Genomic DNA, 57,671 nt, shown 5'->3' with positions numbered 1-57,671 from the left:
CGGAGCATTTTGCTCCCTTATTTACATCTTATTCTATTATTTGGAGTGACATAGCTAGTTTTGTGCATTAGGGCGGGTTCATTTATGATTGAATATTGATGTATTAATTTTAACTGGAACTCGCCCCTACTAGCTTAGGTTGACGTAGGAAACCAAACAATAATAAGATTTTTTGGGTTTATCGGCAGGATAAACTGCGCTAACAGTTCGTTCTACAAGTGAATAATTTTTTAGGCATCTCACGGCAGCAAGAGTATTTTAACGAAATCATTTTTTAGTGAATTTTTTTATATTGATTATAAGTAACGCTAACGTCTTGCGTCTCAAAAACAGGGTTTCTCTCAGACATAGAAAACGTTTGCATAACATTCTGCCGGAAAGCTCTGCGTTAGCAAAACTTACCGTATGCTTTTAAACTTTTTACTACACCAAATTAAATGAAAAGAATTCTCATTTAATTTAAGGAAATCTTAACATGTATATTTTTTATTTGTAATGATTTAATGAAATTTTTATATTTTTTTAAGAAAAAATTAATATTTGTATATTTTCTTAAATATACATCACACTTTTTGTTTCGCTTTGCGTCCCATTGGTATACACATTGGTGTCCCAGTTACAGGGTCTTGAATAATTTGAGACTCCAGGCCAAATACTAAACGAACCATTCCTACAGTCATTACTTGCTCTGGATGACCCTGAGTCACAATTTGGCCATCTCTTAGTACAATTAAATTATCTCCATATCTACAAGCTTGATTCAGATCGTGTAAAACCATAACTATTGTTCGTCCCTGAGAATGATTCAAATCGTAGAGCAAATCCAGAAGTTCAATCTGGTGAGCCAAGTCCAGAAAAGTAGTTGGTTCGTCCAACAATAAAATTTCTGTATCCTGAGCTAAGGCCATCGCAATCCAAGCTCGTTGCCTTTGGCCTCCAGATAGAGAATCAAGCGATCGCCCTGCCAACTCCAAAAGTCCCGTAGTAGCCAAAGCTTGTTGAGTAATTTTTTCATCATCAATAGACCATTGTTGTAACCAATTCTGATAAGGATACCTGCCCTGAGCTACTAACTCTTCTACTGTCAAACCTTCTGGAGCAGTAGGACTTTGAGGCAAAATAGCTAATTGTTTTGCTACTTCCTTTGTTGATAACTTAAATATAGAATTACTATCCAAATAAACAGTACCGCTAATAGGTTTGAGCAATCTTGCCAAACTTTTGAGTAAAGTTGATTTGCCACAACCATTAGGACCGACTATCACAGTAATCTTACCTCTAGGAATTGCCAAATCTAAATTCAGCACAATAGGTTGTCCATTGTTATAAGTAACAGTTAGCTTTCGAGTAGTTAAAGCACTTTTTGGGCTTTCTGAGTCGATCATTGCTGGCTCCGATACAATAAATAAAGAAAATAAGGTGCACCAATAATGGCAGTAATTATGCCACAAGGAATTTCTGTTGGGGCAAATAATACTCTGCCAATTAAGTCTGACAAGACTACAATAAATGCACCAATCATCGCAGCAGTCGGAATTAGACCTTCATGGGATTGACCTACCAACTGCCTACCTAAGTGTGGTGCAATAAACCCAACAAATGCTATTGCTCCAGCGGTTGCTACACAAGCAGCAGCTAAACTAACACTTGTTAACCATAACAAACCGCGTCGCCAGTCAAGGGGAATACCTAAACCTATAGCTACTTCCTCTCCTAAAAAAAGGGCGTTGAGGTCTTTTGCTAGAAAAATTGCCAAAGGTAAAAATATGAATAACCAGGGCAGTAATGGCCAAACATATTCCCAACTGCGACCACTCACACTACCTGTAATCCAAATTAAAGCTTGAGAAACACTATTTAATTCGCCAAATGTTACCATTACAGTAGTTAAGGCACTGGCAATGGTGTTTAAACCAATGCCAATCAAAACTAAGTACATGGTTGAATTCCTTTTTTCCCAAGCAAGTAGGTAAATGAGAATCGAAATAGCGATCGCTCCACCAAAAGCAGAGATAGGTATAGTAAATAGAGGAGCATTTGGCAAAAGTACAATTACTACCACAGCAGCTAAACTTGCTCCAGCATTCACACCTATAATACTTGGAGTTGCCAAAGGATTACGAATTAAGCTTTGTAGAATTGCCCCTGATACTGCTAATCCCATTCCTACACCGACTGATATTAATACTCGTGGTAGACGTAGGGTATTAACAACAAACGAATAATCTGTATTGCCTGTTTCTAAACCAATTATGGTTTTGAATACATCTAGGAGTGGTATCGGATATTCGCCGACACTCACATTTAATATCATAGTTACCAGGGTTAATACTACCAAGACCAACAAAACAATTGGTACTCGTCGCTCCACACGCCATGAGATGGGAAATTCTTGAGGGCGGATAACTAACCAGCGTTCTTTCATTTTTATAATCTTTAGACCTCTTGCAAAAGTTTTAATTATAGCAGTCGAAGCAAAGGGCGCGGACATTTCTAAATCCTGTTCTCGCAGGGTTTCCGCTGGAAAAACCCTTTTACACCTTACTATTCCCTATTCCCTATTCCCTATTCCCTGACTTCTGCAAGAAGTCTTTTGATAAAGCTAAATATATAAAAAAAGGACCTCCGATTAAAGAGGTCATTATTCCCACAGGAATTTCAATAGGTTTTAGTAACAGACGGGCAGCAATATCAGCTAAGAGTAATAAAATACTACCCAAAATTGCAGCATAAGGAATAATCCAACGATAATCAATGCCGACTAAGAGGCGGGCAATATGAGGAACGACTAATCCAATAAAACCAATAGCACCTGCAATTGATACGGAGCATCCTGCTAAGATTACCACACAGATAGTTGCACCAACTTTTACCCAGACAGTTTGTACTCCTAAACCTATTGCTACATCTTCTCCTAATGTTAGAATAGTAATCTGTCGTGCTAGCAAAAAAGCTATGGTTAATCCTATCAAAAGATAGGGAAATACTTGCAAAAATACATTTAAGTCTTTTCCGGCAACCGATCCGGCTAGCCAAAATCGAATATTCTCTAAGCTATTTTGATCGAGAATTAGTATTGCTGTAGTTAAAGAGCTAAGAAGAGCAGTTATAGCTGCACCTGCAATAGTTAACTTGACAGGTTGGAGGCCACCTTTACCAAGAGACCCCAACCAATAAACAGTTAGTGCTGTTATAATAGCTCCAAAAAAGCCAAAAGTAGGATAAATGTTTGCTGAGTCGGAGCCAAAAATCAATCCTCCGGATACTACAGCTAAAACTGCTCCTGCATTTATTCCTAGAATTCCTGGACTAGCTAGAGGATTTTTAGTTAATCCTTGCATGATACTACCTGCTACAGCAAGGGAAGCTCCGACTGACATTGCGATTAAGCTGCGAGGTAGTCTCAAAGTGCGGATAATTAGTTGGTTTGTGGAACCATCAAATGCTGTAAATGTTTTATAGACAGTTTCCAGAGGAATTTCTGCATCGCCTGTAGTTATACTAATAATCAAGCAGATTACTAATACAAATATGCTTATCAGTAAACCTGTGGTTAGTAAACGCTGAGAGCGGGAGTTTTGTTTAGGTAATTGACTGACACGAGAATTTTTTTCCATTTGCTTGATTATTTTTCCAGACCGCGAGTTGTTTTTTGTCTCCTTCAAATCTAAATAGAGTTTGCGGAAAAAGTCTTTTCAGGGAGTATTTGGGAGAAATGGGAATTATAGAACAATACAGTTCAGTTAAGGATTTTTTTGGGAACTTCTGTAATCTCAAGAGCTACTCTAATAGTTCCATACCTTATCAGTTTTAGTCTTAACTGAACCGTATTGAATTATAGAAGCCATTTGGTATCTTTACCAGGGATTAAATTTTTGAGGTACAGAGTCGTCTGTACTTAGAGGAAATACAACGAAAAGATGGAAAAATATTCCAATACAACCCATAACCCCATCTATATTTTCAATAGACCCCAAATGAGTTCTATAGAGGAGGTAGGAGAAAGAATTATCCCTTGATTTTTCCGCCCTTGTCTGCTCAAAATGCTAACTTTTTGTAGCTCTAGATACCGAAAAGCTTGCACTTCTTTCACTCTAAAAAGGCTAAAGCCTTTATCTGTAAATAGTTTTATGGTTAATCAGCAAGCCCTAAATCAAAAAACATTATTGATAATAATTATCTATTATAATAATAAATGTACTATAGATATTTAACTTGAAAAGTCTGTCAGAATAAAATTTAAGGTAAATTCACTGCATTGACTATCTATTCAATTAGTTGATTATTTTTATCAATAACTTTTTCTCATTAATTAATCTACAAAGAATTATACAGTATAATGTCACTGCAACCAAAATTTGATTCCGATTCATCTCCATCTAGACCACAGCTATTATTAAAATGGCTGCCTTGGCTATTACTAATATTGTCATTGGGAGTAACATGGGTTGTCTGGCAAAAAACCGATAGACTTTTTGTTAGTTCAACAGAGTCATCGACAGACTATGGAGAAAGGGAAATAGAAAAAACAAAGCAACAAAAGTCGGTACTGATACTGGCGAATGGTTTAACCATTAGTTGTCTTCTTTTTGGTTTAACTTGGTCTATGACTACTACTCAATATCGAGCTACAGCAATAGCTAGAGTAATGACCCAAGTTTTATCTGATAAAGAACAGCAATTACGAACTATTATTACAAATGCTCCAATTATTTTATTTACCCTAGACTGTAATGGTATATTTACCTTATTTGAAGGTAAAAATGTCAAATTAACAAGTCAACAATTAGATGAAATATTAGGACTATCTATTTATGATGTCTACCAAGACCAACCTCAACTTTTGGAGGCAAATAATTGTGCTTTAAGAGGAAAAAATGCTGAAGCAATTGCTAAGTTTGGGGATTTAATTTTTAATACTAGATGGTCTCCTTTAAAAAGAGAAAATGATGTAATATTTGGTGTCATTGGTGTCGCCACTGATATTACAGAACGCCAGAAACTGATAAATGCTCTGCAAAAATCAGAAGCTAAATCAAGAGAAAAAGCAGAAAAACTACAACAAACTTTAAATGAACTTATTGAGACTCAAGCTCAATTAATTCAAGCAGAAAAGCTCTCGAGCTTGGGTCAGTTAGTAGCTGGTATTGCCCATGAAGTTAATAATCCAATTAATTTTCTTAAAGGCAATTTATATCCGGCAAATAATTATCTTCAAGATTTACTAGAGTTAGTTAATCTATATCAAAAAAAAATTCCAATACCAGGAGTCGAAATATCACAAAAAATAGAAGAAATAGAATTAGAATTTCTGAGTGAAGATTTACCTAAAGTATTAAATTCAATGCACATAGCAACCGATCGTATCTGTGAATTAGTTAAGTCTTTGAAAAATTTTTCTCGCTTGGATGAAGCAGATATGAAACCAGTCGATATTCATTCTGGTATTGATAGCACTTTGTTAATTTTAAATCATCGATTGAAAGAAAAGCAAAATTGTCCAGCTATTCAAGTTTTAAAAGAATATGCTGACTTACCTAAAGTTGAGTGTTATCCCGGTCAGTTAAATCAGGTATTTATGAACATCTTAGCTAATGGAATTGATGCTTTAGAAGAATCAGTATTTCGCGGAAAAAACTCAGCTCCTCAAATTAGAGTTATGACAAAATTAATAGATGAAAAATGGGTTATGATTAAGATATGTGATAATGGAATAGGAATTCCCAAAAATGTTCAATCTAAATTATTCGATCCTTTTTTTACTACAAAACCCATAGGAAAAGGAACAGGTTTAGGACTGTCAATTAGTTATAATATAGTTGTAGAAAAGCACAAGGGTTTATTAAAATGTGTTTCTAGTCCTTCACAAGGAACTGAGTTTACTATCGAAATACCTACTCGGAATTAAGAAAAAAAATAGTTAATAGTTAGTCATAAAAAACTCCCTACTCTCCATTCACTAATTTAGGGCTTGCTGATTAAATCTCAAAGTATTGACAGATATAGGTAAGTACCTTTTTAGGTCTTGAAAAAGTACCTGTTTTTCAGCTCTTCATGCTCAAAAAGGAGCGCATTTCTGGCGCATAGTTGGGCAAAAAAATTACTCTTCTACTCCCCCGCTCCCCTACTCCCCTACTCCTTAAAAAAGACTTTTTCAGCAAACCCTAATTTATCAGTATTTAACCCAACATAATATTACTGCTTAATTTTACCCTCAGCAGTCCTAAATAGTAAGGATGGGTTTTAGTATTATTATTCCGAAAACACATCTGGATAAATCTTAGGCATAGTCTTATCCAACAACAGACCTAAACCACGAGTTCCCAAACCCATAATTTTCAATGGGTTAGCACCATAAACCCTTTGGTTTTTCACTGCTGTTAACCCTTGCCACAAAGGACTATCTGAATAATTGGCAAATTCTCCATAATTATCAACATCATTAGAAGAGATAAAAATCACGTCCGGTTCCAATTTTGTAAGTCTTTCCAGAGAAAAAGGAACACCACCATGTATTTGAACCAAACTACTATCATACTCAGGTGACAAACAATTAGCAACTGTATTCAGGAACCCACAGTTAAGAGCTTTGTCTGTAAATACAGCTAAATTTCCTGCTGGACTATGTATCAACAGAAAGGTTTGATTTTTGGGAGATTTAGCTTTGTAAGTTGCTAACTTATCCAGAAATTTTTTGGCTGCTGCTTCAGCTTCAACATTCTTCCCTGTAAGTTGTCCAACAGTTTTGAGGTTGGCGATCGCCTTTGAATAAGTTTCGGGCATCGCCAGCATATATAAAGGAACAACTCCTTTGAGTGCTTCCCTTGTTTTCTTGTGTACAGGAAAGCCAATAATTAAATCAGGCTTGAGTTGGACAACTTGCTCCAAATTTGGCTCTAGCTGACCTACACTAGCAATTTGGGAAAATCTTTTACCCTGCTCTCCAAACATATGAGGTTCTTGAACCCAATCAGCCATAGTTTGTAAAATCCCAGCGGGTTCTATTCCTAGTTCAGCTAAAATATCTAGGCAGACAGGATCGAGGCACAAAATACGCTCTGGAATCTTGTCTAAAACAATCTCAGTATTGGTAGAGTCAGTTACAATTATGGTTTCTTCTGTAGCAGTTTTAGTATCTTGCTCTTCAGACAATGTATCACTAGAATTTTTAGCTGGAGAACTGCAACTGATTAAAATTGTGAGTATTAAAAAAGTTGTAGCCAAGCGAAATATACTTAAAAGCATTTTTAAATTAGTTTTGATTCTGGTTATTGTTTCATGGTCAGGACTTACGCAAAATACTAAATTATAAACCATTTGTAGGGGCGAATGGCATTCGCCCTCTACTCTACTAGATATGGTGGTTCTGTGTAAGTCATAATGGTAGTACATCTAGACTAAAAATCCAGAAAATAACGAATACTAAGAGCTCTTCCGGGAGCAGCAAGATGCCTTTGTTCTTGAACATCTGTAGAACGGAGTTGAGCAACAACAGGAAAATATTGATGGTTTAACAAGTTCTCAATACCTACCTCCAATCTGCCCAAACCAGTATCAAGAACACTAATAAAATCTACTGTAGTATAACCAGCAATTCTAACTTGGTCTACCCCATCATCAAAAGCTCGATCGCGATTAGTTACATACAGCAGTTGTAAGCGATTTTTCCAACTACGCAAAGTTTGATTCTCTAAATAAAATGTTAACTTCATCGGTTGTACCTCCAAAGTACTCAAAGGTTGCCAACTACGCTCTGTACCAGCAAAATCACCCTCACCTTCCATCCAAGTCAATGTGCCACCAAGACTCCAGGTATTAGCTGGTTGCCAATCAATAGTAGCTTCTACTCCATAATTTCGTTGAGGAGTTCTCACAAACTGTGTAGTAAGTACACCAGGTTCCAGAAATAAATTTTGTCCTTTATCTGCATGGTTATAATAACCTGCCACAGTAAACTGCACTGAGTCCCAGTTGCCACGCAGCCCAATTTCATAATTATCTACCTTTTCCGGTTCCAATATTTCATCAATTACAACATTAACGTTTCCCGGGTCACTACTGTTGAGGAAACTCAAGCTAGGAATACTAAAGCCTTGAGAAAAGTTAGCATAGAAACTAATTACTGATGAAGCTTTATAGAGAACTCCAAAATTAAATGCTACATCTGAAGCATCGCTTGAACCTCCTTCAAATTCATCCAAAGGAATTCCTGCCAAAACGTCAACGAAATTTTGAAATGGACTTGCTTGCCACCCGTCAACATTGGCATAAATCTTTTCATAACGGGCACCTCCGCTGAGTATTAATTTTTCATTGACATCCCAGTTTCCTTCAGCAAAAAGTCCTAAGCTATTTAATACAAAACTAGGAGCAGTTCTGATACTCTCTGTGATATTTATTTCTCGCTCTTCATCAAACGCTACTGGATCGACAAACAATTCCCTGTTATCATTTCTTTCATTTGTATAGTCAAATCCCCACCGGAAATCAGCAGAATTAGCAATTGGTGTATTAATTTGAAATCTAGTTCCCACTTTGCTCTCTATTTGCCTACCTTGAGTAACCAGAGGAGCATCAGGACCAACTTCTATACCAGATAATATAAGTGAGATAAGTTCTCTGTTATCACCAACTTTACTTGTTTGATCGGTTTGTTGAAAAAAGAATTGAGTATAAAGCTTAGAACCCCAAAAAATACTATCATCGTTATAAGTTGCACTAACATTATGATTTGTCGTTTCTGGTATTTCCTCATAATCAAGCTTACCCAATCTTAATTCTCTTGCTTTTTGGATACCAGGAATTGATACAACGGCAGGATCTGAAATATTTTCTGAAAATATGCGGTCATTATAAACATTATAACTAAATGCCAGCTTTTCATCTTCACCGATATCTACTCCCAGTTTGGTGAGAAAATTTAAGCTCCTCGCTCCATCTAAAGGAATTGATGGAATTACATCCCCATCAGCATCGTACAATCTATTGTTCTGATTTAGTGATGTCTGTAACCGCCAATCAAATATTCCTTGATTCCCGGAAAAACTATAGCTAGAGTTGTAACCTATTCCATTTCCCGGAAATGCTTCATCACCTATAGAATCATTTATCCCTACTCGTGCTTGTTGTTGAAGTTTAAATTCTGTAGGTTCGCGAGTAATAATGTTGATAATTCCACCACTTCCTCCAGTTCCATAGATAGAAGATGGTCCCCGAATTACTTCGATGCGTTCGATGGCAGATGGATCGATAATATTCACTCGCGAGCCACTTAAATTTGAATTTTGAACAACTCCATCAATTAGAATTAATGCAGGACGACCCCTCATATTTTGGGCGCGAGCCCCTCGTTCGACCTGATTAGGAGGTCCGTAACCGGGAACCAGTCTACCAAGAACATCTGTCAAGCTATTAGTGGTACTAACCGCTCCTTGAGTTTCTATTTGTTCGCTATCGATGACAGTAATACTGCGCGGTGTGTCTTCTTCTTTTCTACCAGTACGAGTAGCACTAATTACTACCTCTATTTCGTCAGTGACAGGATTTACACTGAGAGTTAACCCCTCGTCTGTGGAAACTATGGCTGCTGTTGGCAGGTCTGTTTCTCCTTCTATACTAACTCTAATACTATTACCATCTATTGTTTTTGCTGTAACGTTAGTAATACCCTTGATGGGATTTCTAGTTGAAAATTCTTCTGTATCTGGAAGAGCTAGTACGGCATTGGGAATATTAGCAATCAGAGTATTTCCATCTACAGAACTCCTGAGTTGTAATTTTTCTCCATTGAGGGTTTCTAATACAATCTCTATACCTTCTTCTGTGGTGTTAACTCTGATATTCGTTACTTGGATTATTTGCTGCGCTATTCTGATATTTTCGGAAAAGTCAGTAACAACTATATCTGGCTGGTATAATCCTGATGCAATGGTTAAGGGTTGTTGTATTTCGTCGATCCGGAATATTTTTGCCGCTTCTATATCTAGCTTTTCTTCAATTTGATTTTGCTGTTTTACTATATTTTCTTTTCTAGTATTAGATTCATTTTGCAGGGTTGATAAATTAAAATTTCTCGATATTTTTTCTGGTTGATTTTGTGAACTTAATTCAGGTGTAATCACCTCTATTTCTTGAAAACTTTTCTGACTTTTTTGCTGTTTTTTCTTGAGATTTTTATTTGCTAGAATTATAGGAATTTTTTCTTGTTGGTTGTATTGATTTTCCGTCGTATTAGATTGATTTCGCTCAACTTCTATCTTTTTTTTCAGAAGTTCGTGCCGACTAATTAATGTTCGTTTTTCTGATATAGGAGGCAATAATGTTAAAGAGTTTCCACTCGTAGGTAATTCCAGAGAATTTTCATTCTGTATATAAGTTATTAACTCTGATAAGTTTAATATATTGATTTGAGGAATTTCATTGTCTGTATTACTTACAGATATACCGATAAATCTTCCAGTAAATTTTTTCTGATGTTTTTTTGTTAATAGTTTTTGTTCTAATATGGGTGTTAAGGGTGGTATCTGATTTGTCAAAATTGGGAATTTTTGGGCATCTCCTTTCTGGGGGAGATTATCCAGTAGTCTTGAAATATTATCCACATTATTAATGTAGATTTGCTTCTCTGAATTGTTAATAGAATTATATAGATTGTTAGCTTGGGTATCCAATAGAATCAATTGATTTGAAAGGGGCAGCACCTTTGATTGTGCTGGTGTTGCTACGAGCATTGATAAAGCTAAACCTAATCCAATTTCCTTTAATCTTGATTCATCCTTCACTTTTGATTTTATTAAATCCATTTTTTTCGTAAAACTACATAAAATTCCTTTAATTTATCAGAAAAGCACCCTTCTCACTACATATCAATTGCAGTCTTTTCTAAGATTTTGTCATGATTAAAGTAGCAGTAAAATTCTGGCGATTTTTAATCTTTAATTGATACTAGATTCAAGTATTTTCTTATCTTATAATTCAGGCAATTCAACAAAACTATTCCTAATATCTGCTTCCGTTGTCAGGAATATTCGAGCTATAGCTTGTCCACCTGGTGTCTGAAGCTCAAAATTTGTTACTCCTTCTGGGGCTACATTAAATAAGTCTTGAGGGATTTGTGTCAAACCTATTGCTTCTTCTAGGGAGAGTCCAGGAGGAAATAGTGGGAAAAAGTCATTTCTGCTTGTCTCTTCAGTAGGAACCTCAACTAAAACAATATCTTCTGGTCTTAAATCATCACCTACAAGTGCTAATCTATCACCCTCTTCAGGTTTAAAATCTAGAAGTAGGTCTCCTCCATCAGTAGCATTATTATCTACTAACAATACATATGTATCAGCACCTTCACTCCCTATAGGACCATCTACACCTCTGTCACCATAGAGTATGTCATCTCCAGGACCGCCAATTAGCAGATCGACGTCTTTCCCCCCTCTTATAATGTCGTTCCCAGCACCTCCAACAATTAAGTCTCGTTCATTATTACCATTAGCTTGATCGTTACCACCTTCTAAGAATAGTTGGTCGGCACCTTTTCCTCCAAACATTATCTCATCACTATCTGAGCCAGTGAGAATATCATCGTCTCTCAAACCAAAGATACTAAAACCAGGTTGCAATTCTCCTGGTAAAAAAGTACGGCTATCAGGGCCGTCTGTTAATAGGATATCCATTCTCTATTCTCCCTACTTTATTTTAGACTGCTTTTTGAAAAAAAGTCCACTCGTAATAATAACTAGATTTGAGATAATGATTTTGCCTCAAACGGATTTTTTTTTGCCAGTTACGGAATGATCTCACTTTCTACAGGATTCATCATGGTCTGGTAAATTAACTTCGACATTTCGTAGTGGATCAAAAGTATATCCAAAAATAGTGATTATTATGCTACAACAACTAAGGATTCCTATTTGAAGTGCCATACCAGCACCAGCACCAGTACCGAACACACCACCAAATATTCCAGCTAAGTAACCATCCGTTTTCATTGCTGGTTCAAATATGTAGTCAGCTAACACACCACTAACTGCTATACCTAATGGAACAGTTATTTGAGCTGCCAGATAGCGGGCAGCAAATACTTTGCCTTGAATAACAGGCTCTACTTTAGATAACCAAATTGCTTGATTGAAGCTACTAGGCAATGGAATAAAAAAGCCTGCTGAAAATGCTGCTGGTATCCACATTGAAGAACTTCGTCCTAATGCCAATAGTATTTTGATTAATCCTCCTAGTCCAGTGCTAACTAAGAGACCATTAATTCTTAACTTTGGACCTCCCCAAATAGTTAGAACTGTAGCACCTACTGATGCACCTACTCCGAAAGCCATTTGTATGCTGCCAAGCACTACTGTGTTATTATTACTGCGGGCTAAAAACATGGGACCTAAAAGTGCTGCTCCCGAAGATTCAGCTAGAAAGTTAGAAATTAGCAGAAAGATCATTAGAGCTAACAACCCCTTTCTCTGAAAGATATAACGGAAACCAAATATTAACTCTTGCCAATGCCAATTTTTACCACGAGAGTTTTCTACTTCAGAAGTCTTAGGCTGAGGAATATGTACCAACCACAGAATACTAACAGCTATGATAAAAGTCGTAATATCAATAGTAAGGATTCCTGTCAAACCAATTAAAGGGTAAAGAACTCCTGCACAAGCAGGACTTAAAACCAAAGAGATACCATACTTAATTGACATCATTGCCGAACCTCTGGCATAATGCTCCTTTGGCACAATTGTAGACATCGAAGCAGAAAAAGCCAGGTTTTGCAAATAACCAAATAACCCGTTAATAACTCTTGTCAAGTATATATGCCAGATTTCTAAGTTATTGGTTAGAAATAGTAGTAGGATAGCAATTGTGGACAATCCTGCTATCGTATCGCCAACAATCATAAGTTGTTTACGACTCCAACGATCTACTAAGATTCCAGCAAAAGATGATGCGATTAATGTGGGTAGATGAGAAAATAAGAAGATTAAAGATAAGGGTGTTGCTTTACCTGTTAATTCCCATGCCCAGATTGCGATCGCAAAATTTGTCATTTCTGAACCAATGGCAGATACAAATTGCCCTCCCCAAATTGTTAGGAAAGTACGGAGACTACTGGGTATTTTTTCTGACTCTGTGCTGGTCATGTATTTATTTACTATTTTATTTTGGTAGTGGTGTACAAGTAGCAACCTCCTAAAAAAAGTCAAGTAGTCAAGGGAATACTATTTCTGTAATACCAATTTCATAAAATCTTGCTACAGTGACTTTGTTCTTTAGGAGTCAGGAGTCAGGAGTCAGGAGTCAGGAGGTAAGAATTTATATTATTTATTTGGTCTGAGAGTAAAAATGTTCCATAATTGACCAAAAATAGTTCTTAAATTATAAAAAATTGTTTTTTATCAAATTATCCCTTGATTCCCCTCCCACATAGACCGCAAAATCACCAACAGTTTTGTCATAATTTTACTGTAACTATCTTTTTTAAATTTGGTATGAAAATAAGAATTTAAGGTGTTTTCTGTGGCCTATTACCTACTTCTAACCTAAATCACTACATCTACAGGAGTACCTTTATTTTTATATTGAGATAGATTTGAAAAAAACTATTTATAACACTTTTCCTTAACATGGAATACAACATTCAGGTCTTGAAGTTATCAAAATTTAAACATACTTATATTGCCTCTTTAGTCTACTTTTGTGTGTGAAAAATACTATAAAGAAAGACAAAATAAGCAAACTTTATTGACGATTTAAAGTTAATTAAATTATATATTACTGCTTAATTTTTCCCTCAACCCAAGTTCCTTCTACTTTTGTACCATCAGCAAAAATATAAACTCCTTCACCATGTTTTTTGCCATTTTTAAATTCTCCATCATAGCTTTCGCCGTCAGCGTATTTGCAAACTACATTACCGTTAAAGTTACCATTTTTTAATTCACCCTCACAGCGATCGCCATTAGTAAAACTATAGACTCCCCTACCATCCATCTTCCCATTCCGAAATTCTCCCTCATAACTATTACCATCGGCAAAATTCAGAACTCCTTGACCGTCGGGTTCTCCATTCTTAAATTCTCCATCATAGCGGTTGCCATTAGCATATTCTCGCAGACCTTTGCCATGAAATTTACCACTTTTAAATTCTCCATCATAGCGACCACCTGCTGCAAAAGTATATACTCCTCTACCATTGTATTTACCATTAGCAAATTCTCCGTCGTAGCGATCGCCATTTGCTAAAGTATAAACTCCTTTTCCATCCCTCTGACCATTACGCAACTGTCCCTCATATTTGTTTCCCGTAGAATATTCACAGTAACCAGTGCTATTCAACTTTCCATTTGTCACCTCTCCTTCACAACGGTCTCCTTTAGCAGTAATAAACGCGCCTTTCCCACTAGGTTGACCTGCTTTAAAATTTCCTTCATAACGGGTATCACTTGCAGAAACAAAAGTACCTTTTCCCTCTAACTTGCCATTTAATACTTCTCCCTCATAGCGATCGCCATTAGCAAATTCCCAAACTCCAGTACCATTAAATTCACCATCTCTAAATTCTCCCTGATAGCGACCCCCATCCGCAAAAGTATATGTTCCTTTACCGTCCGGTTTACCGTCAACAAAGTTGCCTTCGTAGCTAGCACCATCAGGATATTTGCAGACTCCCTGACCATTTAATTTACCATTTTGGACTTTCCCATCACAGCTAGTACCATCAGGAGAAGTAACTTGTTCAGCTATTGCTAGCTGTGGTAAGATAACTAAAGTTGTGACATAGCAACTAGAAGCTGCCAATAAAATAATTCCTAGTTGTTTTTTGATTGAATTTATCATTTTAGTATTAATAAAATTGATTTTCATAATATACTTCTTAGTAATTTATCTACTCACTACTGATGTACGGACGTTGCATACAACATCGCTACTAATTACCTCAAGCGAAATTTGAGTGTAACTAGAACTCCTAGACGCCCTCCATCCTTTGGGTCTAACTTCCATTCTTTTACTGCCTCTATTGCAGCTTCATCTAATATAGAATGACCGCTAGATTTCTCTATGTAAACATTGGTTACATTACCATCAAAATCAATATCAATTCTTAACTTCGGGTTTCCCTCTAATCCTTCATCCCTAGCTAAACTAGGATAATCAGGTTGAGGACAATCAATACAAGATACACCACCAGAACCAGAACCGGAGCTAGAACCGGAACCAGAACCAGAACTAGGTTTTGTTGGTCTTCCTCTTGAACCACCAAAATCTTGTAAAGGCGACCCCGCTGCTGCTAGTTCCCCACTACCAGGGTTGCCCGAATTTCTGCCAGTACCATCTTCAAAGTTACCAAGACTGCTCAAAGCATCTCCAATACCTGAATTTGACCGACCGCTGGCAGTAGGTTGAGTTCCTACTTCTCCTGGTAATGACGGACGAGAACCTTCTCCTGTATTATCAGAACTCAGGGGCGATCCAAATTGACTATTGCTATTATCAGAGTTAACAGAATTAGTGGCTACATCTCCAAAACTACTTTGTTCGCTGAGGGAACTACCAATATTTGAGTCTGACTGACTAATACTAGGTTGAGTTCCTACTGCTGTTGGGGGTCTTGTCGGTGCAGACCGTTCTGTCTCAATAGGACTAGATAGAGAACTTTCTAGAGCGCCAATATCACTGGAGACATCCTCAAAATCACTTTGTTCGCTGAGAGAACTACTCAAGTTTGAGCTAGGTTCATCAAAACTCGGTTGAGTTACCTCTGGAACTTCTGGTTTTGGTACTTCTGGAGGAATATTAGCTGCTATTGGTGCTGAAAAGGAGTCTGATGTTGTTTCGGGAGTAGATGCACTGTCTGGTTGTACCTCCGCTATGGAGTCTGGAGAAAAAGCTGCTGTTGATGGGTTTGGTTGAGCAATAGGTTCCGCAGCAACAGGTTCTGGTTCTGGTAATGGTTCCAACTGTTGGGGTTGCTCAATGGGTTCTAGTGCTGTTTCTGTTGGTTGTTCCGGAGAAGAAGGTTCTACTGTTTCTGATATTGCCGTTTCCGTTGGTATTTCTGGAGGAAGGATTTCCTGGGGTTGGGCAATAGCTGTTTCTAACGGTTCTGGTGGTATAACCTCTTGCTCTTCTACTATTTCTTCTGGTTCCGGTTCTTCTACTATTTCTTCTGGTTCTGGTTCCTCTACTTTTTCTTCAACTTCAGGTTCTGGTGGAGCTTCTTCTGGTTCTTCTACAAAAATTAGTTCAATTGCATCTTCCTCTTGTTCTGGAGGTCGATCCAACATTCCACTAATTGCTAATGTGAGAACTCCTGCATGGAGAATGGTCGAACACAACAAACCATAAATGACGAACTTTTTTACCGTTCGTCTATCTTTTTGCTGTTGTTCTATACAAGTAATTGAAAGACTCATATATCTTTAAAAAATTGATAATTTAACTTAATTTCTCCTCAGAATGTAGAAAATATAGATAGTTTATCAGGCCAATAATTTGCAAAGTAAATTAATTTTATATTTTTGAGTCAAACCAAGGTAAGTTACTCAAGAATAATCATTAGTTATACCAATTTAATCAACTTAGGCTAAACTAATTGTCTTACTGAAATGTGAAATAATTTCCTGAAATTACCGTGGCGTAAAAGTTTTAAGTCTACAACATCTTACTTTTGACTTTTGACTTTTAACTTCCGTGAAACGGTATTACTTTGGTTTTTTAGTAGCGATCGCCAGTTTTACTTCATCTATTCGTCGCAGTTGATCCATAACTGCTACTACATCACCATGGTCTACATCTTCATCCGCTTTTATGGTGACTATAGATTTTTGATTTGGTAATACAAGTTGGCGTACTGCTTTTTCCAAAGCATCTACTTCTATAAGTTCGCGATTGAGAAATATTTTCCCAGCTTCATCAATAGTTACAGTTATTTGTTCAGTTCGTTGAAGTTGAGAGGTAGAAGCTTTTGGTAAATCAACTGGCAAACCCTCTGAACGGGTTAAAAACAAGGTAGAAATGATAAAGAATGCCAATATAGAGAATATGACATCAATCATTGGCAAGATATTTATCTGTGGTGCTACATCTATATCGTCATCAATTAAACGCATAATTTACTAATTTTAATCTCTTAGTTATTTATGTTATTTTTTGCTGAAAGTATTAATTTTTTTTTTAAGTTCTAAAATTGGATACTTCTAAGGATTTATTGGGAGTAGGCTTAAAGTTAAAATCTCCTCTTTCATAATGAATTCTATAGAGGAGTTCAAGCTGACCGCCGTACTCTTGAATCAAAGCTATTTGTCGTTTATAAAATCCCCGAAACATATTGCTAAATACAAGAGTGAAAATAGCTACTACCAACCCTAATACAGTTGATGCTAAAGCTTCACTAATACCACCTGTAACTCCAGCACTACTACTACCACCAACATCTCCTATATTTAAGGAAGCAAAAGAGGTAATTAATCCTAAAACAGTTCCTAACAAACCGAGTAGAGGAGCAACATTAATAATAGTGTCAAATACTGTATTAAAACGACGGATATTAGGAAGTTCTGCTGACGCTGCACTTTCTAGAGCAAGGCGCATTTCGTCCGGAGTCGGTTTCTCTAGTTCTAGAGCTTCTAGAAAAATGCGAGGGATAGGTAAGTCAGCGTTTTTCTGAAGTATGCTTAGAGCAGTATAAGCATCTGTTCTATATGTTTTCAGTACCTTTTGCACCACTAAACTTTGCCGTTGCAAAACTTTAAACCAAAATACTCCACGCTCTATAACTAGAGCGATCGCTACAAGGGAAAACATTAATAGTGGCCAGGCGACAATGCCTGCATTCGTGATAAATTGACTAATTTGCATTACATCTATAATTCATTAGTACTTATGGACAAAACTTAAATGAAATTTAGTTTCATTTAGATTAGCTAAGAAATTAGAGTTTATTTTAATAATTTTTTTGTAAGTTTTGAGAATACATAGAATAATTTTAATATTTGCTTAAACTTTACTAAAATTATTAAAAATCTTTATTGCAATTTATTAGCATATATATTGGATATAAGAACTGCAACTAAAGCCAATTAAGGGTGACAAAAATTACATAAGGAGAGCAAATGAACGATATTTATCTAGCCTATTTGGGATGAAGTAAATTGTGATTTAGTATCTATCTGTTCTATTGACTATTGACTATCGTGGTCTGGTAGTATAAATTCCACATTCCTTAGATTATGGAAACAATATCCACATCAGGAAATAGCTATACCTAAGCTAGAAAATAGCGCAATTTGTAAGGCCATACCAGCACTGGCAGCAGTACCAAATAAACCACCAAAGATATTAGCTAAGGAACCACCTGTTTTCATAGCAGGTTCAAATATGTTGTCAGCCAAAGGAACGCTAATTCCCAAAGCCAATGGAGTAGTTATTTGAGCTATGAGAAAACGAGAAGCAAAAATTATTCCTTGAATACCAGGTTCCACTTTATAAGCCCTTGATCGCTGTTGTTACATATAGATGCCAAATCTGTAAGTTGTTATTTAGCAGTAGTAGTAGAATAGCAATTGTGGACAAGCAAGCTATTGTATCCCCTACTATCATCAGTTGCTTTTTATTCCAACGGTCTACTAATACTCCTGCAAAACAAGCTGCAATGACTGTGGGCGTGTGAGTAAAGAATAATATTAAAGATTAAAGATAAAGGTGTTGCTTTACCTGTTAGTTCCCAAGCCCAGATAGCGATCGCAAAGCTTGTCATATTGGAGCCGATAGTTGAGACTAATTGCCCTCCCCAAATTATCAAGAAAGTTTGCAAGCTCGTTGGTCGTCTTTGTGACGTTTTTACGGTCATGTATTCATATAGTTTCTAGTTTTAGTTTTGTTTGTAATTGAATTTTCTGAATTATTTGATTTAAAGTATTTCTAGCTATGTTAATATAGATTTATTAAAAATAACTGTAATTCAACAAAAAATCCGTTTTAGGCGATAAATCCATTTAAGGCAATATTTTTCTTTGTGGCAATAGCTACTTTATAAAGAAAACATAAAAGTAAAGTTTTTCTGAGTAGAAAGGTGTTATTGCTTTTATAAGTTTCTTATAAAGTCATATTATGTTTGCAAAAGCTAGCTGAACTTTTGAGGTTCCTTTTGGATCGCTAGCTCAATTTAGGCTTGTAAGTCAGGATATTTCATAAGAAAAAATGATAATAAAACTTTTACCTGATAAAATTTATCTATATTAGTTGCTAAGTTGAAGCAAACTCGTTAGCATAATTAACTAAGATTATTGAGATTTAATTTCAATAAATTGAATACAGAACTTTTATGGATATGGCTATTCTCTAATAGCTTCAGTATTGTAAAGTCTAGACTTTCCTCGTACAATACGATCTAAGTTTGAACGTAGGTAGTTCAGACATAGCAGATATAAGGGTATTTTTTTAATAAAATTTCTTAATTAGTTTGTTTTTTGTTTTTGTCAAGGCAAACTGAGTATGTCAACTTTGATGCAAATCTACTGCGAGGCAATAAAACTATGAAAACCATTAAAAAAATATATCTAGTAACAATAGCAATATCTTGATTTAGAGATTTTTTGTAACGAACATAAGGTTGGTTTTATGAAGCAAGAACAACAGAGTGCTTTTACTGATATTGCCATTATTGGTATGGCGTGTCGATTTCCAGGAGCGAACAACTACAATCAGTTTTGGCAAAATCTTGAATTTGGGGTTAATAGTATTAGTGAAATTCCTTCCCAAAGGTGGGAAGTAGAGAAGTATTATTCAGCCACTCCCGAACAACCAAATAAAAGTATCAGCAAGTGGGGAGGATTGATTGAAGAAGCAGACAGCTTTGATGCCTATTTTTTCGGTATTTCTCCTAGAGAAGCAATAAATTTAGATCCGCAACAGAGAATGATGTTGGAGTTGAGCTGGTCTTGTATCGAGGATGCTGGGTATTCACCATCTCAACTATCAGGAAGTAATATAGGTGTTTTCATCGGAGCTTGTAATTATGATTCAATTCTATTGATGAACAAAAGCGAAGAAGACATTGAGGGACACAGTGGTACAGGGACTTGGACTTGTATGATTCCTAATCGTATTTCTTCGTACTTCAACTTTCACGGTCCAAGTATTCCTATAGATACAGCTTGCTCAAGTTCCCTGGTAGCAATTCATTATGCTGTTAGTTCCCTGCAACAGTTGGAATGTGAAACTGCACTGGTAGGTGGAATCAGTGTGTTGTTTACATCTACAACATATATCCAAATGAGTCAACTGGGGATGTTATCTCCTACTGGACAATGTAAAACTTTTGACAGCTCTGCTGATGGTTATGTTCGGGGAGAGGGGGCGGGAGTAATTTTATTAAAACCGTTGGAGAAAGCCATAGAAGATGGCGATCGCATTTATGGCGTAATTAGAGGGAGTGCGATAAATCACGGAGGTAGAGCTAGAACTTTGACATCTCCCAATGTTTATGCTCAAGCTCAAGTTTTGCGTTCTGCTTATACTAAAGCTAAGATTCCACCTAATACAGTATCTTATATTGAAGCTCATGGAACGGGTACACCCTTGGGAGACCCGATTGAAATTAATGCTCTCAAACGAGGATTTAAACAACTACATCAGCAATATGGGTTAGGAAAGTCAGAAAAATCCTATTGTGGTTTGGGGGCAGTGAAAAGCAATATTGGACATCTGGAAGGATCTGCGGGTATTGCTGGCATAATTAAAGTTCTTTTGGCAATGAAGTATAAAAAATTGCCGACTATTGTCAACTTTAAGGAATTAAATCCACGCATTAATTTAAAAGATAGTCCGTTTTATATAATTGACCAAACTCAAGAATGGAAAAAGCGAAAAACAGAATCAGGGGAAGAAATTCCCAGACGAGCAGGAGTTAGTTCTTTTGGAATAGGTGGTGTGAACGCTCATACAATTATAGAAGAAGCACCAGTTCAAGTCAGAAGTGATAGTGATAAGGTAGCTTCTCTACAAAAGGCAGATAATTTAGAGCGTTCATTGAATTTATTAACTTTATCAGCAAAAACAGAAAAAGCTCTTCAAGATTTAGTCGTTAGTTATCAAAATCATCTCGAAAATCATCCTGAATTAGAGATAGCTGATATTTGCTACACAGCCAATATAGGAAGGGAACAATTTGACTATAGACTGGCAGCGATCGCGTCAAACCGAGAAGAATTAGTAACAAAACTCCAAAAGTACAGGCTCTCAGAGGAAGTAAGTAGTCTCTTTTCTGGAGAATTGTCCGATGATATTGCAGTACCGAAAATTGCCTTTCTCTTCACAGGTCAAGGTGCTCAATATGTAGATATGGGAAGACAACTCTATGAACAAGCGCCAGTATTCCGTGAAGCTATTGACAAATGTGATGAAATTCTTGGGAAGTTAGATAAAACATCTTTAAAGGAAATTCTATATCCAGCAAATAAAGATGATTATGATTCATCCCTACTTAACCAAACTGCTTATACTCAACCGACTTTGTTTGCTGTAGAGTATGCTCTGTATAAATTGTGGGATTCTTGGGGGGTAAAGCCGAATGCAGTCATGGGTCATAGTGTGGGCGAATATGTGGCAGCTTGTGTAGCTGGAGTATTCAGTCTAGAAGATGGTCTGAAATTAATTGCAGCCAGAGGTAGCTTAATGCAGCAGTTGCCTTCTGGAGGGGAGATGGTTTCTGTGATGGCTTCGGAGTCTTACGTTAGAGAATCTATCGCTTCTGTTCCTGAAATATCCATAGCAGCAATTAATGGACCAGAAAGTATAGTAATTTCAGGGGAGTCTGTTGCCGTTAGCTCGATTGTTAATAATTTAGAGGCATCAGGAATTAAAACCAAACAACTACAAGTATCTCATGCCTTCCATTCACCATTAATGGAACCGATGTTGGCGGAGTTTGCAGCAGTAGCAAATCAAATTACATATAATAATCCTCAGATACAAATCATATCTAACCTTACAGGTACAACAGCAGATAATAGTATTGCTTCTGCTAAATATTGGGTAGATCATATTTGTCAACCAGTGCGTTTTGCTCAAGGGATGGAAGCGTTACAGCAAGAAGGCTCTGAAATTCTTCTAGAAATTGGACCTAAACCAATATTATTAGGGATGGGGCGCGAGTGTCTCATGGGAAGCAAAAAGCTATGGCTGCCAAGTTTGCGCCCAGGGAAGCCAGACTGGTTACAAATGCTGCAAAGTCTGGGGGAATTTTATGTAAAAGGAATTAAAGTAGATTGGTTGGAATTTTACAGGGATTATTCTGATAAGAAGGTGGAGTTACCAACATATCCTTGGCAAAGAAAAAGTTATTGGATTAAAAATATTCCTAACAACAAACTTAGTAAAAGTTTATCCGAACCACAATTATTAAAAACCCCAACACAAACAAATCGAGAAAGAGGGCAGAAAGTCAAGATTGAATTATTAAATCTAGATTCAATGTCTGTAGCAAAATCTTCACCAACAAGCTTTGTGAAGCAACAAACAAATACTGAAACTTCAGATTTACAGCAAACAAATACTGAAATTGCAAGTTTTCAGCCTTTAGTAACTAGGGATAAGTTAGATTTTAATGAAATTAAAGAAACCCTGAAACAAAAGTTAGCTGATGCGATGTATGTAGAGCCAACAGAAATAATAGAAAACAAAAAGTTTATCGACTTGGGATTAGATTCTATTGTGGGAGTTGACTGGATTAATAAGATTAATAAACATTATGGATTGAATATTAAAGTAACTCAAGTTTATAATTATCCTACTTTGTTGGAATTGACACGATATATTACTGAAGAGTTATCAATCCAGAAAAAAATTCCCGTGGAAGCTCCTCAAATTTTGCTGAAAACAAAAGCCTCTGAATCTAAGGCTCAGGTAAAATTGTCAGAAATTAAAGAAACCCTGAAACAAAAGTTGGCTGATGCAATGTATGTACAGCCAAGGGAAATAATAGAAAACAAAAAGTTTACCGACTTGGGATTAGATTCTATTGTGGGAGTTGACTGGATTAATAGGGTTAATAAACATTATGGATTGGATATTAAAGTAACTCAAGTTTATAATTATCCTACTCTATTAAAACTGGCAGAATATATCAAACAAGAAATTGATTATAAAAATTTAACTGCTGCTCCTATAAAACAAGAATTACCCCGAAATCAAGTTGATGATTCATTGACTAAAAACATGGATTCCTCTAGTGAATCACAAGAAAGTTTGATGCAAGAATTAGATTCAATACTTGAATGGGTAGCGAAAAAAGAGTTGTCTACTAAAGTGGCAAATCAAATGATTGAAAAGTTAAAACAAAAAGCTCGCGCCAATTAATATTATTTAATTTATGAGGAGTTAAAGTGATGCAACAAGTAGGGATTGAAGCACTAAATGTATATGGAGGAATAGCGAAATTAGATGTACAAATGCTTGCACAAGCGCGTCAATTAGAAATGACTCGCTTCGATAACTTAATGATGAAAGAGAAAACGGTGGCGATGCCTTATGAAGACCCTGTTTCTTATGCAATTAATGCTGCTAAACCAATCATAGATAGCTTGAACGACTTAGAGAAAAAATCTATAGAAATGGTAGTCACTTGTAGTGAGTCTGGCATTGATTTTGGTAAATCTATGAGTACCTATATTCATGATTATTTGGGGTTAAGTCGCGGTTGTCGGATGTTTGAAGTCAAGCAAGCTTGTTATTCAGGTACCGCAGGTTTGCAGATAGCATTGAACTTTATTTTATCCCAAACATCTCCAGGAGCTAAAGCTTTAGTAATAGCAACTGACATATCTCGTTTCTCAGTTGCAGAAGGAGGGGACGCTTTAAGCGAAGACTGGTCTTTTGCCGAACCTAGTAATGGTGCAGGAGCAGTGGCAATTCTAGTTAGCGATGTTCCTAAAATTTTTCAAGTTGATGTAGGTTGCAATGGTTATTATGGTTATGAAGTAATGGATACTTGTAGACCAAATCCAGATTCAGAAGCAGGAGATGCAGATTTATCACTTCTTTCTTATTTAGATTGTTGTGAAAATGCTTACCTAGAATATCAAGAGCGAGTAAATGGAGTTGACTACCAAAAAACTTTTAATTACTTGAGTTTTCATACACCTTTTGGTGGTATGGTAAAAGGGGCGCATAAAAGTATGATGCGCAAAATGAAAAAGGCTAAACCAGTTGAGATTGAGGAAGATTTTCAAAGAAGGGTGATGCCGGGTTTAGTTTATTGTCAACAAGTGGGTAATATTATGGGAGCAACAGTGCTTTTATCCCTAGCTAGCACTATTGACAATGGAGAATTCGACCAACCTCGACGCATTGGGATGTTTTCTTATGGTTCTGGTTGTTGTTCAGAATTTTATAGTGGGTTTGTGACTCCAGAAGGAAAGCAAAGTCAAGCTCAACAGGGAATTTCTGCACAGTTGGCACAACGCCATTCTTTAAGTTGGAACGAATACGAACATTTACTTCATAAAAGTAGTGTAGTTGCTTTTGGAACGAGAAATGTGACTTTAGACTATCAACTTTTCCCTGAAGTTTGGAAACAGATAGAAGGTAAAGGTAAATTAGTTTTGAAACAAATTAAGGAATTTCACCGAGAGTATGAATGGGTTTAATTTTCTTTGATTACACCCTAAAAATAAATTTATCGTTCTGCTGTACAAATAATTCATAAAATCAGAATTTCTATTTTAATAAAATATCCTAATATTGATACAACAAATCAACTATATATGAAATCAGGGGAATTTATATGACTAAATTAAATTTAAAGCATAATCGAGTAAAGAGTGACTTTGGGGTAGTACAACTAGAAGAGTTAGATAATGGTGTTGTCAAGATTGTAATGAAAGATGAAGAACACCACAACACCTTTTCCTCTGAATTAATTTCAGGATTATACAAATGTTTTGATGAAGTTGCCAAAAACAATAGTTATAAAGTAGTAATTTTGACGGGATATGGAAATTATTTTTGTTCGGGAGGTACAAAAGAGGAGTTAGTTAGAATTCATAAAAAAGAAATTAAATTTAACGATTTAGATTTCTTTAAGCTACCACTGAATTGTCAAATACCAGTAATTTCAGCTATGCAAGGTCACGGTATTGGAGGTGGTTTAGTTTTTGGTTTATATGCAGATTTAGTTGTATTGAGTAAAGAAAGCATTTACACAACTAATTTTATGAAATATGGTTTCACACCAGGTATGGGATGTACGTTAGTTGTATCTGCTAAGTTGGGTACTTCTCTTGGTCTGGAAATGATGTATACTACCAAAAATTACCGTGGAAAAGAATTAGTAAAACGGGGTATTCCTTTTCCAGTTGTGTCAAGGAAAAAAGTGCTAGCTTATGCCGAAGAAATGGCTGTTGAAATGGCAGAAAAGCCTAGATTATCTCTGATAACTCTTAAAGAAAATACCAGTTCGGAACTTAGAGATAAGTTGCCTTTAGCAATTGAAAAAGAATTAAGAATGCACGATATAACTTTTCATCAACCAGAGGTGGCAAGTCGGATTGAAAGAATTTTTAATGAAATAAATATTAGTGATACGTCACATGATTTTGTAGGAATGGGTGGGTGGGAAGAAATAGATAGTTATCGAATACCTCAAAAACAGATAATTCAACAGGAGGAGGTGTTAGATAGATTACAATCAGGGGGAATTTCTCTAGAGAATGCTAAGGAAATTTTCCGGGGTATTATTGCCAAAGAAGCACAACCTGAAAAAACTCTCAATTCAAAAATTGATAATCACAAACTTAACAAGATAAATACAGAAAATTCTCAGGATATATTATTTCTATCAAGTCAACAGGAAAAGATACTAGATAGATTACAGTCCGGGGAAATTTCTCTAGAGAATGCTAAGAAAAATTTCCGGGGTATTTTTGCAAAAGAAGCACAACCGGAACAAACTCTCAATTCAAAAATTGATAATAACAAAGTTAACAAAATAAAGATAGAAAATTCTCAGGAAACATTATTTTTATCAAATCAACAGAAAGAGATTTCTTTAGAAACAGATATAGCGATAATCGGAATTTCTTGTCGATACCCAGGAGCGAGAAATAGGAAAGAATTTTGGCACAACTTAACAAATGGAATTGACAGTATAACAGAACCTCCCCCCGGAAGATGGGAGGAGAAAAATTGGTATCATCCTGACCCAGAAAATTCAGGTACTTCCTATTCAAAATATGCTGGTTTTTTAGATGAAATTGATAAGTTTGACCCTTTCTTTTTTGACATTTCTCCACTAGAAGCTGAGTTTATGGAACCTCAGCAAAGAATATTTTTAGAAGAAGCTTATCATGCTATCGAAGATGCAGGATATGCTCCTGATTCTCTGAAAAATAAACATTGTGGTGTATTTGTGGGAGTAGCAGATAGTGGTTATAGCAAATTGTTGTCAAATGCAGGGGTGGGAGATAATCGATTGTCGCTCACAGGAAATCTTCCGTCAATGGTATCTGCCAGAATTGCCTATTTCCTGGATACAAAAGGACCAGTAGTAGCTATTGATACGGCTTGTTCCTCCTCATTAGTTGCCGTTCATCAAGCTTGTGAAAGTATTCAACGGGGAGAAAGCAAACTGGCTATTGCTGGAGGAATAGTCATTATGACAACAGCAGATGGGCAAATTTTGTCAAGTCAGTCTCAAATGATATCTGCTGAGGGACATTGTAAAACTTTTGATGCTTCAGCATCTGGTACAGTTTGGGCTGAAGGTTGTGGTGTCGTTTTATTGAAAAGCTACGATCGAGCTATTCAAGATTGTGACCATATCTATGGGGTAATTAAGGGAACAGGAATTAATTATGATGGTAATACTAACGGAATTACAGCTCCAAGTAGTCAATCTCAAACCAGTTTGGAAGAAAAGGTTTATCGTAAATTTGGAATTAATCCAGAAACTATCAGTTATGTAGAAGCTCATGGAACGGCAACAGTATTGGGAGATCCTATAGAAGTAGAGGCGTTAACAAACACATTTTCTAAGTGGACTAAGAAGAAACAGTTTTGTGCGATTGGATCTGTCAAGACAAATATTGGTCATGCAATTTACTCTGCTGGAATTTCGGGTTTAATTAAAACCGCTTTGTGTCTTAAGAACCAGAAGTTAGTTCCTTCGTTACATTTTAATCAAGCTAACCCACATATTGATTTTGAAAATAGCCCATTTTATGTCAATACAGAATTGAAAGATTGGAAAATCCCTGATGGTCAAATAAGACGATCTGTAGTGAGTTCCTTTGGTTTGACCGGAACTAATGCTCATTTAGTTATAGAAGAAGCACCGCTAGAAGTCAGAAGTCGTAGGGGCGAATGGCCATTCGCCCCTACAGAAGTCAGAAGTAATAATGATAGGGTAGCTTCTCTGCAAGAGGGAAATAATTTAGAACGTTCGCTACATTTATTAACTCTCTCAGCAAAAACAGAAGCAGCTCTTTCCGATCTAGTTATTAGTTATCAAAATTATCTAAGAGAAGAAAATAATGACATTAAGTTAGCAGATATTTGCTACACAGCTAATACTGGACGTACCCACTTTAACCACAGACTAGCAGTCATTGCTTCTAACAAAAAAGAATTAGTAGAAAAACTCCTACAATACAAAGCAGGTGCGGAACTAGGAGAAATCTGTTCGGGAAAACTGCCTAATGATAGTGCTAAACCTAAAATCGCCTTTTTATTTACAGGTCAAGGTTCCCAATATGTAAATATGGGTAGGCAACTTTATGAGGAATCATCAGTATTCCGACAAGCTATTAATAAATGTGACAAAATCTTAGGTACATTTCATAAAACCTCCCTACTAGAAATTCTCTATCCTGAAGACAAAGACATATCCAACTCATCTATATTAAATCAAACCGCTTATACCCAACCAGCTATTTTTGCTGTAGAATATGCTTTAGCACAACTATGGCAATCCTGGAGAATCAAACCAGATATAGTCATGGGTCATAGTGTGGGCGAATATGTAGCAGCAACAGTAGCAGGAATTTTCAGTTTAGAAGATGGTCTGAAACTGATTGCCGAGCGGGGAAGGTTGATGCAGCAGTTACCCCCTGGTGGTGAGATGTTCGCTGTGATGGCATCGGAGTCAAGAGTTCAAACATTTATAGCTCCATATCCCGAAATAGCTATTGCAGCAATAAATGGGCTAGAAAGCGTTGTTATTTCTGGAGAGTCAACTGCACTCAGAGATGTTGTGACTAGCTTAGAAACTGAGGGAATCAAAACCAAACAACTAGAGGTATCCCATGCTTTCCATTCACCATTAATGGAACCTATGTTGGCAGAGTTTGAAGTAGTAGCTAATCAAATAACCTATAATCAACCTAAAATACCAATAATATCAAATCTTATAGGAACAGTAGCAGACAATAGTATTGCTTCAGCCAAATATTGGGTAAATCATGTGCGTCAACCAGTGCGGTTTGCTCAAGGAATGGAATATTTGCACAAACAAGGTGCTGAAATATTCCTGGAGATTGGACCTAAACCAATATTATTAGGAATGGGAAGGCAATGTTTGCCAGAAGATGTAGGTGTATGGTTGCCATCATTGTGTCCGAGAAAAATCCCCCTCCCGTCCCCCTTGGAAAAGGGGATGCCAGAGGATGCTGCACTTTTGAGGGATGAATGGCAACAAATGTTATCTAGTTTAGGAGAGTTGTATGTACGGGGAGCTGAAATAGACTGGGTGGGAGTAGACAAAGATTATACTCGCCAGAAAGTAACACTGCCAACTTATCCATTTCAACGACAACGGTATTGGGTGGAAACAGCAATTGTTGATTCCTCCCATAATACCCAAAGTATGATGGTTTATAGTGACCATCAAAATAATATTCAAAGCTTAATTAATTATTTAAAAACAACTACAGAATTTTCAGATTCAGAATTAAAATTATTTGATAAGATACAAAATGTTTTAGAGAATAATTCTGTGACACAGGTTGAGGACTTAGAAAAACTAAAAACTGATTCAGAATTTATCCAGATTTTAGATAAAACTCCTCAACAAGAACGTCGATATGTTTTAATTAATTACTTACAAAATCAAATTGCTTATTTTTTAAAATTGCCATCTTCACAGCTACCAGACCCAGAAATAGGTTTTTTTGAAATGGGTATGGATTCCTTGATGATTGTAGAGTTAAAGAAAAGAATAGAAAAAACATTGTTAATTTCTCTGTCTGATACTTTAGCTTTTAATTATCCTAATATTTCAACTTTATCTAGTTATATAATTGATAATTTATTGGAATATAATAAATCAGAAAATAAAGATATAAAACAAACTAACAATAATAATAAAGACGATTTTTCACAATTAGAAAATTTGTCAGAAGATGAAGTAGAAGATTCAATTCTTCAAGAAATTATAGAGATAGAAACACTTTTAAAATAAATGGATAATTTATCACAAGAAACCCAAAACTTATCTTCATCTAAACGACTATTGCTATTAGTTAAGCAATTACGGTCAAAACTTGAAGAATTTAAAAAGACAGAAAAAGAACCCATCGCTGTCGTTGGTATGGGATGTCGATTTCCAGGAGGTGCAAATAACCCTGATGCTTTCTGGGAACTATTGCGAGGTGGGATGGATGCAGCTATAGAAGTACCACCAGAACGATGGGATATTAATTCTTTCTACCATTCTGACCCCGGTACTACAGGTAAGATGTATGTCCGTCAGAGCAATTTTTTACATGGAGAAATAGATAAATTTGATGCCGAATTTTTTGGTATTGCTCCCAAAGAAGCAGTTAGTATGGACCCTCAACAAAGGTTATTACTAGAAGTAAGTTGGGAAGCATTAGAAAATGCTGGCATTGCTCCTAACAAACAGATGGGCAGTTGTAATGGAGTGTTTATAGGGATTAATACATCTGACTATATGCAGCTACAGATGAATTCATCTAATGGAAATGACCAGGGAGCTTATTTCTTTACAGGCAATACTCCTAGTGTAGCAGCAGGTCGTCTATCTTATTATCTTGGTTGGCAAGGCCCAACAATGGCGATAGATACTGCTTGTTCTTCTTCTCTAGTGGCAGCTCATCTCGCTTGTAAAAGTTTGCGTGCTGGAGAATGTAACTTGGCTATTGCAGGAGGAGTAAATTTAATTATTACTCCCCAAGCAAATCTTGTTTTATCCCAGATGCGGGCGCTATCTGCTGATGGTCGTTGTAAAACTTTTGATGCAGCAGCAGATGGTTATGGGCGGGGTGAGGGTTGTGGAGTAGTGGTATTGAAGCGACTATCCGATGCTATCTCAAATAATGACAATATTTTAGCAGTTATTCGTGGTTCCGCAGTTAATCACGATGGACGTAGCAGTGGGTTAACTGTTCCCAATGGTTTAGCTCAACAAAAAGTGATTCGTACTGCTTTAGCAAACGCAGATGTTGCACCCCATCAAGTTAGCTATGTGGAAGTTCATGGAACAGGTACTTCTCTGGGAGACCCGATAGAAGTAGAAGCTTTAGGAGAAGTATTAAACCCAGAGCGAACTCCCGATCTACCTTTAACAATAGCTTCTGTCAAAACTAATATTGGGCATTTAGAAGCAGCAGCAGGAATAGCAAGTTTAATCAAAACTGTTCTAGTAATGCAGCATCAGGAAATTCCAGCTCACTTACATTTCAACCAACCAAACCCTGCTATTGCTTGGGAAAAAATGGCGGTGACAGTTCCGACAAAGTTAACTCCCTGGCAGGTAAATAGAGATGAGCAACGTTTTGCCGGAGTAAGTTCTTTTGGCATGAGTGGTACTAATGCTCATATTGTCTTGGGAGAAGCACCGTATAAAGTCAGAAGTCAAAATTCACAAGTCAAAAATGATAATGATAGTGCAGTTTCTCTGCAAGAGGGAACTTATTTAGAACGTCCGCTACACCTATTAACTTTGTCAGCAAAAACGGAGACTGCTCTTAAAGAGTTAAGAGATAGATATACAAATTATTTAGAAACTCATCCAGAGACATTCGATGGAAAGTCTTTACCAGATATCTGTTTTACAGCTAATACAGGACGCAACCATTTTTCTCATCGACTGGCTTTAATAGGAAATTCATCAATAGAAATAGCTGAAAAACTGGCAGCTATCGACTTTTTCGGTGAACCATTGTCCTCGAATGCTCGGCCTAAAGTAGCATTTTTGTTCACCGGGCAAGGTTCCCAATACATCCACATGGGGCGAGAGTTGTTTGACACTCAGCCGATATTTCGTAAAACTTTGGAACGCTGTGATGAAATTCTCCGGCCCTATTTAGAAAAACCACTTTTAGAAGTATTGTATTCACCACAACCTAACCCCCCGACCCCCTTCCCTCGCAGGGAAGGGGGAGAGGAAAAACCTCTTTCCTTGTTGGAGAGAGGTTTAGAGAGAGAACTTGATGAAACTGCTTATACTCAACCTGCTCTATTTGCTATAGAATATGCTCTCGCCGAATTATGGAAATCTTGGGGTATAAAGCCAGATGTAGTCATGGGACATAGTGTGGGTGAATATGTGGCTGCTTGTGTGGCAGGAGTATTCAGTTTAGAAGACGGGCTAAAATTGATTGCCGAACGGGGACGACTAATGCAGGCGTTACCAAAAAATGGCAAAATGGTCGCCATATTGGCTTCGGAAGAACAAGTACGGGCAGCAATATCCGCCTCTAATTTTGACCAAGTTTCTATTGCAGCTATTAATGGTCAGAGTAACGTAGTTATTTCTGGGCAAGCGACAGCAGTAGGAGCTTTGGTATTTCAACTAGAAAATCAAGGGTTAGAAACCAGACAGTTAAATGTTTCTCATGGTTTCCATTCTCCATTAATGGAGCCAATGTTAGATGATTTTGCTAAAGTTGCGTCAGAAGTTCAGTATTCATCCCCAAGTATAAAATTTATTTCCAACTTGACTGGCAAGTTAGTAGAGGAAAATCAAGTTTGTCAACCTAGTTATTGGTGTCAGCACATTCGGGAAGCCGTACATTTTTCTGCAAGTATGGAAACTTTACACCAAGAAGGCTACAACATTTTTCTAGAAATAGGTCCTCATCCTGTTCTATTGGGAATGGGGCGCAGGTGTTTGCCAGAGAATGCTGGGATGTGGTTGCCTTCATTGCGGAAAAAAATATCTGATTGGCAGCAGTTATTGACTAGCTTGAGTGAATTGTATGTTCGGGGAGTTGAAGTAGACTGGCATGGGTTTGATGCAGGTTACTTCCGTCAACGTTTACAACTACCGACTTATCCATTTCAGCGACAACGATATTGGATAGAAAAAGTCAGTAGGGGTGATTCGCGTTTGCATAGCATTCCGCAGGAAATCACCCGTACAGAAGTTAGAAGTAGGGATGAACATCTCTCGAAAAAGTCTGATTTTTCTGATTTGTTTTATCAAGTTGAATGGGAGGAAAAGGCGCTGGCAAATGTTAGTTTGCCAACAAACCTTAGTCCCGGAACTTGGTTAATATTTGCCGAGTCAAATGGGCATTTATGGCAAAACCTAGTAGATTTGTTAGAGAAACAGGGGCAGACTTGTATTGTTGTGTTTGCAGGGGAGGAACGTTGGTCTATCGCCCTCAAAGGTGCGCGGGAAATGTGGCAAATTAATCCGGCACGACTTCAAGATTTTCAAAACTTAATAGATGTAGCATTGACAACAGAATTGCCACCATGCAAAGGAATAGTACATTTATGGAGTTTGGAAACAACCCCAACTGCTAATACTACAATTGAATCTTTGGAAATAGACCAACTCAGAAATTCGGGTAGCGTTCTCCATTTAGTGCAAGCTTTGACAAAAGGAGTAACATCTAATTTGCCTAAATTATGGATGGTTACTCAAGATGCTCAACCTATTCAAGTCAAAGGTAGGGGTGATTCGGGTTTGCATAGCATTCCGCAGGAAATCACCCCTACAGAAGTCAAAAATGAAGAGGAAATAGAAGTTACTCAAGCTCCTTTGTTAGGGTTAGGGCGAGTTTTAGCAATTGAACATCCAGAAGTTTTTGGTGGGTTAATAGATTTAACTTCTTCTGAAGCAAATGTGGCAACTAAAGCATCAACTTTATTAGCAGAAATTTTGCATCCAGATGGGGAAACAGAAATCGGAATACGAGGAAACAATCGTTATGTAGCTCGCGTGACAAAATCTCAAGTTTCTTCTCCTGGTAACAAAATAGATATGCTTTCTGATGCTACCTATCTAATCACAGGTGGTAATGGTGCTTTAGGACTAACATTTGCTAAGTGGATGGTAGAAAATGGGGCGCGAAATTTAGTTTTAGTGGGACGTAAAGAACCTTCTGAATTTGCCAAAAAACGTATTGCGCAAATGGAAACAATGGGTGCTAATATAGTTTTGGCCAGGGGCGATATTTCCCTGGAAAGTGACGTGCAAAAAATTATTAGCGATCTTGTTCAGTCACTGCCACCTTTGCGTGGTGTAATGCACCTAGCAGGAGTATTAGATGATGGCGTGTTGCAAAAACAAAATTGGCAACGTTTTGCTAAAGTTATGGCTCCTAAAGTAAAAGGTGGGTGGAATATTCACCGTTATACCCAAGATTTACCCTTAGACTTTTTCGTATGTTTTTCTTCTATAGCATCAGTTTTGGGTTCTCCTGGTCAAGGAAATTATGCTGCTGCTAACAGTTATTTAGATGCTCTTACCCACTACCGACAGAGGATGGGATTACCAAGTTTGACTCTTAACTGGAGTCTTTGGGGCGAAGCTGGTTTAGCAACAAGTATGAGCAACCAGAACGAACAGCGTTGGCAAGCAGCAGGGGTAAAAGCTATATCACAGCTAGAAGGAATAGAAATTTGGGAACAAATACAAAATTCCTTGCAATCTCAACCTCAAGTTAGTATACTACCTATTGACTGGTCAAAATTTTTCCAGCAGTTTATGGGTGGAATGATACCGCCTTTGCTATCAAGAATAGCTCAAGAAAAGCAGTCATCAATCCTACCACAGCAGGAACAAATTACTCAGAAATTAAAAGATGTGCCTGCAAAACGGCAAAAAGCTGTTTTAATTACTGCTATTCAGGAGGAAGTAGCTGCAACCTTGGCCACAGATAAAGTACCTCAACCGCAGACTGGCTTTTTTGAGATGGGAATGGATTCTTTGATGGCTTTAGAATTCAGGAATCGCTTGCAAAATATTACTGGTCATTCATTTCCTTCAACCTTAACTTTTGAATATCCCAATATTGAAGCGATCGCTGACTATCTATTACAAGAGGTATTATGTTTAGAATTAAAGGATGATTCTAGTCAAGATACAACCATAGACCAGAAAAACAACTGGGAAGAAGAAGCTAAACAGTTATCAGAAGCAGAATTATCAGCACTTATTGACCAAGAATTAAAAGCATTGAGCAGTTCGTAGAGACAAGTAGGGGTTTGGACACCAAACCCCCACCAACAACTACAAAACTTTGTTACATAAACTTTGAAAATACTAACTACTAACTACTCAAAAAAACTACTGACTACTAGCTACTGACTTATGAATACAACCCCCCAAAACACAGAAGAATTATCTCCTTTACAGCGAGCGTTTGTCACTATCAAGGAATTGCGATCTAGATTAGACACACTGGAAACTGCTACCACAGAACCCATAGCTATTATCGGTATGGGGTGTAGATTTCCAGGTGGGGCAAATGACCCTGAATCATTCTGGCAAATATTGCGTGATGGGGTGGATACTATTCAGGAAGTTCCTAGCGACAGGTGGAATGTTGATGCTTACTATGACTCCACTCCAGAGACTCCCGGTAAAACCTATACTCGTCAGGGAGGATTTTTAAGCAAAATTGATGAGTTTGATGCTGAATTCTTTGGACTCCATCCCCGCGAAGTTACGAGTATGGACCCTCAGCAGAGATTATTATTAGAAGTTAGTTGGGAAACATTAGAAAATGCTGGCATTGCACCAGAAAAACTGACTGGTAGCAAGAGCGGAGTATTTTTAGGCATTAGTGTCAACGAATACGGTCAACAAGCTTTATTTGATAGTCCTACGGATATTGATGTTTATGCTGCAACAGGAAATGCTTTGAGTGTAGCAGCAGGTCGTTTATCTTACAGTTTAGGTTGGCAAGGTCCAGCAATGGTAGTAGAAACAGCCTGTTCGTCGTCCCTAGTAGGTGTGCATTTAGCTTGTCAAAGTTTGCGTGCGAAGGAGTGTCATCTTGCTGTTGCAGGTGGGGTGTATTTAATGGTTTCGCCTCTCACAACTATTGCGATGTCGAAACTTCAAGCTTTGTCACCCGATGGTCGTTGTAAAACTTTTGACGCTGCTGCTGATGGTTATGGTAGGGGTGAGGGTTGCGGAATGGTGCTACTGAAACGCTTATCTGATGCTATTAACGATGGGGACAACATTCTGGCTTTGATTAGGGGTTCGGCAGTTAACCAAGATGGTCGCAGTAGTGGTTTAACAGTTCCCAATGCTAAAGCACAACAAGAAGTTATTAGAACAGCATTAGAAAATGCCAGAGTCGAACCCGGGGATATTAGTTATGTGGAAGCTCACGGTACGGGAACATCTTTAGGAGATCCTCTTGAGGTTAAAGCTTTGACAGAAGTTTTGCGGGGCAAAAATATAGAAGCACCAGCACTAATGTTAGGTTCGGTGAAAACTAATATTGGTCATTTGGAAGCAGGAGCAGGAATTGCTAGTTTAATCAAAGTAGTATTGGCAATGCAGCATGGAGAAATACCGCCCCATCTAAATCTTACTCAACTAAATCCACATATTTCTGAAGTTGGTATTGCTATAAATATTCCTACTGAATTGACTCCTTGGTTGCCAACAAAAGATGGAAAACTGTTTGCTGGAGTTAGTTCTTTTGCTTTTAGTGGTACTAATTCCCATTTAATTTTGGAGTCATCTCATCAAGTCAAAAGTCAAAAGTCAAAAGCATCCCCCCTACCCCCCTTTGAAAGGGGGGATAATTTGGAACGTCCGTTGCATTTATTGACTCTTTCGGCAAAAACGGATAATGCTCTCAAAGAGTTAAAGAATAGATATCAAAAATATTTAGAAACTGCTGTAGGGACTTTGCATGGAACGTCCCTACCAGATATATGTTTTACTGCTAATACAGGGCGTTCTCATTTTTCTTATCGCCTTGCTGTAGTAGGAGAGTCATCAGCAGAAATTCTTCAACAACTTGTTAATATTGAAATTCCTGCTGAGTCTACAGTGAAACCTAAGATAGGATTTTTATTCTCTGGTGCTGATTCCCAATACATTAATATGGGAAGGCAGCTTTTCGAGACTCAACCAACATTCCGTAAAACATTAGAGCGTTGTGATGAAATTCTTCAACCTTACCTAAAGGAATCATTACTACAAATATTGTACCCAGAGTCAGAGGAAAGGAGACCTAACCCCCCAACCCCCTTCCCTGCAAGGGAAGGGGGAGATAAAAAGTCTCTCTCCTTGCAGGAGAGAGGTCTTGACGAAACATATAGTAAAATTGCTTTATTCTCCATAGAATATGCTCTAGCTGAGTTATGGAAATCTTGGGGGATAGAACCCGATGTAGTAATGGGACAAGATGTAGGGGAATATGTGGCTGCTTGTGTAGCAGGGGTATTTAGTTTAGAAGATGCACTGAAGCTGATCGCCAAACAGCAAACTCCATCTGAAATAAATTACTCTCCTCCAAGTATCGGTTTTATTTCGCACATTACAGGAAAATTTGCTACACGAGGAGAAATCGCAACTCCTGACTATTGGCAACTGGAAACTCAAAACCAGATAAATTTTTCTGCCAGCATCGAAACTATGTCCGCAGATGGAGAGAATATATTTTTGGAAATAAGTCCTAACCCTATTTGGAGCGACATGGCAAAACAGCTATCGTTAGAAAAAATTGGGACTTGGTTGCCTTCGTTGGAGAAAACACAAAGCAACTGGCAAGTATTATTGTCTAGTCTGGCAAAAGTATATCAACTGGGTGCTAATATTGACTGGTCAGGATTTGACCGTGACTATCAACGCCAACGCCTACAGTTACCTACTTATCCATTCCAGCGACAACGTTATTGGATTAATAAAACTCAAAATCACAGTACGACAACTCTTGGTGCCAAACTTTCCCACCCCTTATTAGATAAACGACTATACTCACCTTTGGCAGAGATTCAGTTTGAATCACAGTTTACATTAGATAGACTACCACTTGTGAATGACCATCGCATAGATGGAATGCCAGTAATGAATCTTGTGATTTATCTGGAAATGGTTGTAGCTGCTGTTCAAGAAGCTTTTGGCAAGTTATCCTATCATTTTCAGGATCTCAGTATTTCTCAAGCATTAATTATGCCAGAAGAAAATGAACCTCGTACTGTGCAGCTAATTTTGAGTTCTGAAAGTGAAGATCAAGTATCTTTTAAAATTTTCAGTTTGCCAACAGAAACCAATCTGACAAATTGGGTACTTAATGCTTCGGGAAAGGTTTGCTTTGATAGCAAAACTCCGGTAGAAACAAAGTTATCGGCAATTACTCCCGAAAACTATCCAGAAAAAATACCTAGTTCCGAATTTTACCCAATGATGATGGAGAAAATGGGAGTTAAGTTAGGCAAAAGCTGTCAGTTACTAGATACAGTGTGGCGAAAAGATTGGGAGGCGATCGGTAAAATTCAACTCCCAGAAAATCCAGATACCTATAAAAATTATCTACTTCCACTAGGAGATATTGATGCTTGGATACAAACACTATCTGTTTGTTATCCAGGGGAACTTTCAGGTATGTACTTACTTGTAGAAATAGAAAAATTTGAGTTTTATGGTCATTCTGGGCAACAACTTTGGGCAAAAGCAAAACTAGAACTAAATAAAAACAATGAACAAATAACTCAAGGCAATCTTTGGCTATTTGATGATGCAGGAACAGTAATTGGGAAGATTACTAATGCTAAGTTAAAGCGGATCAATTTTGAAACTCTGCGACGAGCTGCAAATGTAGCTCCTCTGGAAGAGGCAAAAGTTAGTAATACTGGTGTTAAACCACGCCGTCAAAGCAAGATATCTCCCGAACAAGTTCTCGCAATTCCAGCAAAAGAGCGCTGTCTTGTATTAGAAAAATATTTAATAGAAGAATTAGCTTTATCACTACAGTTAAACCCTAGTAAAATTAATTCACAAGAACCATTAGCTACTATGATTGACTCATTAATGGCATCGGAACTTAGAAGTCGTATTGAAACTGATCTACAAGTACGATTACCAATGGAAGATTTTATAGGAGAAAATAATATAGCTAAATTAGCTTCAGCTATACTAGAAAAATTAAATTTGGCAAACTTAACATCATCAAAACCATTATCCAGGGAAATAAGTGAAGATATAGAGGAATTTGTTTTATGAGTATATAACAATTTTTTACCTAAATTTACCAAAGTGAGTAAAATGCTAGTAGAAGCATCAAACAAAAAAAACTCTTTCAAAGAGGGAATAAAAAAATTACAGCGCTTTTGAGATTGATGAACCACACTGTCATAACCAAAACCCTGTAAGGGCTTTCTTCCATTCGCCCCTACTGTGGTCTACTTAAATGAAAACCGCTGTAAAACTGATTAAAAATTAGTCAAAAAAACAACTATAAAACTATAAGGTTAAAGCCCAACTACAAACTAATTTTAAAATAAAATGACTGTAAACGAACTATTAAACGAACTTTCAGAAGACGGCGTTAAATTTTGGATTGATGGCGAACAATTACGCATCCAGGCAGCCAAAGGTTTAATGACTCCCGAACGACGAGAAATGATTTCTGAGCATAAAGCAGAAATTATTGAACGGTTACAACAAAATGAAATAGGAGCTAGTGTTAGTTATTTACCAACGATAATTCCTCAACCAGAGCAACGCTATGAACCTTTCCAACTTACAGATATTCAATATGCTTATTGGGTAGGACGCATGGGAGTTTTGGAATTGGGTGATGTTGCTAATCACGGTTATTATGAACTGGAAAGAGTGGGTTTAAAGATAGAGCGACTCAACCAGGTGCTCAACCAATTAATTCAGCGTCACGATATGTTGCGCTCAGTCATATTACCAGATGGATTGCAAAAAGTTTTTGCAGAAGTACCACTGTATGAAATATCAACCCTAGATTTGAGAGGGAAAGACGATGATTTTGTGCAAGCGCAGATAGACGAAATCCGAAATGTCCTGTCTCATCAAGTCTTGCCTACGGATAAATGGCCTCTGTTTGAATTTAGAGCTACTCTTCTAGATGGAGAACGTCTCAGACTACATTTCAGCTATGATGTCCAGATATTTGATGGCTGGAGCATGATGCTGTTTTTTAAGGAGTGGATGGAACTTTACCAGAATCCAGAAAGTCTCCTACCTCCACTAGAAATTACATTCCGGGACTGTGTTTTAGCTGAAGAAAAACTTCAAAACACTGAACTTTTTAAGCGATCGCAAGAATATTGGTTCAATCGAATTGATAGTTTGCCTCCCGGACCGGAATTACCTCTAGCGAAAAATCCAAGTTCTCTCAAAAATTATCGATGTCGGCGATTTAGTGGTCAACTGAGTCCGGAAACCTGGCAAAAATTAAAACAACGAGGGGGTGAGGTTGGTTTAACTCCCTCTGGTATTTTGTTAGCAGCATTTGCTGAAGTGCTGACTTTATGGGGTAAAAGTCCCAAATTTACCATGAATGTTGCTCTGTTAAATCGTCTCCCCTTACATCCCCAGGTTAACGATATATTAGGAGATTTCACTTCCGTTAACCTCTTAGCGGTAGATAATTCAGGAACTGAAACATTTACTAATAGAGCATTAGGGTTACAGAGACAATTATGGCAAGATTTAGAGCATCGCTATTTTAGCGGAGTGCGAGTTATGCGAGAAATCAATCGCAGACAAAGGGGAAATCCTGTTGCCATGCCAATTGTTTTTACTAGCGCTATAGGTCAAGAAAATTATATACATAAATTTGGTGAATTAGTCTATGGTATCAGTCAAGCTTCTCAGGTGTGGATGGATCATCAAGTCACCGAACACAATGGAGAATTACTGTTTAACTGGGATGTAGTAATAGATCTATTTCCAGAAGGATTGATTGACAATATGTTTGCAGCTTATTGCAATCTGATCGAATCTTTGGCTAAATCTGATGAAATTTGGAGTGAGACAAGTAGACAATACTTAATTCCTGCAAACCAATTTTTACAAAGGACAGAAGTTAATGCTACAGAGATGCCAATTTCTGAGGCAACTTTATATAGTTTGTTTGCAGACCAAGCTAAAATACGCGGAAATGAAGTTGCTGTAATTTCAGGCGACCATTCTCTGACTTACAATGAGTTATATAAATTGTCAACACATTTAGGCGAAAAGTTGCAGTATTTGGGAGCTGTACCCAATCGACTAATAGCAATAGTCATGGAAAAAGGATGGGAGCAAGTAGTTGCCACTTTAGGAATTTTAGCTTCTGGAGCTGCTTATTTGCCAATTAGTGCCAAAGAACCAAAAGAACGGTTGCAATATTTGTTAGAAAATAGCGATGTGGAAATTGTACTTACCCAATCTTGCCTAACAGATATTGTCTTGCCTAACAATGTTAAACGTATTGATGTTGATACTTTTAACCCATCTATAGAGGAACCTGATAACTTAAAGATTAGTGCGACCCCAGATAATTTAGCTTATGTTATTTACACTTCCGGTTCTACTGGTTTGCCAAAGGGAGTAACCATCGACCATCGAGGTGCAGTTAATACCATCCTAGATATTAATCAACGCTTTGGTGTAGGACAATCTGACCGCGCATTAGCAGTATCAGCTTTGAACTTTGACCTATCAGTATACGACATCTTTGGGGTACTTGCTGCTGGGGGGAGTATCGTCATACCATCGGCAACAGGAACAAAAGATCCCTCTGAGTGGATAGAGTTAATAGAAACTCATGGAATCACTCTCTGGAATTCCGTACCTGCCCTAATGCAAATGTTGGTAGAATATGTATCTGCTAGAACGGAAATAGTATCATCTTCATTACGTCTGGTTTTGTTGAGTGGAGATTGGTTGCCATTAAGCTTGCCACCACAAATTAAATCTGTATGGCCAGATATCAAGGTAATTAGTTTAGGGGGAGCAACTGAAGCCTCAATTTGGTCAATTTACTATCCCATTGAAACAATTAATCCAGAATGGAAAAGTGTTCCTTATGGTAAACCCTTATTGAATCAACGTTTTTATGTGTTGGATGACTTCATGGAAACGAGACCAGTTTTCGTACCTGGGCAACTCTACATTGGAGGTGTGGGATTAGCTGTCGGTTATTGGAAAAACGAGCAAAAAACACAAGCTAGTTTTATAACTCATCCGAAAACTCAAGAGCGATTATACAAAACAGGAGACTTAGGCAGATATTTACCTGATGGCAATATAGAGTTTTTAGGCAGAGAAGATTTTCAGGTAAAAATTAACGGTCATCGGATTGAATTAGGTGAAATTGAGGCAGCATTGAAACGCTATCCTGGAATTAAGGAAGTTGTCATTAGTGTTTTCGGAGAAGAGCAGCATAAAAAAGGATTAGTAGCTTATGTTGTTTTCAACCAGGAATTAGCATCATCTCAAAATGCAGCAGAAGCTTATCAACCCTCTCAACAGGAAGGAGTGTTGACAGATCCTGTTGAGCGTATAGAATTTAAGCTCAAGCAGCCTGGGTTAGAGCAGTTAGAATCTTCTATTACCAGTGTAGAATTACCAGAAACTGAAGTAGACGAAAATCTGATGCAGGCTTATTTGGAACGCCAAAGTTATCGAGAGTTTTTATATCATCCACTTTCTCTGAAGCAGTTGAGTAAGTTTTTAAGTTGCCTGCAACAAATGAAACTGAATGATTATCCTCTACCAAAATATCGTTATCCTTCGGCGGGTAATCTCTATCCAGTTCAAACTTACTTGTTCATCAAACCTAACCGAGTGGAAGGTCTCGAAGGAGGTTTATATTATTATCATCCTGCCGACCATCGTTTGATGTTGCTTAGTAGCACAAGTGAAATTGATGGTAGAATTTATGGTGGCAACCAACCAATTTTTGAACAATCTGCTTTTTCAATATTTTTGATTGGGAAATTAGATGCCATATCTCCAATGTATGGAGAATTAGCCAAGGATTTCAGTTTGTTGGAGGCAGGTCATATCGGTCAATTACTGATGAGCAGCGCACCAAAACAAGAGATTGGTTTGTGTCCTATTGGTCATGTAGAATTTGATGAATTACAAGATTTATTAAAGTTGAAATCAAGTCAAGTTTTGCTTTATAGTTTTGTGGGTGGAAAAATAGATTTAGCTCAGACCAAGCAATGGTTTAAATCAAAAGCTGCTCCTGGCACTCGTTCTCTTTCTGTGGAACTGCGGGAGTATTTACAAGATAAATTGCCTAAATATATGGTGCCTGCTGAATATATTACTCTCGATACTTTACCTTTAACTGCTAATGGTAAAATTGATCGGCGATCGCTCCCTCAACCACAAATAAATTTACTTGGAAAAGATGCTAATTATGCGCCACCTCAAACAAAAATTGAGCATACTGTTGTGAAAATATGGGAAGAGGTTTTAGGTTTAGAAAAGGTGGGAGTTAATGATAACTTTTTTGACATAGGTGGCAACTCTTTACAAGTAACTAAAATTTATAACAAACTCCGAGAAGTATTACCAAATGAATCAGAAAATATTTCTTTGGTAGATATTTTTAATTATGCTACAGTTGCCAAATTATCAGAGCAATTAGGTCAAAATTCAACAGAACAAAAAGATGACCAATTAAAAGCTAAAATTCAAGCAGGTAAAGATAGGATGAAAGCTAGATTCAAAAAAACGAAAGCTACTAGATAATGTAGATTAATGTAGGTTGGGTTAAGCGTCAGCGCAACCCAACAATTACCTACAAATCAGATGAAGGTTTGATGAGGATAGATTGATTTTTTTTCAATTTACTAAAACCATCAAGTAAACTATTACTTTAATTCTATAAGTTGGGTTTCGTTCCTCAACCCAACCTACTACTACATTAAATTCAAACTTAAAAAATATTAATCTATAAGAAAAATATTAAATTTATAAACTATTAATAATTACTAAATATATATAATAAAAATGAATAATTTAACAGAAGAAAACGGTTTAGAAATAGCAATAATTGGTATGTCTGGTAGATATGCCAGAAGCAAAAACTTGAATGATTTTTGGCAAAATATAATTAATGGAATAGATTTAACCTCTATTTTTCCTACAGATAAAACTGACGAAAAAGACATTAAAGCAGGGTCTATATTAGAAAAAATCGACTTATTTGATGCAGATTTTTTCGGCATGAATCCCAGGGAAGCAGAAATAACAGACCCCCAACATAGAATATTTTTAGAATGTGCATGGGAAGCATTAGAAAACGCGGGATATAACACTGAAATAGAAAAAAGACCGATAGGGGTTTATGCTGGCATATCAATGGGTACTTATGCTATTTATAACCTCTACAATAACCCAGAAATAATATCATCAACTACCCCATTACAAAGATCAATTGGAAGTGACAACTCTTATGTACCGACTCGCGTTTCTTATAAGTTAAACTTAAAAGGTCCTAGTGTTAGTGTAGGAACTGCTTGTTCCAGTTCATTAGTAGCAGTTCATTTAGCTTGTCAGAGTTTGTTGAGTGGGGAATGTGATATGGCTTTAGCTGGTGGAGTTGCTGTTAAAACTCCCCAAAATGAATTAACTTTATCTCCTGTGGAAATAATTTCTAAAGATGGTCATTGTCGTCCCTTTGATGCTAAAGCAAATGGTACTCTAGGAGGCAATGGGATAGGAGTAGTTGTTCTTAAACGTTTAGAAGAAGCAATTGCAGATAGAGATACTATTTATGCTGTTGTCAAAGGTTCTGCTATTAATAATGATGGGGATGACAAAATTGGTTATGTAGCTCCAAGTGAAAAAGGTCAAAAAAAAGTTATTCAAGCAGCTCAAATTATGGCAGAAGTTGAACCAGAAACAATTTCTTACATAGAAGCTCATGGTACAGGTACTCCTCTGGGCGATCCAATTGAAATTGCAGCTCTCACAGGAGCTTTTCAGTCAGAGAGCGATAAAAAAGGTTATTGTGCTATCGGTTCGGTAAAATCAAATATTGGACATTTAGATGGAGCCGCAGGAATTACAGGTTTCATTAAAACTGTAATGGCATTGAAGCACAAAATTTTGCCACCTAGTATCAAATTTGAAACTCCTAACGCTCAAATTGATTTTGACAACAGTCCGTTTTTTGTAAATACTAAATTGTCAGAATGGGAAACTAATGGTACGCCACGTCGCGCGGGGGTAAGTTCCTTTGGTATAGGTGGTACAAACGCTCATGTCATTTTAGAAGAAGCTCCTGATGTAGAAGTTACTCCTAGTTCGCGAAAACATCAACTATTATTACTTTCTGCTCGTACCCCTTCTGCTTTAGAAACAGCAACAGAGAATTTAGTTAACCATTTAAAAGATAATACTAACATCCCACTCGCTGATGTTGCCTACACTCTACAAGTAGGTCGCAAAGCATTCGCCCATCGACGCATAGTTGTAACTACAGATATAGAAGATACGGTTAAAGTTTTAGAGACAAAAGACCCTGAGCGAGTTTTCAGCAACTTCAACGAATCAACCAATAATTCGGTGGTCTTTATGTTTACGGGGCAAGGTGCCCAATATGTCAACATGGCGCGAGAAATATATGAAACAGAGCAAGTATTTCGGGAAGAGTTTGACCGATGTCGGGAGTTACTCAAACCACACTTAGATATAGACATATATTCTTTATCCGATTTAAACCAAACTGCCATTGCTCAACCAGCACTATTTATTATCGAATACTCTCTCGCGAAATTATGGATGTCATGGGGAATATATCCAACAGTAGCGATCGGTCATAGTATTGGAGAATATGTAGCAGCTACTTTAGCTGGCGTTTTTTCTTTGGAAGATGCCTTAATGTTAGTGGCAACTCGCGGTCGTTTGATGCAGGAACAACCAGCAGGGGCAATGTTATCTGTAAGTTTATCTGCTGCTAAGGTAGAGTCTCTTTTAGCAGAAACTCAAATTAATGGAGTAGAGTTAGCAGCTAATAATGCTCCATCTCTAAGTGTAGTTTCCGGTAGTTTGGAAGCTATAGCAGAATTGGAAAATTTGCTGATGAAGCGAGAAATAAACTGTCGTCGCTTACATACGTCTCATGCTTTTCATTCTCAGATGATGGATGCCATTGTTGAACCATTTACAGCGGTAGTTAAAAAGGTAAATCTTAATCCTCCACAAATACCATTCATTTCTAATGTTACTGGTAGTTGGATTACAAATAATGAGGCGATCGCTCCAACTTATTGGGCGCGACATTTACGCCAACCAGTAAGATTTGCTGATGGTATTGAGGAATTATTGAAAGAGCAAGAACGCATTTTTCTGGAAGTTGGACCGGGACGCACTCTCGCTACCTTTGTCAGAAAGCAAGCAGGACAAAGGGTAGTATTATCTTCATTGCGCCATCCTAAAGACGAACAGTCAGATACAGAATTTTTGTTAAATACTCTCGGTAAACTGTGGTTAGCAGGGGTAAAAATAGATTGGTTGGGATTTTCTGCTCACGAAGAACGTTGTCGTGTTCCTTTACCCACATATCCATTTGAGCGTCAACGTTATTGGGTTGATGCAGAAGAAGGAGTTAGGAGTCAGGAGTCAGGAGTCAGGAGTAAAATTGGACATTTATTGAAAAAGCCAGATATTACTGATTGGTTTTATGTTCCTAGTTGGAAACATGAAATTTTACCATCGGTGGATTTTTCTAATCACAAATATTGGTTAGTTTTTGTAGATGATTCGGAATTTTGTTCTGCTTTTTGTGAGAGATTAAGTAGTCATTATGGTGCGGAAGTTATTCAAGTTAAAATAGGAGATAAATTTCACAAAATCCAAGAAGGAGTTTATACCATCAATCCAGAAATTCAGGAAAATTACGAGATTTTATTAAATGAGGTTTTTGAATTAGGAAATATTCAAAATATTTCTCATTTCTGGAGCTTGATTCCAGCTAAAAATTACGAAGAATATCATAAATTAGGATTCTACAGTTTACTCTATTTAGCACAAGCATTAAATAGCAAAACTTTTAATGAATCATTACGAATAGGAGTAATTTCTAGCAATATTCAAAAAGTGACTGGAGCTGAAAAAATTATTCCTGAAAAAGCTACTATATTAGGTGCTTGTAAAGTCATTCCCCAAGAATTATTTAATGTCAATTGTCGTTCTATAGATATAGAAGAATCTGATGTTTCAGACAACATATCTACCATAAAAATTGATAGACTAATTACAGAGTTAGTAGCAGATTTCACAACTTCAGCAGTTGCTTATCGTGGAGGACGCAGGTGGGTAGAAACTTTTGAACCTATCAGTTTAGAACCAGCTTCCGAAAATCAAAGATTACGAGAAAAAGGAGTTTATTTAATCACAGGAGGAATGGGAGGTATTGGTTTAGCGATCGCTGAATATTTAGCTGAAACAGTACAAGCAAAATTAGTATTAATTGGGCGTTCGGATTTTCCTCCAAAATCTGAGTGGGGAAATTTTCTGCAAAAAGAGGGAGAAAGTAATCCCATAATTACCAAAATTCAAAAGTTAGAAAAGCTAGAAAAATTTGGTGCAGAAGTTTTAACTTTGCAAGCTGATGTTGCCAATAAAGAACAAATGGAAATAGCAGTAAATCAAGTATATGAAAAATTCGGCAATATTCATGGAGTAATTCATGCTGCCGGAACTATTGGTAAAACTGAAAATAAACTCAAAACAGCAGAAACAGTCGAGGCAATTTTTGCTCCCAAAATCAAAGGTACATTAGTTATAGATGAAATTTTTCGAGATACTAAATTAGATTTCTTGATTTTTTGGTCTTCTATTAGTTCAATAATTGGAGGAATTGGGCAAATGGATTATGCTGGAGCCAATGCCTTTCTTGACATATTTGCTAATCGTAAAAGTGACAAATTTACAGTATCTATTAATTGGGATACATGGCAGGAAGTAGGAATGGCTGCCAATGTCAAATTGCCAGAAAAATATCAAAAGCAACATGAAGAAAATTTAAAGCAAGCTATTGCTAACCAGGAGGGAATAGAAGCATTTAATCTAATTTTACAAGGAAATAAATTAGAGCTAAATAACTTTTCCCAGGTAGTAGTATCAACAAAAGATTTTCCAGAAAGAATCAAACAATCTTATAATCTCAAATCGAAATCTAAGCAGACTTTAGGGCAGGAGCAATCGTCTAAAGTTACTGCTCTACGTCCCAATCTTGCCAATGCTTATGTAAAACCTCGTAATGAAATGGAAGAGAAAGTTGCAACTATTTTTGAAATGCTTATAGGCATTGAAAAAGTAGGAATTTATGATAACTTTTTTGAACTTGGAGGTGATTCATTATTGGCCACACAACTTAATTCCCGACTCAAGGAAACATTTCAAGTAGAAATATCTATAGAAGAATTTTTTGATGCACCAACAGTAGGAGAAATTTGCCAAAAAATTCAAGATTATCAGTCAAAAGTAGAGACGGTTAAAAATCAGATAATAGTTCCAGTAGATCGACAAGCATATCGAATAAAACTTAATTGATAAATGTTTACTTCTAATAGTCAGTAGTCAATAGTCAGTAGTCAGTAGAAATAGTTATTATTATTATTTTTTTTGCCATGAAACAATTCCATTCAATCAAATATGTGCCTGAGTTAGATCGTGTTCGGATAATTACTTATAACAAAGTTTTTGTTTGTAGTTTGGCAAAATATTTATATTAGGGCTTTAGCCCAAATACGAGCCTAATTATCACTTTTAGTTAACCAAATTATTTGCAACTTTCTTTTTTTACACTTGGTATAAATTTATTATAAAAAAAAATTATTAAATTAAAACATTATGAAAGTAACTAATCAGAATTATTCGGCTCCCGAAGAAGTAAAAGAAAATAGCGAAGATGTATTTGTCTTTCCAGCATCTTTTGGTCAGAAACGATTGTGGTTTCTTGAGCAGTTTCAACCAGGAAGTCATGTTTATAATGAATGTGCTGCCATGAACTGTAGAGGAAAATTAAATACAATTGCACTAGAAAAAACTTTAAATGAAATTGTCCGCAGACACGAAGTTTTGAGAACGCGCTTTACAGCAGTAAATGGAGAAGTAGTTCAGGTTGTTTTACCATCTCTAAGTGTCAAATTACCAATTACTAATTTACCTCCAATATCAGAAGATGAACGAGAAGTTAAAGTCAAACAATTAATCGAACAAGAAAGTCAAAAACCTTTAGATTTAACACAACCACCACTCATACGATTTTCTTTAGTGCAATTAACAGAAGACAAATATGTATTAATCCTAGTCCTCCACCATATAATTTATGACGGTTGGTCTATGGGACTAATTTTTCGAGAAATCGAAGCACTTTACGAAGCATTTAGTAATAATCAACCATCACCCCTACCCGAACTTTCTATCCAGTATGCAGACTATACCATACATCAGAATCAATGGTTACAAGGAGAAGTGCTGGAAAACTTACTGAATTATTGGCAGAAGCAGCTAAAAAATATGCCCGTACTAGCACTTCCCACCGATAGAGCAAGACCTACTACAGAAACATATAGAGGTGCAACTAAAACTCTAGTATTGCCAAAAGAATTATGTGATGCCATTAAAACTCTAAGTCAACAACAAGGTGTCACTCTATTTATGACCTTGCTGACAGCATTTAAAATTCTATTGTATCGCTATACGCAACAGCAAGATATTGCAGTAGGAACACCTGTAGCAGGTCGTAAGTTAACTCAAACAGAAAACTTAATCGGATTTTTCATTAACAACTTAGTATTGCGCACCAACTTGGAGGGCAACCCAAGCTTTTTAGAACTTCTGACTCAGGTGCGTAAAGTTGCTCTAGGAGCTTATGCTCACCAAGATATGCCTTTTGAAAAATTGGTGGAAGTCTTGAAACCGGAACGAGACTTAGGGCGATCGCCTCTGTTTCAGGTAATGTTTATTCTCCTAAATACCCCCTTACCAGAAATCAAGCTCTCAGGAGTAAAACTCGAACCTATACCTATAGAAAAAAAGATATCAAAGTTCGATCTAACTCTCTCTCTGGAAGAAATTTCTCCAGATAAAAGTTCTTTTTTAGAGAACAACTACATAGGGTTATTGGATAAAAACAAATCTGGTATGATAGCAGCATTTGAATACAATACCGATATATTTGATGCTCAGACAATTGAGCAGATGGCACAACACTTTCAGACATTGCTGACTGGTATTGTTGCTAATCCCGAGTGCCCTATTTCTGAGTTGCCTTTACTGACAGAAGCAGAAAGTCATCAATTATTAGTGGAGTGGAATGATACAGCAGTTGAGTATTCCACCGATAAATGTATTTATCAGTTATTTGAAGAACAAGTAGAAAAAACACCGAATGCTGTTGCAGTAGTATTTGAAGGAGAACAATTAACATATCAACAGTTGAATGCTAAAGCTAATCAGTTAGCTCATTACCTGCAAAGTTTAGGAGTGAAACCGGACACATTGGTAGGTATTTGTGTAGAACGTTCTCTGGAAATGGTAGTAGGATTATTGGGAATCTTAAAAGCAGGAGGAGCTTATGTACCATTAGACCCCAGTTATCCAAGGGAACGTTTAGCTTATATGTTAGAAGATGCTGCTGTATCAGTTTTGCTAACTGGCGAGTCAATATTGGAAATTTTGCCAGAACATTCTGCAAGGACGGTGTGTTTAGATAGTAACTGGGATGCTATTGCTACTTACGGTATTGAGAATATTGATAGTGGAGTAAATCCAGATAATTTAGCTTATGTAATTTATACATCAGGTTCTACAGGTAAACCAAAAGGAGTTCAAATCTGCCACTATTCTGTAGTCAACTTCTTAGTATCCATGAATAGTTATCTCCGATTAACTCCAGAGGATACTTTCAGTGCGATTACCACTATATGCTTTGATATCGCAGCTTTGGAGTTATATCTCCCACTAACTGTAGGAGCAAAACTGGCCGTAGTGTCCCGTCAAATAGCTACCGATGGTAATCAGTTATTGAATTACTTACAAAAATCGTCCACAACAGTGATGCAAGGAACTCCTGCAACCTGGAAAATGCTCTTAACTTCAGGTTTATCAGAGCAAAACTTGGGAATTAAAATTTTATGTGGTGGAGAAGCTTTATCTATTCAATTAGCTAGTCAACTTAAGAACAGTGGCACCGAATTATGGAATCTGTATGGCCCGACAGAAGCTACCATTTGGTCGGCAATTTATTCTGTGGAGGATGACTCAAAGCTAACAGAAAGTGGAAAAGTCACAACACCAATTGGTCTTCCTATTGCCAACACAAAAATCTACATTCTCGATCGCTCCGGTCAACCAGTCCCCATTGGAGTACCAGGAGAACTTCACATTGGTGGTGTTGGTTTAGCTCGTGGTTATCTCAACAGACCTGAATTAACAGCAGAAAAATTTATTATTAGGGAAGGGAACAGGGAACAGGGAATAGGGAACAGCAAAGAGAACGTATTATATAAAACAGGAGATTTAGCTAGATATTTACCCGATGGCAACATAGAATATCTCGGTCGTATTGATAACCAGGTGAAGCTCCGAGGTTTCCGCATTGAGCTAGGAGAAATAGAATCAGCTCTATCAACCCATCCTAAAGTACAGCAAACTGTAGTTATCTGTAGAGAAGACACTCCAGGAAATAAACGACTGGTAGCTTATATAATTAGCTCTGAAAAATCACTCAATAGCAAGGATTTGCGACTCTACCTACAATCAAAATTACCAGAATACATGGTACCGTCCGTCTTTGTCTTGTTAGAGGCTTTACCACTAACTCCCAATGGCAAAATAGACCGTAAAGCTTTACCAGCACCAGATATAGACTTAACCAATACCGATGAATATATTCCGCCTCAAACCCCTACTCAAGAAATCCTAGCAAACATCTTTGCAGAAATTTTGGAAGTAACTAAAATAGGCATCCACGACAACTTCTTCAATCTGGGAGGTCATTCCCTCCTAGCAACTCAAGTAATATCTCGCATCCGACAATCCTTAGCAATAGAAATCCCTCTTAAAACCCTATTTGAATCTCCCACCATAGCACAACTAGAAAAGAGCATAGAGCAATTAACCGAAAACTCAACTACACTACAGCTACCAGTCATTCAACCCCTACCCCGTAACGGAGAACCTCTACCTCTATCTTGGGCACAGGAACGACTCTGGTTTATCGACCAACTGGAAGGAGGAAGCGAGACTTACAATGATTCAGGAGCGTTACGCATCAAAGGCAATCTTAACGATGATGCTCTCAAGTCAGCTATAGTAGAAATTGTTCGTCGCCATGAAGTATTACGCACTCGGTTTCAAGCAAACGACGGTACTCCAGTACAGATAGTTGAACCAGATATTAACTTCCAACTAGAAGTTAGTGATTGGCAAAATCTATCTCCTAATCAACAAGAAACAGACCTGCAAAAATACGCCCGACAAGAGGCAGCAAAACCTTTTAATCTCACCACAGGTCATCTGTTACGAGTTAGTCTGCTGAAATTTTCTGCCACAGAATCAATACTATTGGTGACAATGCACCATATTATTTCTGACGGTTGGTCTATTGGAGTATTTATCAAAGAACTCTCTGCTCTCTACACTGCATATAGTCAAAACCAGACATCCCCATTAACTGAATTACCTATTCAGTATGGTGACTATAGTTTTTGGCAACAACAGTGGTTAAGCGGAGAGGTGCTAGAAAATCTGATTTCTTACTGGAAACAAAAACTGGCAGGAGCACCTCCTACTCTAGAATTACCATTTAAGAAGAAGGAAACAGAAATAAGGAGTGGGCAAAGTAAAATTGAATCTTTTACCGTTTCTCCAACAATTGCAGAAAAACTCCAAGCTTTGAGTCGTCAAGAAGGTGTGACTTTGTTTATGACATTGTTGACAACTTTGCAAACTCTGTTGTATCGCTATACAAATTCTGATGATATTGTTGTAGGTACTGATATTGCTAATCGCAACCAAGCAGAAACAGAATCTCTGATTGGGTTTTTTGTAAATTTGTTAGTGTTGCGAACTAATTTATCTGGCAATCCCACTTTTAAGGAGTTGCTGAAGCGAGTTAGGGAGGTGACATTGGAAGCTTATGCTCATCAGGATTTGCCTTTTGCTAAGTTGGTGGATGTTTTACGACCTGAAAGAAAGGCGAATACAACTCCACTGTTTCAAATATTGTTTGTTTTGCAAAATGCTCCCATACCAGAATTTGAACTTCCCAATTTAAAAATCGCACCTTTCGCTATAGATACTGAAATTGCCAGATTTGACCTAGCCATATTTGTGGAAGAAACTGAAGCAGGAATTACCTGGAATTTAAGGTATAGCACAGACCTTTTTGAGCAACAGGCGATCGCTCAGATGTCCAGCCATTTACAAACATTATTAACTAATATTGCTAATAACCCAGATACTCAAATCAAGGAATTAGAAATGCTAACCGAATCTGAAAAAGAAGCTGAAAAAGCTGCTAAAGCTAAACGGACAAAGGCTAACTTTAAAAAGTTTAAATCTATCAAACCAAAGGCAGTTAGTCTGCCACAAAAAGATTTAATTAAAACCAGTTATTTAAAACCAGAACAAAGCCTTCCTTTAGTAATCCAACCTAATAGTGAGGAAGTCGATATAGTTGACTGGGCAAAGAATAACCAAGAATTTTTTAAGACTAATTTACATCAACATGGCGCGATTTTGTTGAAAGATTTTAATATTAATTCGGTCTCAGAATTTGAAAAAGTTGCTGGTGCTATTACTCCCAGTTTATTTGGAGAATATGGAGATTTACCAAGGGAAGGTGTGAGTAAGAAAGTTTATGGTTCCACACCTTATCCAGAAGATAAAGCTATCCTATTTCATAATGAAAGCTCTCATTTACATCGTTGGCCTCAGAGAATATTTTTCTTATGTTTAAAAGCAGCAGAATCTGGTGGAGAAACTCCTATTGTTGATTGCCGAAAAGTTTATCAAATGTTGAATCCTCAGTTACGAGAAAAATTGGAGGAAAAACAATTAATGTATGTCAGAAATTACATTGAAGATTTAGATGTTAGTTGGCAAGACTTTTTCCACACCAACAATAAATTGGAGGTTGAAAATTATTGTAAAAATGCTAGAATAGAATTTGAATGGTTAGAAAATAATGGTTTAAAAACTGCTAAAATAAGGCCAGCAATAACTACTCATCCCCACACTGGAGAAAAGATATTTTTTAATCAAATTCAGTTACATCACATCTCATATTTAGATACCGCTGTACTTCAATCTTTATTATCTGAATTTGGAGAAGAAAGACTGCCTCGGAATGTTTATTATGGTGATGGTTCCCCAATTGAAGATTCAGTAATTGAGGAAATTGGAGCTATTTATGAACAAGCCGCAATTAGTTTTCCTTGGCAACCAGGAAATATGATTATGCTTGATAATATGCTAATCGCTCATGGTCGTAATCCTTATGTTGGGGAGCGGAAAATTGTTGTTGCTATGGGAGAATTGATGGAGGAACAATAAAATTTCAGCTTAATTAAACGGATTTGAGTCAACTAATTTAGTTGAGAAAATTAGTAAATTTTCTCTAGATTAACAAAAATAAATAATGAGTGAAAAAAAGATGCAAAATTTTGACATAATTATTCTGGGTTCAGGATTAGCAGGATCAATTCTAGCAACTATTTTAGCTAGACATAATCTCAGCGTCCTCATAATTGATAAGAATGCACATCCTAGATTTGCAATCGGAGAAGCTATGACTCCTGATACAGATTTAATGATGGAAATTCTCAGTCATCAATATTCGGTTCCTGAAATTGCACACCTAAGTTCTTTTAAGAATATTTGTGAAAATATTTCACCTTCTGCTTGTGGGTTAAAGCGCTCATTCAATTTCATCTATCATCGGCAAGGAGAAGAGCAAAAATTACAAGAAACCAATAAACATGGAGTCCGCCCTAGCAGCCACTTGTTTCGCCAAGATGTAGACCACTATATGGCAAAAGTTGCTGTTAAATACGGAGCTAGACTTTTAGAAAAAACTAAAGTATTAGACTTAGATATAAATTCACAGGGAGTTAAAGTCGAATTAGAAGATGGGGAAAAATTTACCTCTGAGTATTTAGTAGATGCCAGTGGGTATAACTCTCTACTTAGTCGTAAATTTAATTTGCGAGAAGTTCCAACTAGATTTAAGACTCACTCAAGAAGTATTTTTACTCACATGGTTGGTGTAGAGAGATACGATGACTGCGTTACTAACGGTAGAAATGAAGATGAGATTTTTTGGTATCAAGGAACTCTGCATCACATATTTGATGGTGGTTGGATGTGGGTGATTCCATTTAACAATCACGAAAAATCAACGAACCAAATTTGTAGTGTGGGACTTAACCTCGATCCCCGCCGTTTTCCGAAAACAGATATATCTCCCGAACAAGAATTTCAAAATTTTCTCTCAAATTATCCAGGTGTTGCTGTTCAATTTAAAAATGCTAAACCAGTTCAAAATTGGATATCGACAGACCGGTTGCAGTATTCCTCACATTCATGCACGGGAGAACGATTTTACCTTCTTCCTCATGCTACTGGATTCATCGATCCACTGTACTCTTTTGGATTAGTAAATAGCTGTACGATTATGCTTCCCTTGGCTTCTCTAATTATGAAGGCTATTTCAGAAAATGATTATTCAACAGAAAATTTTTCTAAAGTTGAGCGTTTGCAGCAGAAACTTCTTGATTATAATGATAACTTAGTAAACTGCTCATACATTTCTTTCTGCAATTATAATCTTTGGGATGCTTGGAGACGTGTTTGGGGCCTTGGAAGTTTTATGCGTCAAGCAAAAGCAGGATTAGCAAAGAGCCTAAAAATTCAGGCAGGTAAAGCAGAAGAATTATCAAAATTTAATTTAGATAATGAATTATATCGTTTAACTCCTAGTTATGAAGGTTTAGGCGATGGTTTTTTCCAAGAGGCTACGGAAACAGTCGAAAAAGTAGAATCAGGCTTACTTTCTCCAGAGGAAGCAGCAGAGAAAATTATATCATTGATAAATTCGATTGATTTTCTACCAGACAATTTTTTGCAGTTGGGAGATTTTTCACAAAAAAATATAGATCTTAAATCTGATTTGTATAAGTCCGAGTATATACGTTTTTTATCTTGGATCAAGAAATCCCCCAAACCAGAAATCAAGAAATGTTTTGATTACGATATGGCAGATTTATTAGCAGCAAAATCAAAAGGTAATATCAAATTAAAACTATTAAGTATCGTTTACAAAATCCGTCAAATCTTCCTTAATAGTATACCTAACTTATCTTTCAACAGATAGAATTTATATAGAATTAAGTTCTATAATACCCGTGACTCGTTACTAATCAAAACTTTTGTAGTTGCGCTTTTGCACCTGAATAATCATCCTTGTGAAGTCAGCGCAACTATGAATTTTATTATTATTGTTTACCTAATTTTTTTTCGTTTTAAAACCATTATTATATAAAAAATAACTATGACTATTACAACTATCGCTGGATTTAGATTATCCCCCCAGCAAAAATATCTCTGGAAATTACAAGAAAATAATATCAACTACTTAGCTAAATGTACGATAAAAATTAAAGGCAAAGTCAAAGTAAATGTTCTCAAATCTGCACTAGAAAAAATCCTCAACCGACATGATAATTTTCGGACAACATTCCAGAGTCGCCCAGGTATCAAAATGCCGATACAAGTTATTTTAGATAACGGTAAAATTTACTGGAATCATCTAAATTTAAGCAACTTTAAATCGGAAAAACAAACAGAGCAAATAGGGGCAATACTACAAAATCAAAATGGTTTGATGGCTCAACTTGACCAACAACCAATATTTCCTACAGCTTTCTTAACTCTATCTGAAGAAGAACATCTTTTATTAATTAGTTTGCCTGCACTTATCGCTGATAATTTTACCTTGAATAATCTGGTTAAACAAATTAGTGAAAGCTATGATTTATGTCTTAAAGAATCAGATTTTGATGAGGAAGCGGTGCAATATCTGCAATTTTCAGAATGGCAAAATGAATTATTGGAAGAAGAGGATACAGAAGCAGAAATAGCTTATTGGCAAAATCAGCAATTCCAGTTGGTAAATTTACCTTTTGAAAAGTATCATTTTGAAGAGGAAAAATTTACACCAGAAGAATATAGTGTAAATTTAGATGCAAATATTATTGCTAAGTTAGAAGCAAATATTTTACCTAATATTAGTATTGAAAATTTTTTACTAGGTTGTTGGCAGACTTTACTTTGGCGACTCACAAAACAATCGGATATTACTGTCAATACTGTCTTTTCTGGCAGACAATATGAAGACCTGGAAGAAGTAATGGGTTTACTGGCAAAATCTTTACCTATTTCTTGTCAGTTAGAAGAGAATTTAAAATTTACTAAATTATTAGAAAAAATTAGCGTTCGCCTCACAGAATCTTCAGAAAGACAAGAATATTTTATTAACTCAGAAACAGAAAGTCCTGGTATTGGTTTTGAGTTTATTGATATCTCAAAAACCTATTTGGGAGGAGATTTATCTTTTAGTTTAGAAAATCAGTCAGTCATTTTTGAAAATTTTAAAATCAAGTTAAATTGTATCAAAACTCAAGAATCTCTCATAGCAGAATTTCAATATAATTCCGAACTGATAAATATTGATGTAATTAAATCTTTTGCAAAGCAATTTGAAACTTTAGTTGCCAGTGTCGTTGAAAATATAGATGCTACGATTAGCCAGTTAAATATATTCCATGAATCTGAAAGTAAAAGCCTTCTAGATGAGTTAAACCAAACTGAAAAAAAATATCCACAAAACCAGTTAATTCATCAAATATTTGAGTCACAAGTAGAACTTTACCCCAATAATATAGCAGTAGTATTTGAAGACCAAAAACTTACTTATGCAGAACTGAATTCTCAAGCAAATCAACTAGCTCATTATCTGCAAAAAAAAGGAGTTGAAGCAGAAACAATAGTTGGTATTTTTATGGAGCGATCGCTTGAAGTAATTATAGCTATATTAGCTATTCTTAAAGCTGGTGCTGCATACTTACCTTTAGACACAAAATTACCAGAAGAAAACTTAGCTTTTCGCTTAGAAGATGCTGGAGTTAAGATTCTATTATCTCAGTCAGGAATTGCACCGAAAAACCTCGAACCAGATATCAAAATAATAGATATCTTCCAGAAGTCGGGAACAGGAAATGGGGAACAGGAAACAGGAAATACAGAAGATTTCACTTCCACTTTGACAACAAATGTCATGGTTACTATTGGCCAACAGTCACAAACAAATTCCACCAACAACGTCACCGCTGAAAATCTTGCCGGCATTAAGTTGGGAACAGGAAATGGGGAACAGGAAACAGGAAATACAGAAGATTTCACTTCCACT

The 57,671-nt window shown here is 36.8% G+C and carries 24 protein-coding genes; 11 read left to right on the top strand and 13 right to left on the bottom strand.

The features are described from left to right. Positions 1 to 563: 563 nt before the first annotated feature. From ACP6PM_RS34105 to ACP6PM_RS34095, 3 genes are all read right to left on the bottom strand, one after another. Positions 564 to 1,385, bottom strand: a complete 822-nt coding sequence (locus tag ACP6PM_RS34105; RefSeq protein ID WP_426591286.1) for an ABC transporter ATP-binding protein — start codon at positions 1,383 to 1,385, stop codon at positions 564 to 566. Next, positions 1,382 to 2,425, bottom strand: a complete 1,044-nt coding sequence (locus ACP6PM_RS34100) for a FecCD family ABC transporter permease (RefSeq protein ID WP_426591285.1) — start codon at positions 2,423 to 2,425, stop codon at positions 1,382 to 1,384. The genes ACP6PM_RS34105 and ACP6PM_RS34100 overlap by 4 nt, the downstream gene beginning before the upstream one ends. 133 nt (positions 2,426 to 2,558) lie before the next feature. Beyond that, positions 2,559 to 3,617 (bottom strand): FecCD family ABC transporter permease, encoded by a 1,059-nt coding sequence (locus tag ACP6PM_RS34095; protein ID WP_426591284.1) that lies wholly within the window; start codon positions 3,615 to 3,617, stop codon positions 2,559 to 2,561. 722 nt (positions 3,618 to 4,339) lie between these two features. Here ACP6PM_RS34095 and ACP6PM_RS34090 point away from each other — a divergent pair. Continuing rightward, positions 4,340 to 5,908, top strand: coding sequence for a sensor histidine kinase (locus ACP6PM_RS34090; protein ID WP_426591283.1), 1,569 nt, complete (start codon positions 4,340 to 4,342; stop codon positions 5,906 to 5,908). Between the two features lie 344 nt (positions 5,909 to 6,252). Here ACP6PM_RS34090 and ACP6PM_RS34085 read toward each other — a convergent pair whose 3' ends face one another. The 10 genes from ACP6PM_RS34085 to ACP6PM_RS34040 form a co-directional block, all read right to left on the bottom strand. Then, entirely contained in the window at positions 6,253 to 7,245 is a 993-nt protein-coding gene (locus ACP6PM_RS34085) for an ABC transporter substrate-binding protein (RefSeq protein ID WP_426591282.1), read from the bottom strand. Between the two features lie 152 nt (positions 7,246 to 7,397). Then, positions 7,398 to 10,802, bottom strand: coding sequence for a TonB-dependent receptor domain-containing protein (locus ACP6PM_RS34080; RefSeq protein WP_426591281.1), 3,405 nt, complete (start codon positions 10,800 to 10,802; stop codon positions 7,398 to 7,400). Between the two features lie 165 nt (positions 10,803 to 10,967). Beyond that, entirely contained in the window at positions 10,968 to 11,669 is a 702-nt protein-coding gene (locus ACP6PM_RS34075; RefSeq protein ID WP_426591280.1) for a calcium-binding protein, read from the bottom strand. 123 nt (positions 11,670 to 11,792) lie between these two features. Further along, complete coding sequence (locus tag ACP6PM_RS34070) at positions 11,793 to 13,136, bottom strand: MFS transporter (RefSeq protein ID WP_426591279.1); 1,344 nt, start codon at positions 13,134 to 13,136, stop codon at positions 11,793 to 11,795. Positions 13,137 to 13,767: 631 nt separating this feature from the next. Then, entirely contained in the window at positions 13,768 to 14,832 is a 1,065-nt protein-coding gene (locus ACP6PM_RS34065; protein ID WP_426591278.1) for a hypothetical protein, read from the bottom strand. 95 nt (positions 14,833 to 14,927) lie between these two features. Continuing rightward, a complete protein-coding gene (locus ACP6PM_RS34060) occupies positions 14,928 to 16,409 on the bottom strand; it encodes an energy transducer TonB (protein WP_426591277.1) in 1,482 nt (493 codons plus the stop codon). Positions 16,410 to 16,697: 288 nt separating this feature from the next. Beyond that, positions 16,698 to 17,105, bottom strand: coding sequence for an ExbD/TolR family protein (locus ACP6PM_RS34055; RefSeq protein ID WP_426591276.1), 408 nt, complete (start codon positions 17,103 to 17,105; stop codon positions 16,698 to 16,700). Between the two features lie 64 nt (positions 17,106 to 17,169). Then, positions 17,170 to 17,853, bottom strand: coding sequence for a MotA/TolQ/ExbB proton channel family protein (locus ACP6PM_RS34050; protein WP_426591275.1), 684 nt, complete (start codon positions 17,851 to 17,853; stop codon positions 17,170 to 17,172). 389 nt (positions 17,854 to 18,242) lie between these two features. Continuing rightward, positions 18,243 to 18,476: a hypothetical protein gene (locus tag ACP6PM_RS34045; RefSeq protein WP_426591274.1), complete on the bottom strand. Its 234-nt coding sequence runs from the start codon at positions 18,474 to 18,476 to the stop codon at positions 18,243 to 18,245. Between the two features lie 128 nt (positions 18,477 to 18,604). After that, complete coding sequence (locus ACP6PM_RS34040; RefSeq protein WP_426591273.1) at positions 18,605 to 18,844, bottom strand: hypothetical protein; 240 nt, start codon at positions 18,842 to 18,844, stop codon at positions 18,605 to 18,607. Between the two features lie 770 nt (positions 18,845 to 19,614). On the opposite strand from ACP6PM_RS34040, the gene ACP6PM_RS34035 reads away from it, so the two are divergent. The 10 genes from ACP6PM_RS34035 to ACP6PM_RS33990 all read left to right on the top strand — a co-directional run. Continuing rightward, the gene (locus ACP6PM_RS34035) at positions 19,615 to 23,352 is read left to right on the top strand and encodes a beta-ketoacyl synthase N-terminal-like domain-containing protein (protein WP_426591272.1); all 3,738 of its coding nucleotides are present in this window, start codon (positions 19,615 to 19,617) and stop codon (positions 23,350 to 23,352) included. A gap of 29 nt (positions 23,353 to 23,381) precedes the next feature. Further along, on the top strand, positions 23,382 to 24,641 hold the full coding sequence (locus tag ACP6PM_RS34030; protein ID WP_426591335.1) for a hydroxymethylglutaryl-CoA synthase family protein: 1,260 nt from the start codon (positions 23,382 to 23,384) through the stop codon (positions 24,639 to 24,641). A gap of 137 nt (positions 24,642 to 24,778) precedes the next feature. Next, positions 24,779 to 29,449, top strand: a complete 4,671-nt coding sequence (locus tag ACP6PM_RS34025) for a polyketide synthase (protein WP_426591271.1) — start codon at positions 24,779 to 24,781, stop codon at positions 29,447 to 29,449. Continuing rightward, positions 29,450 to 34,435: a type I polyketide synthase gene (locus ACP6PM_RS34020; protein WP_426591270.1), complete on the top strand. Its 4,986-nt coding sequence runs from the start codon at positions 29,450 to 29,452 to the stop codon at positions 34,433 to 34,435. A 120-nt stretch (positions 34,436 to 34,555) separates the two neighbouring features. Then, on the top strand, positions 34,556 to 38,434 hold the full coding sequence (locus ACP6PM_RS34015; protein ID WP_426591269.1) for a beta-ketoacyl synthase N-terminal-like domain-containing protein: 3,879 nt from the start codon (positions 34,556 to 34,558) through the stop codon (positions 38,432 to 38,434). Positions 38,435 to 38,716: 282 nt separating this feature from the next. Continuing rightward, positions 38,717 to 42,934, top strand: a complete 4,218-nt coding sequence (locus ACP6PM_RS34010) for an amino acid adenylation domain-containing protein (protein WP_426591268.1) — start codon at positions 38,717 to 38,719, stop codon at positions 42,932 to 42,934. Positions 42,935 to 43,195: 261 nt separating this feature from the next. Further along, entirely contained in the window at positions 43,196 to 47,746 is a 4,551-nt protein-coding gene (locus ACP6PM_RS34005) for a type I polyketide synthase (RefSeq protein ID WP_426591267.1), read from the top strand. A gap of 300 nt (positions 47,747 to 48,046) precedes the next feature. After that, entirely contained in the window at positions 48,047 to 53,758 is a 5,712-nt protein-coding gene (locus tag ACP6PM_RS34000) for an amino acid adenylation domain-containing protein (RefSeq protein ID WP_426591266.1), read from the top strand. 85 nt (positions 53,759 to 53,843) lie between these two features. After that, complete coding sequence (locus tag ACP6PM_RS33995; protein ID WP_426591265.1) at positions 53,844 to 55,577, top strand: NAD(P)/FAD-dependent oxidoreductase; 1,734 nt, start codon at positions 53,844 to 53,846, stop codon at positions 55,575 to 55,577. Positions 55,578 to 55,754: 177 nt separating this feature from the next. Further along, a partial coding sequence (locus tag ACP6PM_RS33990) for a condensation domain-containing protein (RefSeq protein WP_426591264.1) occupies positions 55,755 to 57,671 on the top strand: 1,917 nt, incomplete at its 3' end.

It is taken from the genome of Dapis brunnea BLCC-M229, from assembly GCF_050015995.1.
Taxonomy (GTDB): Bacteria; Cyanobacteriota; Cyanobacteriia; order Cyanobacteriales; family Microcoleaceae; genus Trichodesmium.
Note: the sequence above shows the minus strand (reverse complement) of the source record. Positions and strands in the feature narration are given on the sequence as shown.

What these genes read in the sequence shown, in the direction of transcription:
- ACP6PM_RS34105 (WP_426591286.1), bottom strand. Translation starts at nt 1,385, where the DNA reads ATGATCGACTCAGAAAGCCCAAAAAGTGCTTTAACTACTCGAAAGCTA.
- ACP6PM_RS34100 (WP_426591285.1), bottom strand. Translation starts at nt 2,425, where the DNA reads ATGAAAGAACGCTGGTTAGTTATCCGCCCTCAAGAATTTCCCATCTCA.
- ACP6PM_RS34095 (WP_426591284.1), bottom strand. Translation starts at nt 3,617, where the DNA reads ATGGAAAAAAATTCTCGTGTCAGTCAATTACCTAAACAAAACTCCCGC.
- ACP6PM_RS34090 (WP_426591283.1), top strand. Translation starts at nt 4,340, where the DNA reads ATGTCACTGCAACCAAAATTTGATTCCGATTCATCTCCATCTAGACCA.
- ACP6PM_RS34085 (WP_426591282.1), bottom strand. Translation starts at nt 7,245, where the DNA reads ATGCTTTTAAGTATATTTCGCTTGGCTACAACTTTTTTAATACTCACA.
- ACP6PM_RS34080 (WP_426591281.1), bottom strand. Translation starts at nt 10,802, where the DNA reads ATGGATTTAATAAAATCAAAAGTGAAGGATGAATCAAGATTAAAGGAA.
- ACP6PM_RS34075 (WP_426591280.1), bottom strand. Translation starts at nt 11,669, where the DNA reads ATGGATATCCTATTAACAGACGGCCCTGATAGCCGTACTTTTTTACCA.
- ACP6PM_RS34070 (WP_426591279.1), bottom strand. Translation starts at nt 13,136, where the DNA reads ATGACCAGCACAGAGTCAGAAAAAATACCCAGTAGTCTCCGTACTTTC.
- ACP6PM_RS34065 (WP_426591278.1), bottom strand. Translation starts at nt 14,832, where the DNA reads ATGATAAATTCAATCAAAAAACAACTAGGAATTATTTTATTGGCAGCT.
- ACP6PM_RS34060 (WP_426591277.1), bottom strand. Translation starts at nt 16,409, where the DNA reads ATGAGTCTTTCAATTACTTGTATAGAACAACAGCAAAAAGATAGACGA.
- ACP6PM_RS34055 (WP_426591276.1), bottom strand. Translation starts at nt 17,105, where the DNA reads ATGCGTTTAATTGATGACGATATAGATGTAGCACCACAGATAAATATC.
- ACP6PM_RS34050 (WP_426591275.1), bottom strand. Translation starts at nt 17,853, where the DNA reads ATGCAAATTAGTCAATTTATCACGAATGCAGGCATTGTCGCCTGGCCA.
- ACP6PM_RS34040 (WP_426591273.1), bottom strand. Translation starts at nt 18,844, where the DNA reads ATGACCGTAAAAACGTCACAAAGACGACCAACGAGCTTGCAAACTTTC.
- ACP6PM_RS34035 (WP_426591272.1), top strand. Translation starts at nt 19,615, where the DNA reads ATGAAGCAAGAACAACAGAGTGCTTTTACTGATATTGCCATTATTGGT.
- ACP6PM_RS34030 (WP_426591335.1), top strand. Translation starts at nt 23,382, where the DNA reads ATGCAACAAGTAGGGATTGAAGCACTAAATGTATATGGAGGAATAGCG.
- ACP6PM_RS34025 (WP_426591271.1), top strand. Translation starts at nt 24,779, where the DNA reads ATGACTAAATTAAATTTAAAGCATAATCGAGTAAAGAGTGACTTTGGG.
- ACP6PM_RS34020 (WP_426591270.1), top strand. Translation starts at nt 29,450, where the DNA reads ATGGATAATTTATCACAAGAAACCCAAAACTTATCTTCATCTAAACGA.
- ACP6PM_RS34015 (WP_426591269.1), top strand. Translation starts at nt 34,556, where the DNA reads ATGAATACAACCCCCCAAAACACAGAAGAATTATCTCCTTTACAGCGA.
- ACP6PM_RS34010 (WP_426591268.1), top strand. Translation starts at nt 38,717, where the DNA reads ATGACTGTAAACGAACTATTAAACGAACTTTCAGAAGACGGCGTTAAA.
- ACP6PM_RS34005 (WP_426591267.1), top strand. Translation starts at nt 43,196, where the DNA reads ATGAATAATTTAACAGAAGAAAACGGTTTAGAAATAGCAATAATTGGT.
- ACP6PM_RS34000 (WP_426591266.1), top strand. Translation starts at nt 48,047, where the DNA reads ATGAAAGTAACTAATCAGAATTATTCGGCTCCCGAAGAAGTAAAAGAA.
- ACP6PM_RS33995 (WP_426591265.1), top strand. Translation starts at nt 53,844, where the DNA reads ATGAGTGAAAAAAAGATGCAAAATTTTGACATAATTATTCTGGGTTCA.